Raw genomic sequence first — 57671 nt, 5'->3', positions numbered from 1 at the left:
GATTACAAGTTAACAGCTATGTCTATGGTATTAACAATTAACCCTAACGAATTTGTTGAAGCAACTGAAGAAGAAGCTGCTGAAGCTGGTTTACCAGAAACAATGATCGTAACTATGGAAATGACATTTGATAGTCATGGACAAGAATTCGATATCGTAGTTCCAGAAGAAGCTTTGACAGCTCCAACTGAAACTGAAGAAGTTCCTGCTGAAGAAACAACAGAAGATTCAGTAGAAGAAACGACTGAAGAAACAACAGAAGATTCAGTAGAAGAAACAACTGAAGAAACAACAGAAGATTCAGTAGAAGAAACAACAGAGGAAACAGACGCTGAGTAAGCGACTGTTTAATAGTTATGAATAAAAAGACTGGTTTGGCAGCTATTTAGCCAAACCAGTTTTTTTGTATAAAGAGCTGGTGAATCAATGCTCGTTTGTGATGAGATAGGCTCTTACGCGTTATATTTATCGCTATTGTGTGTTACAATAAGGGAAAGTTTTATAGCGATTAAATGAATGAAAGCTAATAAAGGAGCTTGAGACAATGTATAATTTTGAAGATGATAGTTTAATGACACATACAGATTTATATCAAATTAACATGTTGAAAACGTATTGGGAAAAAGGCATGGACAAAAAACGAGCAGTTTTTGAGGCTTATTTTCGTAGCAATCCTTTCCAGAATGGCTTTGCGATTTTTGTAGGGTTAGAACGAATTATTCAATATGTGAATCGATTGAAATTCACTGAATCAGATATTGACTATTTACGTGGCTTATCAATTTATCCTGAAGAGTTTTTGACTTACTTAGCCGAACTAAAGTTTACCTGTACACTTCGTTCGATGGTAGAAGGCGAATTGTGCTTTGCAAATGAGCCACTAATTCAAGTGGAAGGCCCATTAGGAGAGTGTCAATTAATCGAAACTGCCTTACTAAATATACTGAATTATCAAACCTTAATCGCTACGAAAGCAGCAAGAATGCGTAGTGTGATTGGTGAAGGCGATAAGTTGTCTGAATTTGGTACACGTCGAGCTCAAGAGATGGATGCAGCGATTTGGGGAACGCGTGCGGCCTATATTGGTGGCTTTGACAATACCAGTAATGTACGGGCAGGAAAACTGTTTGGTATCCCTGTTTCAGGTACCCATGCGCACTCATTAGTCCAAGCTTACCGTGACGAATACGAGGCTTTCAAAGCCTACGCTGAAACACATAAAGATGTTGTATTCTTGGTAGATACTTATGACACATTACGTTCAGGTGTTCCAACGGCAATCAAGGTCGCCAAAGAAATGGGCGATAAAATCAACTTTCTTGGTGTTCGGATTGATTCAGGCGATATGGCTTATCAATCAAAGAAAATCCGTAAATTATTAGATGAAGCTGGTTTCCCAGATGCCCATATTATTGCATCAAATGATTTAGACGAATTGACGATTTTAAACTTACGCATGCAAGGGGCAAAAATCAATGACTGGGGTGTGGGGACCAAGTTAATTACAGCCTTTGACCAACCATCTTTAGGTGGTGTTTATAAATTAGTGAGTATTGAAGATGAGAATGGTCAAATGGTACCGACAATGAAGATTTCAAGTAATGCTGCTAAGATGTCTACTCCAGGAGTGAAACAAGTTTGGCGTATTACTCGTAATCACGATGGCAAATCTGAAGGTGATTATGTCGCTTTGCTTGAAGAAAGACCTGATCAATTGGAGTCACTCTTTATGTTCCACCCAGTTCATACCTATATTAATAAGACAGTGACAAACTTTACGGCACGTCCATTGTTACAAGATATTTATAAAGATGGTGAACAGGTGTATCACTCTCCAGAGTTAACCGAAATTAGACACTATGCAGAACAAAATGTTTCTCAATTATGGGATGAATACAAACGAATTCTTAACCCAGAGCAGTATCCAGTCGATTTATCACAGAAACTTTATGATAATAAGATGGATAGTATTCGAGTTATTCGCGATAGTGTAAAAAATAAAACTAAAGATTTGGACTTAGATAATTAATCACCGAATTGTTTAAGTGAAGGGGTGTAGATATGAGACCGTTACAAAAAGAAATTATTTCAGCTTTGAAAGTTCAGCCTGAAATTGATCCAGCTATTGAAGTAGAAAAAAGTGTGAAGCTTTTAAAAGATTATATGTTAGCCCACAAGGGTCTAACTAGTTATGTGCTTGGTATTAGTGGTGGACAAGACTCCACTCTAGCAGGTAGAATTGCTCAGTTAGCAATTGAAGGTTTACGTGAGGATACCGGTGATTCAAGTTATCAATTTATCGCCGTCCGTCTGCCTTATGGGGTTCAAGTAGACGAAGCAGATGCGCAAGCCGCATTAGGCTTTATTCAACCAGACCGGGTGATGACCGTGAATATTGCTGAAGCGAGTGACGCTATGCGTTCAGCGCTTGAAGCCAACGGGCTTGAAATCAGTGACTATAACAATGGGAATATTAAAGCACGTCAACGGATGATTGCCCAATATGCGATTGCTGGTCAAACAGCAGGAGCTGTCATTGGAACGGATCATGCAGCGGAGGCTGTCACTGGCTTTTATACTAAATTTGGTGATGGAGCGGCCGACATTGTACCTTTATGGCGGTTAACCAAGCAACAAGGGCGAGAGATGTTAGCCTATTTAAAGGCACCGAAAGGCTTGTATTTAAAAGTTCCAACGGCCGATTTAGAAGATAATAAGCCAATGCAGCCTGATGAAGTGGCTCTTGGTGTCAGTTATGAAGCAATTGATGCGTACTTAACAGGCCAGGATGTATCAGATAGCGAAGCAGAAACGATTGAAAACTGGTATTTAAAATCACAACATAAGCGACATTTGCCAATCACTCTTTTTGATGATTTTTGGTATAAATAGTCGGGAAGGAGGACTTCGTGAGTTTTCTAATGAGTAATGGGTCTGTTTTTTTAACGACGGCGCTTTTTTCAGCTGCGTTAACGTTTCTTTTAATAAAACTGCATCAAAGCAAACGAATGATTGTTATTGGAAAACACACAGTCCCGCCTTTGGGAGGTCTAGCTATCTTCATTAGTTTTTGGAGTGGCTTCTTTTATCTCTTTCCTACCTTGTTGTTTAATAGCAGTCAATGGATGCTGTTTATCGCATCGAGTGTCATTCTACTGACGGGGATAATCGATGACTTTGTTGTGTTGAAACCTTATCAGAAATCAATCGGCATTCTTCTTGCGGCTAATATTGTATATTTTATGGCTGATATTGAATTTTCTACGGCTTTATTGCCTGCGATTTCACCTGATGTATTCAATATTCTGTCCTATGTCTTAACGATTATGTGGATTTACTTTGTCACAAATGCGATTAACTTATTGGATGGTTTGGACGGTTTAGCCAGTAGTGTTTCGATTGTCAGTTTATTAACACTCGCAATCACGACCTACTTTTTCAGTCTGTCGATTCGAATCGCTTTTTTGACGATGTTAGTATTGCTCGCAGCAGCGATGTTAGGCTTTTTACCTTTTAACTGGTATAAGGCAAAGATTTACTTAGGAGATACGGGCGCTTTGTTTATCGGCTTTATGTATGCCACCTTGACCGTAACTAACTTGAAGAATGCGTCGTTTTTCTCTATGATTGTGCCAATCATTTTATACATCGTGCCACTTTTTGATACGTCTTATGCTATCTTTAGACGATTGATGACTGGCCGTTCGATGATTGAACGTGATGAAGATCATGTGCATCATCGTTTATTGCGATTGGGAATGAGCGAACCGCGTGTTGTGATTATTATGTTAGGTGTCACTTCGATATTTTCAACATTAGCTATCCTCTCACATGCGTATCCTCATTGGAGGAATTACATTCTTGGCCTCGCCATTGTGATTGTTATTTTAATGTTTATCACCATGATCAGATTATCAGATACTCCTAAAAAATAGGGTGTCTGATTTTTTTTTGTTCATATTCAGTTTGTTTACATCTGATACATTATTATTACGAAATTAAAAGTAAGGATGGAGTAAAATGAAAACAGCGATTGTGGTGGATAGTACAGCGAGTTTATCAGAAGATTTAAAGAATCATCCTGATATTTATCAAGTGGATTTACTTGTAACCTATTCAAATGGTGAAGTCATCAAGGACACAACACAACCCGCGGTGTTGCAGGCGTTTTATGAAAGAATGATACATGATAAGGAGCTGCCTAAGACGTCACAGCCGGAGCCGATTCACCTTTATCGAGTGATGGAGATTATTATTGAAAAAGGCTATGATTCAGTTTTCTGTATTCATTTATCAGATAAAATTAGCGGGACCTTTAAAACGAGTCGCATGATTACCAATGAATTCCTTGATGCAATCAACGTATATATGGTGGATTCAAAAGGAACGTCTTTCATTATCGAAAGTATGGTAAAACAAGCATTAACAATGATTGACGCGGGAGTAGAAAGCGAAGAGATTCAAAGCCAATTAGAATGGGTGGCTGATTGTGCAAAGATTTATGTCATGTTTGAAACATTAAGCAATCTTGTCAAAGGCGGTCGTATTGGAACAATCAGTGGGTTTTTAGGCAGTGCGCTTAAAATTAAACCGACTGTTTATTTCGACGAAGGCGAAGTGAAAGTGTTCGAGAAGGTTAGAACGACGAAGCGAGTTGTCAAACGGTGGCAAGAATTAGTGCGAGAAGCGGTAAAAGAGTATCCAGACGGTATCGAAATAGTGTTTGCCCATGGTGATGCTGAAGAAGAGATTCTATCGATCAAAGCAATTATTCAGGCTGAATTCCCTGGAATTTCCTATCGAGTAGGTTATTTAACACCAGTATTGGGCGTACATGGTGGGAAAGGTTGTAAAGGGCTGGGAATCATACCATTAGCCAAGCGCTATAAGGAAATCATTGACCCGGCTTCTTAAGATAAAATCAACCAGTAGTAAGCTTCCTACTGGTTGATTTATCATCATAAATAAGTTGGTTAAACTGGGATGTCGACGGTCTCTTGGCCCAATTCAATCCATTCGATTTGTCCACTGAAGCGATTCGTCACTTCTTTATGGACCTCTTCGGTTGCCTCTAGATTGATTGCTAAAGTAAACGTCACAGAATCAGTGTACTGTGTATCATGTAGTGTGACGGGGTGCTTTGTCTGACTTAAAAAGTAAGTAAAACTATCCATTTGATCATAGCGTAATTCAAGTGCTACCATCATTTGGTCAATATTCTTAATTATTTGTGCTTCTTTTAGGGCTTCACTGACGGCATTACTATAAGCGCGTATTAAACCGCCACTGCCTAATTTAATTCCACCAAAATATCTGACAACAATGGCCATCATAAAGGTTAAGTTCTCTTGCTTTAAGACTTCAAGCATCGGAACACCGGCAGTGCCTGCAGGTTCTCCGTCATCACTCATTCGTTGAATCATTGAATCTTCGCCAAGGATAAAGGCTTGGCAATGATGTGTCGCTTTATAGTGCTCTTTACGAATCGCAGCGAGATGCTCTTGAAATTCTTCTTCGCTTCGAATGGGAAATAAATAGGTAATGAAGCGCGATTTTTTGATATCAATTTCATGAATAATCGGGTCTTGAATACTGTAATAATTTACCATAGTCGCTCACTTTCTTTCTCTTTCATTTCATTGTAGCATGCTTTAGTGACAATTTCATCGTCATTAGGTTCGCCAATCGAGTATAATAGCTGATAGAGAAAATGTTTAAAAGGAGCAAACCATGACAAAGAGAAAAGTGATTATTGACACAGATCCAGGAATCGATGATGCACTCGCCATTATGGCGGCATTGCAACATCCAGACTTAGATGTGTTAGGTTTAACTTCAGTAGCAGGAAATAAAGGGATTCATTTTACAACAGATAATGCCGCTCGTTTATTAACCTTATTTGAAAGTGACATCAAGGTGTATCGAGGGGCGACAAATGATTACTTGTCCCTAAAAGCAGGTAAAGGTGAGCGAGCGGATGAAGCAGGTTTTGTTCATGGTGCAAGTGGACTTGGTTCGGTCGAATTGCCAATTGATCCTGTTGTTTATGGAGAGAGAGGGGCGATTGATTTTATTTTAGAAACAATCAAAGCCTATCCAGGAGAAGTAGATATTATTGCATTAGGCCCAGTGACTAATTTAGCTTTATGTCTTGAGAAAGACTTAGAGACCATGAAACAAGTTCGCACAATTCATAGTATGGGCGGTGGTGTTCACCGTGGAAATCGCTCACCCGTTGCAGAATTTAATTATTGGTTCGATCCAACGGCCGTTGATATGTTATATACTCAACTAGGACCGCATGTTCCGATTTGGATGATTGGTTTAGATGTCACCCATCAAGGAATTACAGACTTAAATGATTTAACCTTTATGAAAATGGCCGGTGGTGAATTAGGCGAACTTATTTTTGAAATGATGCAATTTTATGTGAATACTTACTGGCATCAAAATGGCTATATGGGTGCAGTTGTCCATGATTTAATGGCGGTGATTGGTTACATTTACCCTGAAATGTATCAAGAGATTCATCATGCTAACTTACGATGTGTTAATGATAGTGTACTGGCAAAAGGTCAGTGTATTGTCGATTTACATAATCAATTTAATTGGGAAAAAAATGCTTATATCCCAATGTCAGCAAATATTAGATTCTATAAAGAAAAAATTATGGCCGTCTTATTTGGTGAGGAAGTAGCCGAAGATTATAAGAAACGTGTAAAATCAATGAGTTAGCAAGACATTTGCTGAAGAGTTTGCTATAATTTGGCTATTCCTATTTTTTTATTATTTATTATTCTGAAAGGAAATTATCATGAGAACAGCAATTATTGTAGATAGCACTGCCTATCTAAGTGGTAAAACTGCTCAGCATCCTGATGTTTATCGCGTCGACTTAACCGTGAACTACAGCGACAACTCTATTGGGATGGATGTACAAGATTTAAACGATCAGAAAGAATTTTATTGTCGTTTACAAACTGAGCAAACTCTGCCAACTACTTCACAACCTACACCGGGTGATTATTACAAGGTGATGGATGAGATAGTTGCTCAGGGATATGAGGCTGTCTTTAGTATCCATTTATCCTCTGCTATCAGTGGGACGTTTCAAACGGCTCAGATGGTAACGAGTGAATATGCGGATCGCATTAAAGTCTTCTGTATCGATTCCAAGGCAGCGTCAGTCGTCATGGAGAGTCTAGTTGAACAAGCTTTTACACTACTAGAGGCTGGTTTAACATATGAGGAAGTCCAAGAAAAACTACAGTGGGTTGCAGAAAACACACGTATTTTCTTGATGGTAGAAGATTTGAACAACCTCGTAAAAGGTGGTCGACTCAATGCAGCGGGTGCTTTAGTGGGAAGTTTATTAAAGATTCGGCCAATATTGTTTTTCGACGGCGATGGAAAAATTGTAGTCTTCGAAAAAATTCGTACGAACAAAAAGGTCTATCAACGTTGGCTTGAGCTTGCGAAAGAGCGACGTGAATTATTTCCGAATGGTATTCAAGTTTCCTTTGCGCATTCAAACGCCTTAGAAGAAACTGAAAAAGTTCGCGACATGTTTAAAAAAGATTTACCAGACATTTCATATCATATTTCTGGACTTGGCCCAGTGGTCGGTACTCATACAGGGGCTGGAACCAAAGGCTGTGCCATTATTCCAATTGCAGCATCCTAATGCTATTATATTATTTTATTCAAGCCGCTTTTGCGGCTTTTTTTGTTTGCCCATGTTGGTCAAACTTTAATGGGCAAATATAAAGACTTATATAACATTGATTTTCTCGGGAAAGATAATAAATGTCATCATGAAGCCGTCCTCTGATCTTTAAAAACGACCCGAATGTTTAGTAAAATATGTCACGAAAAGAACACCTTCAAATGATCGATTGAATAATGTATAATAGAGTCAGTGATGAATGGGAGTGACTATGATGGAAGAAAACCCTCATATTATGCCTCGATTTAATCCAGAGGAAGGATTAGAGTTTGGGCTTTATACGTTAGGTGAGCATGTACCTAACCCCTATACGGGTAAAAAGGCGTCGGCTCAAGAGAGAATTAAAAATATTATTGAAATGGCTGAATTGGCTGAACAAGCAGGGATGGCTATTTTTCAATTAGGTGAATCTCACCAAGAGCATTTCGTCTCGCAGTCGCACTTCATTATTTTAGCGGCGATTGCCCAGGCGACGTCTCGCATAAAGTTAGGTAGTTCCGCGACGATTATTAGTACCTTGGATCCGCTCAGAGCTTTCGAGGATGCTGCAACAATTGATTTATTATCCGATGGACGAATGGAGCTAGTGGCTGGGCGAGCGTCACGCACAGGCCTGTATGATTTATTAGGTTACAATAAAGAGGATTACGAAGAGTTATTCGAAGAGAAATTCGAGTTGCTACTTCGTATCAATGAAAATGAAAAAGTTAATTGGTCGGGTAAATTTCGGCCACCTTTGAAAGAAGCACAAGTACTACCGCGTCCTAATCGTCCCGAAAAAGGTTTGCCGATTTGGCGAGCGGTTGGTAATTCACTTGCTTCAGCTCAGAAGGCTGGGAGTTTTGGTGTGCCGATGTACCAAGCACATTTAGGTGGAGCAGCTTCTGTCTACCAGAATCGGATGAATAAATTTAGGCAAGCAGCAAATGAAGCGGGTTATGATGCGAATGCAATTCCTATTACAACGGCAGGCTTCTTTTATGTTCGCGAGAATAAACTAGATGCTTACCGAGAATATTACCCTCATATTAATGAAGGTATGAAATTGACTAACGGTTATGGCTTTTCCAAACGTGCCTTTGCCCAGGGGCAGGATGTACGTAGTATCGTTAATGTGGGCGATCCAGAATTAGTAATCGAAAAAATACTATATCAGCACGAATTGTTCAATCACCAACGGTATGTCGCTCAAATTGATTCGGGCGGTGTCAGTATGGATGATATTAAACGGACGATTGATATTATAGGGAATAAAATATTGCCTAAAATTAAACAATATACAAAAGATAAATGAGGAGCAAATTAAGTGAAAATACTTGTACTATCAGCTTCTAATGTTGGCAGTAAAACTGGCATTGCAACCAAAGAAGCCTATCGACTATTAGAAAAAAATTATCCAGAACATGAATTAAGTTACATTAATCTAAAAGATAAAGAATTAGTGTTTAGTGATGGGCGTCATTATTTAGATTATCACGGTGATACAGCCGAAGTAACTCAAGCAGTGATGGCGACAGATGTCCTAATGTTAGGCTCACCGATTTTTCAAGCTTCGATTCCAGGTGTCTTGAAAAATTTATTTGATTTATTGCCTCAGAACGCTTTGCGTGATAAAACAGTCAGTATGATTATAACGGCTGGTTCGGATAAACACTTCTTAGTTGCTGAACAACAACTCAAACCGATTCTGAGCTATATGAAGGCGAATGTTCTACAAACCTATGCCTTTATTCGTGACGTTGATTACGGCTTGGAAGGCATTGAAAATGATGATGTCTTCTTCCGTTTAGAAAGCTTAGTGTCAGACACAGTCATGTTAGGAGAAACTTACCTACAGGTTTTACAAGCAAAAGAAGCCCTATTTGGCTTTTAATGGGATTGATAAGCAGTTTTTAGAAGGAGGGTAAAAATGAAAGACAAGCAGTTGGAAGAAGTGCAGGCAACTGATTTATTAGCAACAAAAAAACTAGAGTCAAACCAACGATCTTTTGACAAAGCGACTGACAAAATAAGTGACAAAGCAGCGAGTCAAACTGTCAAGCCGATAACGAATTTAGTTAGTTTTGGCGATGCGGGTGCAGCCTGTCAATTTGTAGATGGAAAAATTATTTGTGACTAAAAGTAAAAACACTCCTAGCTAGTCAATTGGACTAGTTAGGAGTATTTTTGTTTATTAATTAAACAAGTTTACCAGGATTCAATCTGTTTTCAGGATCAAATGTTAATTTTATTTGTTTCAAATAATGACGATAACTCTCGTCAAAGACTTGGTCAAAATAAGGTTTTTTTGTCAAACCGATACCGTGTTCAGCTGAAGGTAAGCCACCAATATCATGAACATATTGATACAATTCTGAGAGGATTTGATGACGCTTAGTTGCCCATTCGTCATCGCTTAGCTCGCCTCGCAAGATACACGAATGAATATTACCGTCACCCGCATGACCGAAACTAACAAAGCGTAAACCACTCTTAGCTTCAACATCTTTTGTATAAGCGAATAATGTCGCAATTTTATTAGTTGGCACTGATAAATCTAAGGGTTCATTTTCTGACAATTCAACGACCGCCGTCAAAATACTGTCGCGTAATCTCCAAGCAGTCACCGTATCTTGTTCATCTAGTAAGAGGATTTCATCCGGGTGGTGATGGTCAATAACCGTTTGTAGGCGACTAATTTCTGCAGAAATTGCCTCTGCAGATGACCCGTCGAATGTCATTAATAGATAGGCTTGACCCTTTTGACTTGGGAACGGGGTTGCTAACATCTGTTCGCTAAGTGAAATAGCCTCGCGTTCGAAAAATTCACAAGCAGTAATGTCCAAACCAGCTCTCATAATCGAAATAACCGCCTCACAAGCAGCAGTTAAGGTAGGAAAAGCGGCAATCACTGATTGATTAATTAGTGGTAATGGAATCACTTTTAACTCGATACGAGTGGTCAAACCTAAAGTGCCTTCGCTTCCGATAAATAATTGTTTCAGGTTATAGCCAGAGCTGTTCTTTATGGCGATACTGCCTAACTCTAAGACTTCTCCAGAAATTAAGACAACTTCCATACGGCGTACATAATCACGTGTCGTTCCATATTTAACTGCTCGCATACCACCCGCGTTCGTTGAAACGTTGCCCCCAATTGTAGAGTGTTTAGAAGCTGGATCAGGTGGGTAGAAAAAACCTCTCTTTTGAACATATTTTTGAACTTCGCCAATGGTAATGCCTGGTTCAACGCTTAAGGTTAATGTGTCTAAATCAAAATCAAGAATGCGATTCATTCGACTGAAATCAACCAATAGCTCCCCTTCGTGTGCTTGTGTCGCATGTGCTAACCCAGAGTTGGCGCCGGAAGGAATCACAATTAATTGATTTTCTTTAGCGTAATGCATTAAAGCAACGACTTCATCGCGTGTTAGCGGATAGGCTAAGGCATGCAGTTGATGAGCATGTGGCTGCTTTTGGGACACATAGTCACTGGGTATGTCGCTGCCTATAAAGAGTCTGTCGGTATCTTGGATAATTTCTTTTAAATTCACATTTTACACTCCATTCTTGTGGTTTTCTTTGGTTAAAATCAGTATAACAGAATCTTCTGAAAATACCTTTTAAGACCTTTCATAAAACATAAGAAAATTTTATAAACTAAAAAAGCATATTTCGCCCTGAAATGTGTATTTATAAATAAAGGCACGATTCATTATGATTTGAAAGGTGGTAAACTGTTGATGAATATTATGGAAAGTAGTGAAAAAAGGGTGAAAGAAAAAGAGGAAGGGATAGAAGTGGCTAAATCACTGTTATGGGGACGCTTGATTACCTACCATGAAATGGTGTCTACCTTGAGACAGCATGGTTTGGAGAGTTGTCTGGAGGCGTTATTGGATAGTGTAGAGAAGTTACCTGCAGTCGAAGGGCCAGGATTTACTTGTAATCGATGTAATAACCAAACGCTGTCAGATTTTTCTGAATTACCTACTCTAGAAGAACAAGCAACAACCGTCTATTGTCTCAATTGTTTAAATATGGGGAGGATTATACAAGGGGATCAGTTATACTTTCTTCCTAGTCCCCCTATCAAACAACAGTCGTTTGACAAACCTTTACTTACTTGGAAAGGACAGCTGTCGCCAGAGCAAAACCGAGCGGCTGCAGATTTAATCGCTAGTCTAGAAGAGATAGACAAACCTCATAGTATCATAGCAGTCACGGGGGCAGGGAAAACGGAGATGATTTTCCCTGTGATTCAACAGGTGCTTTTACAAGGTGGGCGTGTCGCGATTGCATCACCAAGGATAGATGTTTGTCTTGAACTTTTCCCGCGTTTACAAAGAGCCTTTCAATCAGTAGATATGACTTTGCTATATGGTGGCACTGAAGAGGCCTATCGTTATACTTCACTTGTCATCAGTACGACTCACCAACTTCTACGCTTTAAAGAAGCCTTTGATTTGTTAATCGTTGATGAAGTGGATGCCTTTCCTTATGCCGGAGATGATAGTCTGCACTTTGCTGTCAAACGTGCAGTGAAAACTCAAGGGAAGTTAGTCTATTTGACAGCCACTCCTGACAAAACATTAAATAAAGCCATTGAAGCTGATGAAATGACACAGACATTATTGCCTGCTCGTTATCACGGCTATCCTTTACCAGAACCGAGTTTTTATTGGGTTGGTGATTGGCGTCGTAGTATTCACCAAAGGCAACAATCATCAAGGCTGTGGCAATTCTTATTGAAGTTTAGTCAATTAACTGGAGTAAAACTGATTTTCCTTCCGAATATTCATTTGGCAGAGCTGTTATTTCAGTGGCTAGACAGTGAGTTAACATTCGTAAAAGCTGCCTGTGTCCACTCGAAAGATCCGATGAGAAAACAGAAAGTACAAATGGTTCGCGATGGAGACATTGAATTGCTTCTTTCCACGACAATTTTAGAAAGAGGCGTTACTTTTACCAATTGCCAAGTATGTATACTGGGAGCTGAAAGTCGCTTATTCACGACGGCTGCTTTAGTACAAATGAGTGGCCGAGTAGGGCGTAAACAAGATTTCCCTAGCGGCGAGCTAGTCTATGCTCATCAAGGGGTTAGTTGGGCGATGAAACAGGCAGAAAAACAAATTTTACAAATGAATTTAGAAGCGAGAGAGCGAGGCTTGGTCATAGGATGAGTCAGTGTAAAAATTGTGTGTGGTGTAATATAGCCCTCAAGCGAGACTTAACGTGGCAACAAATTTTTCGTTTTCAACCACTTAGTTTTGATTGTTTATGCGCTGTTTGTCGTGGGTTATTTATTGCCTACCAACGACCAGAAGTGTCCTGTCAAACGTGTGGACGAGCAGTTGAATTATGCCGAGACGCTTGGGATAGGGTGATTTCGCATGAGACTAATTTTCATTATGGTTTTGAAGTGGTTGGTGTAATCGAAGGAGTCGACTCACAAAAGACACTCTGTTTTGACTGCATTCGATGGCTACAACGTTATCCGCTAGAATTATTAATCCACGACGCAGTGTTAGAGTATAATGAAGACTTTCGTGAATGGTTATATCGCTATAAATATCGAGGAGACTATCGCTTAAGGCAAATAGTCGTGAATCCATTAAAGGCCGCCTACCAACAATATAAAGACTACCAATGGCTAGTATTACCAAGTTCCCCTAACAGTTTACGAGAACGTCGCTTTCATGCAACTGCTGGACTTTTAGAAGCAGCAGAGATTCCTTTTCTAAATCCTTTTACTTATATCGGAGATGGTCGAAAACAGGCCCAAAAAAATCGTTTAGAACGAATTAATTTACTTCCCCCTTTTGAAATAAGGCGTGAAACTTTTGAAAAATTATCAAGAAAATTACTGATTTTTGATGATGTTTATACAACAGGAGCCACACTAATTTCGGCGAAACATATTTTGTCAGAAAAAAATCAAGAAATTGACACAACTACCGATAAATTAACGATTATAAGCCTAAGTTTAGCGAGGGATAGTCAAGTTATTGCTCGGCAAAATTAAAATTAAATGAGAAGAAATGAAAATAAACAAGTGTTTGCGTTTTCAATTTTGTCCTATTATGTTATAATTATAAAAAGCGAAGCAATCTAGCTTTTTTACACTAACAGTACAAAACTAAGCAAACATTATCGTGTATTGTTTAGAGTCGCTTGATTGAGTGTTGAAAGCATAACTCTTTTCCATAAACATAATGCTAATTAGTTTTAACCGTTAGAAAATATATGTGAAATGAGGGATTAGGATGTTTAATTATAACGTTCGAGGAGAAAATATTGAAGTTACAAAGGCTATTCGAGACTACGCGGAAAAAAAGGTCGCTAAACTAGAGCGCTTTTTCACAGATGTTCCCGATGCAACTGCTTATGTTAACTTAAAAGTTTATCCCGATAAAACAGCAAAAGCAGAAGTAACTATTCCGCTATCATTCTTAGTATTACGAGCAGAGGAAACGACACCGGATTTATACGCAAGTATTGATTTTGTGGTGGATAAGTTAGAACGACAAGTTCGTAAATATAAAACTAAAATTAACCGCAAGTCTAGAGAAAAAGGCTTTGACGGGATTAAGCAAGCAGATGTAGCTGACGACGCACTGACTTCTTCAGATAATTCAGGAGAAGAGCCAGAGTTGGAAATTGTTCGTTCAAAACGAATTGATTTAAAACCAATGGATAGCGAAGAAGCAGTCTTACAAATGAATATGTTAGGTCACGACTTCTTCATCTATACAGATGCAGAAACAATGGAAATTAGTATTGTTTATCGTCGTAAAGATGGCCGTTATGGCTTGATCGAAACATCTTCACTATAAATTTAATTAGTTTTTAATTATACGCTAGTTACTCAATACATTTTTATTGAGTAACTAGCGTTTTCAATTTCGGTATTTATTCTCTTCAAATATTGATAATTCTATTAAAAGAAGCTAAATAATGTTTCATTTTTGCGGTTTATCATGGTAAACTACAATAGTGAATGATTTTTAAACATAACAAAAACTATATGTTTAGCGATTAATATTGATAAGATATACTAAAGGAGCAAAGTAATGGCTAATTTTCTAAAGAATATATTCGAAAATGACAAAGCAGAATTAAAGCGTACGAGTAAGCTTGCCGATCAAGTAATGGCATTAGAGTCTGAATATGCTGCTCTGTCAGATGAACAATTACGTGCAAAAACGACTGATTTTAGAGATCGTTTAAGCAAAGGTGCTACACTAGAAGACATTCAAATTGAAGCATTCGCGACTGTTCGTGAAGCTGCTAAACGTGTATTAGGATTATTCCCATATAAAGTTCAAATCCAAGGTGGCTTTGTTATCCATAATGGTGATATTGCTGAAATGAAGACTGGTGAAGGTAAGACGCTTACAGCAACCTTACCTGTCTATTTGAATGCTTTATCAGGAAAAGGAGTGCATGTTGTCACGGTCAACGAATACTTAGCGACTCGTGACTCCAAAGAGATGGGTGAAGTCTACCGTTTCTTAGGTTTATCAGTTGGTTTAAACTTAAATAGTATGAACGCTACTGAAAAACGCGAAGCATATAACTGTGATGTCACTTATAGTACGAATAACGAATTAGGATTCGACTACTTACGTGATAACATGGTCGTATACAAAAAACAAATGGTTCAACGTAACTTAAACTTTGCGGTTGTTGATGAGGTTGACTCGATTTTAATCGACGAGGCTCGTACACCACTGATTATTTCAGGACAAGGTGAAAAATCAACAGCATTATATACTCGCGCAGATTATTTTGCAAAAGGTTTACGCAAGGATGAAGATTATACAATTGACTTAACATCAAAAACAATTGTATTAACTGATACAGGTGTAGATAAGGCTGAGAAGGTATTCCGTCTATCAAACTTATATGACATTGATAACTCTTCTCTGGTTCATCATATCGATCAAGCCTTGCGTGCAAATTATATTATGTTGCATGACATAGACTACGTTGTGGATGAAGGGAAAGTTAAAATTGTCGATGGTTTTACGGGTCGTATTATGGAAGGACGTCGTTACTCTGACGGTCTACACCAAGCGATTGAAGCAAAGGAAGCTGTCGCAATTGAAGATGAATCTAAAACAATGGCAACGATCACTTTCCAAAACTACTTCCGTATGTACTCAAAATTGTCAGGAATGACAGGAACGGCGAAGACTGAGGAAGAAGAGTTCCGTGAAATTTACAATATGAACGTTACGTCTATTCCAACGAATAGACCCGTTGTTCGTGATGATGCGCCTGATTTGTTGTATCCAAACCTAAAGTCTAAATTTAGAGCAGTCGTAACCGACATTAAAGAACGTCATGCTAAAGGGCAACCTGTACTGGTTGGTACTGTAGCAGTAGAAACGTCTGAATACTTATCTAAGTTATTAAACCAAGCGGGTATTCCTCACGAAGTCTTGAACGCTAAAAACCACTTTAAAGAAGCAGAAATTATTATGCAAGCTGGTCAACGTGGAGCGGTTACCATTGCAACAAACATGGCTGGTCGTGGAACGGATATTAAATTAGGTAGTGGAGTCATTGAAGCCGGCGGTTTAGCTGTATTAGGTACTGAGCGTCATGAATCACGCCGTATTGATAACCAATTACGTGGACGTGCTGGGCGTCAAGGTGACCCAGGAGCTTCACAATTCTACTTATCTTTAGAAGACGACTTAATGAGACGTTTCGGTTCTGATCGTATCCAAGCTATCTGGCAAAAATTAAACATGGATGACGAAGCGGATGACATGGCTATTCAAAGTGGGATGTTATCTAAGCAAGTTGAATCCGCTCAAAAACGTGTGGAAGGTAACAACTACGATACACGGAAAAACGTTCTTGAGTATGACGAAGTGATGCGTGAACAACGTGAGGTCATCTATGGGCAACGTATGGAAGTTATTCAATCAGAAGGCGGTTTAACACCATATGTTAAAAGCATGGTTAAACGTACGATTGAAAGACAAGTAGCGATTGCTACTGAAGGTGAGAAGAAAAACTGGAAATTAGCTAGCTTACTAGATTTTGCTCATGCAGCTTTGCTATCACCAGAAAGTATCACTATGAATGATTTAGAAGGTAAATCTTCAGCTGACTTAGTGAACTTCTTATATTCTAAATCTGAAACTGCTTATGATGCAAAAATTGCTGAACTTAACGGTCCAGATCAAGTAGCAGAATTTGAAAAAGTAATTATCTTACGTGTGGTTGATTCTAAGTGGACAGATCATATTGATATGATGGATCACTTACGTCAAGGTGTTGGCTTGCGTGCTTATGCTCAAACGAACCCATTAACTGAGTATCAAACAGAAGGTTACGATCGTTTCCAAGAAATGATTGCAGCCATCGAATATGACATTACACGCTATGTGATGAAAGCTCAAATTCGTCAAAACTTGGAAAGAGAGCAAGTGAACACGACAGTCGTTAAAGGTCGTCCTGGCTCGCTACCAACGCAAGTAAGAAAAACAACAACTAACTAGTTTTATAAACTGTCGAAGAACCGTATGCAGATGCTACGGTTTTTCCTGTTCTTATCCTCATTTTAGTGAGAAAATAAGAGTAGAATATTAGGTGAATTTACACGTAAACTTTTCAAGCTGAGGAGCTGATTAAATGGAATTATATGAAATAAAACAATTTATTGATTCTGCTAACCAATCGTTATCAAGTTTTAGGGGGTCTCTTTGACTTAGAACAACTCGAGTCAGATATAGCAGCCTATGAAGATCAAATGACTGCGAGCGATTTTTGGGATGACAATGAAAAAGCCCAAAAAGTCATTGCACAATTGAATGTAGCAAAAGACTCTTATCAAACAATTAATGATTTACAAAGCCAATTAGAAGAGATTGAGATGGCTTTAGAATTATATGAAGAATCTCAAGATGCTGATTTATTCACTGAGGCCGCTGAGCAATCGCAAGTTTTAAGAGCGAAAATCAATGATTATGAGATGAAAATGTTATTGTCTAATCCACTTGATGGCAACAATGCCGTTCTAGAAATCCATCCAGGAGCTGGAGGAACAGAATCTCAAGATTGGGGCAGTATGTTGTTACGGATGTACCAACGTTATGCTGAAAAACAAGGCTATAAGGTGAATATACTCGATTATCAAGATGGTGAGGAAGCAGGGATCAAGAGTGTGACCTTAGAAATAGAAGGTCATAATGCTTACGGTTATTTGAAATCCGAAAAGGGTGTTCATCGTTTAGTGAGAATCTCGCCATTTGATTCTAATAGCCGTCGTCATACATCGTTTTGTTCGATTGAGGTGACGCCAATGTTAGATGATAGCATTGAGATAGAAATTAATCCGGATGATCTACGTATTGATACTTACCGTGCGAGTGGTGCAGGAGGACAGCACGTTAACAAAACGTCCTCTGCCATCCGAATTACACATATTCCAACGGGCCTAGTGACTCAAAGTCAGTCCCAGCGATCACAGTTCCAAAACCGAGATTTAGCGATGAACATGTTGAAAGCAAAGTTATATCAACGCGAAGAAGAATTAAAGGCGCAAGAAATGGCAGCCATTAAAGGTGAGCAAAAAGAAATCGCTTGGGGTTCACAGATTAGATCATATGTTTTTCATCCATACTCAATGGTTAAAGATCACCGTACAGATTTTGAAGTAGGTAATACACAAGCGGTGATGGACGGCGAGTTGACCGGATTTATCGATGCCTATCTAAAATGGTCGCTTGTCGATAACGATTAAGTGATTACAATTGTAAGAATTCGTTAATCTACTGTTATTCGTTTGTGATAAGTTCACGGTCGAAACATGATATGGTATGATAGTGGCACTAAACAGAAGCGATAGAAAGTGAGACAAAAATGATTCAATTAACGAATGTAAGCAAGCAATATGATAATGGTATTGTTGCGGTTAATGACATAACTCTACGAATCGAACAGGGAGAGTTTGTTTATGTGATTGGACCAAGTGGTTCGGGTAAATCAACGTTTATGAAATTACTCAATCGAGAAGTAATAGCAACTGCAGGAAAAATGGTTGTCGGTAAGTTTAATGTTAGTAAAATTAAAAAGAAACAACTACCTTTTTTACGTCGGGATGTGGGGGTAGTTTTTCAAGATTTTAAACTATTACCCAATTTAACTGCTTTTGAAAATATTGCCTATGCACTAGAAGTGACTGGGGCAAGTGGTAAAGAGATTAAACAACGCGTGAATGAAGTGCTGAATTTAATTGGTTTGAGCCATAAGGTTCACCAGTATCCCGATGAACTATCAGGTGGAGAGCAGCAAAGAATTGCAATTGCGCGAGCGATTGCTAATAAACCCAAAATATTAGTAGCAGATGAACCGACTGGAAACTTGGATCCGGATACTGCAATGGAGATTATGCAAATATTAGAAGATATCAACCAATCTGGTACAACGGTTATTATGGGAACTCATAACGATTATTTAGTGAATCAACGCAAGCATCGCGTTCTTCGCTTAGAACAGGGCCGTTTGATTAGTGATTTATATAAGGGGGATTATCGTGAAATTAATTAGAAATTTCTTTCGTCATATTCGCGATGCTTTCCGAAATCTCTTTAGAAATGGCTGGATGACAACTGCGTCGATTTTAGCGATGACTGTGACAATGTTTATGGTTGGTAGCTTGGTATTAGTTTTTTCAAATATTCAAAAGTTGACAACAGAAGTTGAACAAGAAATTCAGATTCGTGTCAACATTGATCCAGTAGCTAGCCAAGAAAACGAAGCGCTTCTAGAGGAGCGAATCGCTGCGATTGAAAATGTCGAAGAGGTTGTTTACCGTTCTAAAGAAGACGAGTTGGCTGAATATCAGGAAATAATTACCAATAACTTCGATGAATTAGAAGGGGACTCTAATCCATTAAATAATATGTATTTAGTGCATGTATCAGGGCCACAGAATATCGAATCAGTCGTTGAAGAAATCAATGCATTAGATTACGTATTAGTGGCTAACTTAGGCTCAATTGATTTGAGTGGTTTAATTAATGCGATTGAAGTGACGAGGTACGTTTTAGCGTTATTGGCTGCCGTGTTTGTGGTCATTGCCGTCCTTTTAATTTCTAATACGATTCGCTTGACCATTTATGCGCGTCAAACTGAAATAGAAATTATGCGTCTAGTAGGAGCCAAAAATAGTTTTATTCGTGCGCCATTTGTTTATGAAGGTGCCATAATCGGTATTGTCGGTTCAGGCTTTGCAATTGCTGTTTTATACGCAGTGTATCAAGGTTTACAAAGCGCGGCCGCCGAACTATTTGCAATTAATACGAGTTTTCTTATCCCCACCTTACCCTCTATTATTTATATCGGTTTGGGCATGGTCGCTTTGGGCATGGTGTTGGGCGTCGTTGGAGCGAGACGTTCCGTAAAATCATTATTAGTCAATTAAATAAAAAAGAAATGTTCGGTCAATTAGCAAAGTATCCTTCTTTTGCTGTTGGTCGAACTATTTTTGTTTATATCTTTGGAATATTATTGATTTCTTTTCTTCTTACATTTAATTTGATAGGATAAGAGAGGTATGATATCGATCACTATCCCAGCACATTAATTTGTTTGCTGACTTATAGGAGGCCAAGAATGAAGAAGGTTCTAATAGTTGATGATGAGCAATCTATTTTAACGCTACTGGAGTACAATTTAGCGCAGTCGGGTTATGAAGTGGTGACTGCCATGGACGGTAAAACCGCGTATAAGTTAATCAAAAAAGAGACGTTTGATTTTATTATATTGGATATTATGTTGCCTGGAATGGATGGAATGGATGTTTGCCGCCGAGTGAGGCGCGATCGAATTAACACACCAATCCTAATGTTAACTGCTAAAGATGATGAGTATGATAAAATTATCGGCTTAGAATTAGGGGCAGATGACTACATGACGAAACCTTTTAGTCCACGAGAGGTACTAGCGAGGATTAAAGCAATTTTTAGAAGAACTGATGTCGAACTTGATCTGGATTCAAGTCAGTCAGTAACAAGTAATATAAATGATGAAGCAGACAAGAAGTTTGCGATGGATACAGACGAAGAAGCTGAAGAAGTGATTAAAATTGGGGAACTTGAAATTTATTCAGATCGCTATGAAGTTAGGATAGCGGATAAAGAAATTGAAGTGACGCCTAAAGAATTTGAACTGCTACTTTATATGGCAACACGCAAAGGGCGCATTTTAAGTCGAGATCAGTTATTGAATCGAATTTGGAATTTCGATTATGCTGGCGAAACTCGTATTGTAGATGTTCACATTAGTCATTTAAGAGAAAAAATTGAAAAAGATACGAAAAATCCAGAGTATATCAAAACAGTTCGTGGTTTTGGTTATAAATTTGAGGTGCCTGAAGAATGATTTTCCGCCAAACTTTGCAACGCAATCGTCGATTATTAGTGGGTTTGCTCGCTATTTTTAGTTTAGTCTTGATTTTTTCACGAGGGTTACAAAATAGCATTAAAGCAGGTTTGGAAGAGTCATTAGTAGAGAATGCAAGAATTCATTCTCAAAGTATTGAGGCGGGGATCGAAAAAGAAACAGCACAAGAATATATCAAACAGGTGAAGCTCTATTCAAATCGTTTGCCTGATAATCGGGCCGTCGGACTCGTTGAGCGTGAACAGATTGTTACTAAAGCAGTGCCAGAATTTTTATTTATTGACAAGAGTGCTCAAGTCATCACACGTCCGCAAATTAATGCGATTAAACAGGCAATTACGCAAGCGGAAGATACTGTTGTTCATTGGAAAGACCAACGAATCAATGGAATTGCCTATCGCATTGGAGATGACGCTCTAGATTTATGGGTTATTGAGACGGTACCCGCAAGCTTCTTTCGCACGCACCAGCGAGCCTTTTGGACAACGTTACTATTAATGATAATGATGATTATCTTTTTAACGGTCATTATTTATAAAGAAATGTTACATAATGTGAATGAACCTTTGGATAAAATCGAAGAAGGTATTAAAGGCTTGTTAGATGCTGATTTTTCATTTGAATATACCGGAGTCAATTTACCGGCTATTAATCATTTAGGTCAGACGACGAATCAAGTAGTAAAGAAGTTAGCTAATCAGCGTAGTGTCTTATTCATGAGTCAACAACAATTATCGCTTTTATTGGACCACTTGATTTTAGGGGTGGTAGTAGTCAATCAGAATGGAAAAATTGAATTGTATAATCCAGCGGCTAAGAAGATGTTAGTCTTGGATGGGACAGCGATTGGTCGTTCTTATGAGTCGGTTATTAAAAGTTTTCTGTTAATTAATATGATAAAAATAGTAGCAGACTCCGGTATCGCGATGAGTGATGAGGTGGAGATGTTTATTCCCAAGTCTCGTTACATCGATGTCAATATCATTCCTTTCACACAAGAGGATATTAGGACCCATGGATCAGTGTTAGTTTTATTATATGATGTGACAGAAATTCATCGCTTAGAAAACGTGCGAACAGAATTTGTGGCGAACGCGTCGCATGAGTTGCGTACACCGGTGACTGCTATTAAAGGTTTTGCAGAAACCTTACTATCTGGAGCTTTAGATAATCCCAAGTTAGCAAATAATTTTGTAGAGATTATTGCAAATGAAAGTAATCGTCTAGAAGTGATTATTAACGATATTCTAGAGTTATCTCGAGTTGAAAAGCGGACGGTGCCTTTAATTAACGCACAATTTGATGTGGTTGAAGTTGCTCATTCGATGACTGATTTTTTCTTAAAAAAAGCCGGAAAGAAGAATATTTTAATTTCCATATCAGCAGAAGAACCGGTTTTATATACAGGTGATCAACATCGGATTGAACAAATTTTTACTAATTTAATTGACAATGCGATTAATTACTCAGACGTAAATAGTAAAATTAACATTCAGGTTTGGAATAAAAAACATCAGGTTAAGTTTTCAGTGAGTGATACAGGGATTGGAATTCCAGAAGAGAATTTGGAAAGGATTTTTGAGCGCTTTTATCGTGTAGATAAAGGGCGTAGCCGTAACTCAGGAGGAACCGGTTTAGGTTTGTCAATTGTACGTAACTTGATAAAAAACCTAAACGGAAAAATTGAATTAGAGAGTGAAGCTGGAAAAGGATCAACCTTTACCGTTACGCTTCCGAAAGAATAAGATTAATTCAACTAACTGCTGTTACTATATTTACAATTCAATAAATGCATATAAATAAAGATAAAGCTACGAGTGAAGTGCTCATGGCTTTTTTTTATTGTACAAAAACATAATAGCCTTACATTTTTCAATAAAAACATTTAAAAATTAAACTGAGATGAAACTTTCCAGTTGACACAAAATTTACACAAAATTTACATTAAATTTACAATCCACGGGTACAATGTACTAGAATTACTTAAATTATGCTGGCCAAGTTGTCATCGTATGTGTAAACATGTGAAGGAGAGAAAATATGCAACGTGATTTTAGCGAGAAGTTTATGAAATATGTGTTCATGTTCTGTGCACTCATTTCAATTATCTCAATCTTATTGATTTTCTACTTTATTTTTATTGGAGGTAGAGTCGTTGATACACCAGATGGACGTCTCTTAGAATTTGATGGAGGCTTACCTTTTTTAGCAGAAAAAGGCTTCTTTGATGTGATTTTTGGTACTAACTGGAGACCAAATGCATCGACTCCATCATTTGGTATTTTACCAATGATTATTGGGTCGGTTTTAGTTACAGTAGGTGCAATTGTAGTCGGTGTGCCGATTGGCGTTCTAACGGCAATCTTTATGGCTAAATTCTGCCCGCCTTCATTATATAAATTATTTAAGCCAGCAATTAATTTGATGGCTGCAATTCCATCGATCGTTTACGGTTTCTTTGCGTTACAAATCTTAGTGCCGTTGATGAGAAATATTATGCCAGGTAATGGTATGAATATGGTAACTGCGTCGATCCTTTTAGGAATCATGATTTTACCGACAATTATCGGGATGTCTGAAGCATCGATTCGTGCGGTGCCTGATTCTTATTATCAAGCAAGTGTTGGCTTAGGTGCGACACATGAACGCTCAGTAATGCGAGTGGTTGTACCCGCAGCGAGTTCAGGCATTCTGTCATCGATAATTCTAGGTATTGGTCGAGCAATCGGCGAGACAATGGCTGTTGTATTAGTGGCTGGTAATCAACCAAGAATTCCAGATAGCTTGACTGATGGCGTGCGTACGTTAACAACCAATATTGTCTTAGAGATGGGTTATGCTTCTGGAGACCACAGACAAGCGTTAATTGCTACTGCAGCAGTCTTGTTCATCTTTATCATTATTATTAACTCAGTCTTCATGGTAATTAAGGCGAGAGGAGAGCAACGATAATGGGAAAATTTAATTTAACTAAGTTTCTTGTTTGGGCAGCCGCTTTGTTTACGCTTGGCACGCTCGCTTATATTATTCTGTTTATATTATGGAATGGTATTCCAGCAATGAATTGGGGATTATTTGAATGGAAGTATACCTCTAACAACGTTTCAATGATGCCAGCGATTATTTCGACATTAATAATGATTGGACTCTCATTGTTATTTGCAGCACCAATTGGTGTGTTTACTGCCTTTTATTTAGTCGAGTATGCTAACCGTGGCAGTCGTTTTCTTAAAGTGATTCGTTTAGCAACGGATACGCTAGCAGCTGTTCCGTCTATCGTATTTGGGTTATTCGGGATGTTATTCTTTGTCATTCAAATGGATATGGGGTATTCGCATATTGCAGGGATTCTTACGCTCACAATTATGATTTTACCTGTGATTATTTCATCAACTGAAGAAGCTTTACTTTCAGTAGATAACTCATTAAGAATGGGGAGTTTAGCACTAGGTGCCGGTCAGTTAAGAACCATTTTTACAGTCGTTTTACCAGTCGCAATGCCGGGTATTATCTCTGGTATTATTCTAGCAATTGGCCGTATCGTTGGTGAATCGGCTGCCTTGCTTTATACGATGGGATCTTCAAGTGGTATGATCAATGGCTTAACGTCATCTGGACGTACGTTAGCGGTTCATATGTATGTTTTATCAAACGAAGGCTTTCACGTGAATGAAGCTTACGCAACTGCGACTGTATTGATTGTCATCGTGTTAATTATTAATGGCTTATCAACGCTTATCGGTAAAAAAATAGGTTCAGGAGGAAAATAATATGGCGAATAATATGTCTGTGACATTAAAAGCAAAAGATGCGAACGCTACGAATGGTGCTGGAAAAGTTAAATTTAAAATTAGTGATCTTGATTTTTACTATGGTGATTTTCATGCGTTGAAAAACATCAATATGGATATTGAAGAAAATCTCGTAACAGCTTTTATTGGACCTTCAGGATGTGGTAAATCAACCTTTATCAAAACATTGAATAGAATGCAAGATTTAGTACCTTATGCTAAACATCAAGGCTTAATTTCTTTAGATGGTCAAGATATTCATCAAAAAAATTATGATGTCAATGAACTAAGAAAACGCGTCGGAATGGTTTTCCAACACCCTAACCCATTTCCTAAGAGTATTTATGATAATATTGCTTACGGACCGCGTACTCATGGGGTAAAAGATTCTGCACAGTTAGACCAAATTGTTGAAGAGAGCCTTCGCGGAGCTGCTATCTGGGATGAAGTGAAAGACAAACTCCACCGTAAAGCAACGGACATTTCTGGAGGGCAACAACAACGTATTTGTATTGCACGTGCAATTGCTAATGATCCAGAAGTGTTATTAATGGATGAACCGACTTCGGCACTAGACCCAATTTCGACTAACAAGGTTGAAGACTTAATTGATGAACTAAAAGAGAAATATACTGTTGTAATTGTTACTCATAATATGCAACAAGCCGCACGAATTTCGGATAAAACCGCTTTCTTCTTGAATGGAGAAGTGATAGAATTTAACGATACTGAATCTATTTTCAGTAACCCAAAGGATCAAAGAACTAATGATTATATTTCAGGTCGTTTCGGTTAAACTATTTAATAGCTAAATTAGGAGGGTTAATTTTGAGAAAAGTGTTTGAAGAAGAATTAAAATCTTTATTCGTCCATTTAACAAAATTAGGTATTGCAGCAAATGAGTCAGTTCATAAAGCGATTAAAGCTCACAACACCAGTGATAAAGAATTGGCAAAGGAATTATTTGCGGATGATTTAAGAATCAATGCGTTGACCGTTGAAATTGAAAAAGAAGCTTTTCGTATTATTGCCTTGCAACAACCAGTTGCTTCAGATTTACGTTTAGTCTTTACAGTTTTAACAGCGAGTCTCGATATTGAACGAATAGCTGATCATGCGGTTTCTATTGGTCGTGCAGTAATTCGCCGTCAAGAAACGGAACAACAAGTCGATCAATTAAACGATGTCGTGAATAGAATGGCAGAAACAGCCCAAACAATGATTTCAGATGCGATGGATGCATTTGTTAATCGTGATGCAGCAACCGCTAGAAAAGTTGCGATGCTTGATGAAGTGGTTGATGCTGGTTTGAAAGAAATTTACAACGAGAGTGCTAGACGCATGCAGAAGAACACAGAGATGGTGCCAAGTGGAATCAGCTACATTAATATTGGAAACAGTTTAGAACGTATTGGTGACTACGTAACAAATATTTGTGAACGTATCGTTTACTTGAATACGGGCGAGATTATCGAATTAAATAAATAGTGGGTATAAGCAATCACTTTAGAAACCGCCTGGCGTCATTCGACGTTAGGCGGTTTCTTTATGGCATAAAGAAGAATGACTTCTTAAGTTGGGATTACTCTGGCGTTATGGATAGTCAACACTATTTGTAAATATAAAATCGCTCCTCTTAGCACCATCATTTCCTTTGGAAATAAAGCTTGTTCCTTATAATGCAACGTTAATTGAGCTTTACACAAAATTTACATAACATTTACACCGAATTTATATTCCCTCGCTATAATACAAGGTGTACTGATAAGTGATTACTTATTAGACGATTGATTTAGTTGTCGAGAGTCAATAAGAATTTCAAATTTAAAGGAGATGTACTTAATGAAAAAATCATTAAAGGCTTTACCATTATTAGCAGTTGCAGGATTAGCATTTTCTGCGGTAACACCAGTTTTAGCACAAGAAGGATATATCGGTGTAGTTTCACGTGAAGACGGTTCAGGAACTCGTGGCGCATTCGTTGAAATCGTTGGTGTAGTTGACGAAGACGATAATGACATGACTACATTAGACGCAGTTATCCAAAACTCTACAAACGGTGTTATGCAAACTGTTGCAGGTGATGTTCAATCAATCGGTTATATTTCATTAGGATCATTAGGTGATGAAGTTAAAGGTTTAGCGGTTGACGGTGTTGAAGTGTCATCGGAAAACGTTACAAATGGTTCTTACCCAATTGCTCGTCCATTTAACGTTGCTTGGACTAAAGATGCTGAATTATCTGAAGTTGCAGTAGATTTCTTGGACTTCGTATACTCTGCACAAGGACAAGCGATCGTTGAAGAAGAAGGTTACGTACAAGTTACTCGTTCAGCTGGAGAAGAAGAAGCTACTGAAGAGTCAACCGAAGAAGCAGCAGACGAAGAGTCAACAGAAGAAGCTGTAGAATTACCTTCTTATGAAGCAGCAGGTTTAGAAGGAACAATCGAAGTCGTTGGATCAACATCAGTGAGCCCAATCATGGAGAAATTAGCTGAAGCTTACTCAGAATTAAACGAAGGTGTAACAATTAATATTACATCAAACGGTTCTTCTGCAGGTATGGAAGCAGCAATGAACGGAACAGCTGAATTAGGTATGGCTTCTCGTGATTTATCTGATGATGAAAAAGAAGCGTTAAACTACGATGCTGTTGCTATCGATGGTATCGCAGTAATTGTTCACCCTGAAAACCCATTATCTGATATTTCATTAGACCACGTTAAACAAATCTTCTTAGGTGAAGTAACTGAGTGGGAAGAAGTCGCTCAATAATTTAAACTGAAGATTAAAAACTCCTAATACGCTACCGCCTTTGTGCGGGGCGTATTTTTTTAGAAAAGATTGAAAAAATTATTCTGGACAAAGAGCTAGCAGATTATTTGGTATAAAACGAGATTTGTACTAATATTAATATAGATAGTCAAAAGGATAATTTTTTAATAAATGCGAACATACATTCTGTTTTAGCAGAGAAGTTGTGATATAATAACATAGTAAATTTGAAAAAGATGAAATGGGGACACTTCGAGATGGCAAAAGATAAAATAATCGTGCGTGGTGCACGCTCACACAACTTAAAAAACATCGATGTAGAAATTCCTCGAGATCAATTAGTCGTTATGACAGGACTATCTGGTTCGGGGAAAAGTTCTTTAGCCTTTGATACGCTGTATGCGGAAGGGCAAAGACGCTATGTTGAGAGTTTATCCGCTTATGCACGCCAGTTTTTAGGGCAAATGGATAAACCAGATGTGGACTCAATCGAAGGGTTAAGTCCAGCAATATCTATTGATCAGAAAACGACGAGTCATAACCCACGCTCGACTGTCGGAACTGCGACCGAAATCAATGATTATTTAAGGTTATTATATGCACGAGTTGGTGTGCCTTATTGTCCAACGCATCATATCCCAATCGAGCGACAATCTGCTGAACAAATGGTTGATCGAATTCTTGAATTACCCGATAAAACACGTATCCAAATCATGACACCAGCCGTTCGTAATCAAAGAGGACAGCATAAAAAATTGTTGGAACAGATTAACAAAAACGGTTTTGTGCGCGTACGTGTCGATGGCGAAATCTATGATGTGAGTGAAGTGCCAGAATTATCCAAAAATAAAAAGCATACGATTGAAGTGGTAGTCGACCGTTTAGTTATGAAGGAAGGCATTCGCTCACGTTTATATGACTCGGTTGAACAAGCACTAAGATTCTCAGATGGTTATCTTGTGATTGATGTGATGGGAGAAGAACCGCTTTATTTCAATGAACATTATGCTTGTCCTTTCTGTGACTTTTCTGTAGATCAGTTAGAGCCGCGCCTCTTTTCGTTTAATGCGCCTTTTGGTGCGTGTGCGAGTTGTGATGGTATCGGCTCACGTTTAACAGTCGATCCAGAATTAGTGATTCCTGATGAGAATTTAACATTAGAAGAAGGCGCATTTGTACCATGGCAGTCGATTAGCTCAAATTATTATCCGTCAATGTTAGAGCAATTTGCTAAAAGTCGTAACATTCCAATGGATGTTCCTTATAAGGACTTGCCGACAGAAACACAAGAACTCCTTAAATATGGTTCTCCAACGGCTAACTTTAAATTCACTTATAAACAAATGTCAGGTGCACAAAGAACTGTTGACCATGTGTTTGAAGGAATATTTAACAACGTTGAACGACGTTATAATGACACGTCGTCGGACTTCACGCGCGATGTCATGCGTCAATATATGTTTGAGTTGGAGTGTCCAACATGTCATGGGCAACGTCTGAATGACTCAGCCTTATCAGTTAGGGTTGGAGAAAAGAATATTGCGGAAGTATCAGAATTATCGATCGGTGATGCGTTAGACTATTTTGCAGAAATGACTTTTACAACGAGTCAATCGATTATTTCGGAACCAATCATTAAAGAAATCAGGGACCGTTTGTCATTCTTAGAGAATGTTGGTCTAGATTATTTGACGATGAATCGTATCGCGGGCTCACTTTCGGGTGGAGAGGCGCAACGAATTCGTTTGGCGACGCAAATTGGCTCGCAATTGAGTGGGGTAATGTATATTCTTGATGAACCGTCAATTGGTCTTCATCAAAGAGATAATGCGCGTTTAATTGATTCTTTGCAAACAATGCGTGATTTAGGTAATACTTTAATTGTTGTGGAACACGATGAAGAAACGATGCTAGCTGCCGATTACCTAATAGATATTGGGCCTGGAGCCGGAGAAAAAGGTGGCGAAATCGTCGCTCAAGGAACACCGGAAGAGGTCATGAAAAATCCAGCCTCTTTAACCGGCAAGTATCTATCAGGTGTGGAGAAGATTCCATTACCAACCGAACGTCGTGTAGAAGACCATGGCTGGGTCAAAATTACTGGCGCGAGCGAGAACAACTTGAAAGACGTTGATGTTGAATTTCCAATTGGGCGTTTGACGTGTGTCACCGGTGTATCGGGTTCTGGTAAAAGTACGTTAGTTAACCGTATCGCAAAAGTTGCTTTGACGAAGTTAACGACAAGCACGAAAGAAAGACCGGGTAAATTTGATTCAATCTCAGGTTATGAAAGTATAGAGAAAGTTATCGATATCGATCAATCACCGATTGGACGAACCCCACGAAGTAACCCAGCGACTTACACGAGTGTTTTTGATGATATTCGTGCGTTGTTTGCGATGACTAACGAAGCCAAACTAAGAGGCTATAGCAAAGGACGCTTCAGTTTTAACGTCAAAGGCGGTCGCTGTGAAGCCTGTCAGGGTGGCGGAATTAATAAGATTGAGATGCACTTCTTACCAGACGTTTATGTTCCGTGTGAAGTGTGTGGCGGTGCTCGCTATAACTCCGAAACATTGGAGATTAAATACAGAGGCAAAAACATTTCAGATGTTTTAAATATGACAATTGATGAAGGGGTAGAGTATTTCTCTGCTCATCCTAAAATTGCGAGAAAGCTTCAAACTCTGATTGACGTCGGCCTAGGCTATATTCGTTTGGGACAATCAGCCACGACTTTATCTGGTGGTGAGGCGCAACGTATGAAACTGGCCGCTGAACTTCAGCGAGTGTCAACAGGTAATACATTCTATATCCTCGATGAACCGACGACAGGACTTCATCATCATGATATCCGTCGTTTAATCAAAGTGATTAATCGCTTGGTTGAAGCGGGGAATACGATTGTCATCATTGAACACAATCTAGATGTCATTAAAATTGCTGACTATGTCATTGACTTAGGTCCCGAAGGTGGTGTCAATGGTGGTGAAATCATTGCGACTGGTACACCTGAGGAAGTAGCCGAAGTCAGTGGCAGTTATACTGGACAATACTTAAAAGACATTTTAAAGAAGGCAAAATAGTTCCTTAGTTTGAGAGCTGCACATTGTGCGGTTCTCTTTTTTTTTTTTGAATGGTGGGTAGGGCTGTAATGTATCGCCTGAATTTTCGACTCATGATGTTAATTTCACTCTTCTTTGACCGTAACAATCGCCTAAAAATAAATCAACAGTATATCCTATCAGTCTTTAGTAGTATTTGCATAAATATCGGCCTCTAGTCCTATGTCATGTGGCGACATTCTTGGCATAATAGGTATTGTAGACGGAAGATATATAGAAACTAACCAAATAGCACTGGAAAATTTAAGGAGGCATTTCGTATGAATGAGAAAGAACGTATTATTGAACTAGTTCGTCAGAATATTATTACGATGGACGAGGCATTGAGATTATTAGAAGCTGGTCAGACATCAAGTCCCACTCCAGAAACCGAAACAAGCAAAGTGGTTGAAGCAGAAAAAACGACAGACACGACTGAAAAAACTGAAGCAAACGAACGCCAAACAAAAGTTAATTATGGTAAACAGTTTTCTTCAATTATTTCGGAAGTTGTCGATCAAAGTTTAAATGTCGCACGTAATGTAACGGATTATGTATCTAAAGTGACAAACGATGTAAAAGAGACTGGGTCAACTCAGGAAACTGAATCAAGCGAAACAGATTACAGTGAAGAATATCGCCAAGCTCAAACTGAAGTTGAGGAAGCAGTGCGCGAGAACGCTTCGGATGTTGTCAAAGCAGCAGAACGTCTCCAAGCATTGAAAAATCAACTTGCTGAAACGCAAGAACGAATTCGTGAAATCCAAATTGACATGGATGTTCCAGGCTTAGATGAGTTACGCTATGAAGCGTTAGAACAAGAATTAGAAGACGCAGAATTAGAAATAGAAGCAACTGAACAGGAATTAGAATTGTTAGAAGGTGAAACACTTGACGAAGAAGAACGAGTGGCTAAGGTCGCTGAAAAATCGGGTGAATTATCGGCTAAGATTGATGTCTTAAATGACACGCTTCAGAAAAAAGAAGAAGCCTTAACAATTGCTAAACAACGTTTACGTGAAATTGAAATTTTTGCTGAACTAGATGAATTAACTGAAGAAATGGCTGAGCAACAAAACCGTTTGGAAGTAAAAGTTCGTGAATTAGAAGTGAAGATTGAGTCGATTAAGACAGAATTACACGACACCAAGCAAGAACAAGAAGAGTTATATGCGTCGCAAATTAACCGATATAAAGATCAAGTGAAACATTTCGTTGATTCAGCATCAGAAAAAGTATCTGAAGCAGCGAGCCAAATCAGTTCAGACGCTTTAAAAGAAGGTAAAAGTTTTGGTAAATTAATGGGCGGTCAGTTTAAAGATATGATGAATAATTTCAACATGAAGGAAGTTAATCTATCAGTCAATGTCCCATGGGTAAAAACTCAAACGCTAACCCACACATTTGTTTACCCAGCCAGTGATTTGACAATGCTTGATTTCAAAGTAACGAATGGATCATTAGAATTTGTTGGCCATGACGAAGAGTCAATTATAATTGAGAGCGAGATTCGTTTTCATGGCAATCATCCAAGTGTTTCGGTCGAACGCTTGATAGAGTTAAGTACGATCTCTCATACACCAGAACAGTTGTTTTTCCATGTAAATCATGCGAAAATCTCATTAGATGGTGTGGTTAAATTGCCTAAACACCTTTATAATGAATTAAAGGTAGTAGCTGTTAATGGTGACTTAAAGTTTAAACACATCGATGTAAAAGATTTACTAGTTGAGAATAAAAATGGCGATATTAAATTAAAACATGCAACAGCTCAATTATTAGAACTCGATTTATTAAACGGCGATGTAACGATTAAGGAAAGTGATATCGCAGACATTAGCTTGAAAAATTTAAATGGTGATTTTAGAATGGCAGGCAATGTAGGAAACGTTATTTCTAACACAGTCAACGCTGACTACTTTATTACTAAACGTAATACAACACCTTCCAAAATTAAAATTAAAGGCGTGAACGGCGATGTTAAAATATCCCTTCCAAGTCAATTGAATTTAGAAGCAGACTGTAAAGTAAGCTTTGGAGACATTCATCACCGATTAAGTAACGTATCAGACATCGTGAAAAGTAAATCACATACTGAAATGCAACGTCTATTAAATTCAGCAACTGAACAAGTAGACATTGACGTTTCACTTACAACAGGTGATGTCTTCTTGAAAGATTCCGACAAATAATTCAATTCAGTCATTTGCTCAGCCTAAAAGAATAGGTTGGGCGAAGAGCTGACTAGTGGGTGAGTCACCCGAAAAAATTGCACATAGAAAGGGGAAACATCATGAAAAAATTAAAAGTATCCACCAGCGATCAAGTACTTATGGGAGTTTGCGGAGGATTAGCAGAATATTTTAATATTGATTCGACAATCGTACGCGTTCTCTACATTCTAATGGCGATTTTTGGTGGTGTAGGTATTATTGCCTACTTACTGATTGGATTTGTTATGCAGGCTAATAGCTAATTGAACACTTAAACTTAGGAGGATACCAATATGAAAAAACGATTATTTAAATCATCAACAGATAAACAAGTCATGGGTGTATGTGGCGGTTTAGGTGAATACTTAAACTTAGATCCAACCATCTTGCGAGTACTGTTTTTAGTCTTATTCTTTATGGGCAGCGTTGGTTTTTGGTTTTACATCATTTTAGGGCTTGTTTTACCTTATGATTACCAAGTGGACGGCTATGTTCAAAAGCGAAACAACTCAGCATCAAGTCAAACAAATCGCTTCACCAAAAATGAACGAAAAGATGTTACACCTAATCTTAAAGAAGATGACTGGAGCGACTTTTAAAAACAATGACATTCATTAAGGGGAGAAACATATGAAAATAATGATTAATGCGTTTATCTTTCTTGCCTTGGCTGCGATTATCCCAGGTCTTCAAATAACGGGAATCTGGGCGGCGTTATTTGGCGCGATTGTGTATGGAATCTTGAGCTTTTTTGTTGGTTCAATTCTTAAATTCATCGCCATTCCTTTAAATATTTTAACGCTGGGTATAGTGAATGTTTTAATTGGAGGGCTTATTTTATATATGACGAGTGGCTTAGTTGGCGGTTTCGCTATCAGCTCATTTGGAGTTGCGGTCTTCGCGTCAGTTATATTAGGCTTCATTCAATCAATCTTATTCAAACAAGATAGCCAAGAACACCGTTAGAAAATATATAAATCAAGCTAGGACCGTTTGCATGAAGCAGGCGGTTTTTTTATATTTAGGGGTATACTCTAGATTGGGAATGATTGAGAGTGAGCCTTGACCTTACCAGATTATTTCTAGTCATAAAGGGCTTTGTGTGATACCATAAATTAGTAAAGAATGCCCAAAAACGAAGAAAGTCACGGAGGTCGAAGCGTTATGGATAAAAGCGTTACAGTAGAAGAGCTAGTAAGCACGCTAGATATAGAAATTCTATTTGGTGAGGAGTTTAAAGCTCGTGATATTACATCGAGTGAGGTTTCAAGACCAGGTTTAGTTTTAACGGGATACAAGAATTTTTACCCCCATGAGCGGATCCAATTAATTGGTCGCACTGAGATTTCATATATCAATTCAAAAACAGAAGAAGAATGTGAAGAAATTTTCCGCTTATTATGTCATGAAGATACACCTGCAATTGTAGTCAGCCGTGGAATAGAAGTTCCTCCAGCTTTGATTCCAATTACACAAGAATTGCAAATCCCTATTTTGGGCTCACGATCGAAAACAAGTCGTGTCTTATCGAATATGACGAATTTTTTAGAAGGTCGTTTAGCTGAACGTTTCTCGAAACATGGTGTGTTTGTAGAAGTTTTTGGAATGGGGGTCCTACTTGTGGGAGCCAGCGGTGTTGGTAAATCAGAAACTGGCCTTGAATTAATTCAAAGAGGACACCGTTTGATTTCGGATGATCGAGTTGATCTGTTCATGATTGATGAATTAACTTTAATTGGTGAAGCACCAGAAATTTTACAAAACTTATTAGAAATACGTGGTTTAGGAATTATTGATGTCATGAGCCTTTATGGTGTTGCAGCCATCCGTCGTTCTAAGAAATTAGAAGTGATTATTGACTTAGTGATTGATGATGGCACAATCGAATATGACCGCTTAGGTTCGCAAAGAGAGTATGAACAAATATTTGAAGTTCAAGTACCGAAAATTAAAATCCCTGTTAAAACAGGACGGAATTTAGCTGCGATTGTTGAATCTGCTGCTATGAACTTTCGTGCCAATTCAATGGGCTATAATGCAACGGAAGCATTTAATGAGAAGTTAGATCGTTTAATCATGAAGAATCGTGAGGCTTAAGTGAAGTGAAGACATTAATCAATCTAGGACTTTTTGCAGCCATTGACCGAATAGCCTTTGATATCGGCGGTTGGCCAGTGCATTGGTATGGGCTAATAATGGGCTTATGTATATTAATTGCTTATGTCATTTTTAGTCGCGAAGGTAAACGTAAAGGAATCGATGAAGATACATTATTCAATCTCTTGTTTTGGATGGTGGTGATCGGTTATATCGGCGCAAGACTTTACTATGTCGCTTTTAGGTTAGAACATTATTTAGCAAACCCTGCTCAAATCATCATGATTTGGCAAGGTGGAATCGCCATCTATGGAGGAATTATTGCCGGAGCTGTGACAATTTATGTCATGAGTAAACGCAGCCAATTAAATCCAGCATCTGTTTTTGATATAACGGCTCCAGCGATTATGTTGGCGCAAGCATTAGGGCGTTGGGGGAACTTTATCAACCAAGAAGCCTACGGTGGCGAAGTCTCACGTAGCTTCCTAGAAAGCCTGTATTTGCCGAATGTCATTATTGAACAGATGAATGTGAATGGAGTCTACCACCATCCGACTTTCTTATATGAATCCGTCTGGAATTTACTTGGTTTAATTCTGATACTCGTTTTAAGACGCAAACCAAAGTTTTTCCGACAAGGAGAAATCGCAGCAACTTACGTTATTTGGTATGGGATCGGGCGCGCCTTTATTGAAGGGATGCGTACAGACAGTTTATATTTAGGGCCGTTGCGTGTGTCGCAATGGTTATCGATGATTTTAGTTGTGGCAGGGTTAGTTTTTGTGATTTATCGACGTAAACAAAGCTTCCCAGAAATTCCTTATTACGAAGAGGATGAAATAAGCCGCAAGGCATAAGAGGTGAAACAGTGAAAATTGCAGTATTAGGTTCTGGATCATGGGGAACAGCTCTAGCGAAAGTATTAGCGGAGAATGGCCATGACGTCCACCTTTGGGGACGCGATGAGGAACAAGCAAGACAAATTAATCAAACACACATCAATGCAAAGTATCTTCCAGGAACACTTATCCCGAAGAATATCTTTGCTACGACGGACTTAGCAGCGACAATTTCAGATGCTCGCATTATTCTAGTTGTCTTACCAACAAGCGTTATCCGACAAACGATGGAAACTTTAAATCATCTGTTGAAAGAGGGTCAACGACCTATTATCGTTCATGCCACAAAAGGCTTGGAACAAGGTAGCAAGTTGAGAATCAGCCAAGTGATTGAAGAAGTGTTAGATGTTAGCCTCTATGAGGCACTGGTTGTCCTTTCGGGACCGAGTCATGCAGAAGAGGTTGCACGTCAAGATATTACGACGGTTGCTGTTGCCAGTCATGCATTACCTGCAGCTGAAGAAGTACAAGCAGTCTTTATGAATAAATACTTCCGTGTGTATACGAATAATGATGTGATTGGTGTTGAATTGGGTGCTGCTTTGAAGAATATCATTGCGTTAGGCGCAGGGCTAATTCAAGAATTGGGTTATGGAGACAATGCCAAGGCCGCTTTAATTACCCGTGGTTTGGCTGAAATTAGCCGCCTAGGTGTAAAATTAGGCGCTGATCCCTTAACGTTTATCGGTTTAAGTGGTGTGGGAGATTTGATTGTAACGTGTACAAGTCCCCATTCACGAAACTGGCGAGCGGGGCGTTTGATTGCCCAAGGTTATGGTCGTGAAGAAATTTTTGCAGAAGTTCAAATGGTTGTTGAAGGTATATTGACGTGTAAAGCCGCTTATGAGCTTGCTCAAGAGCAGCAAATTGAAATGCCAATTACGGAAGCATTGTACCGACGCTTGTATGAAGGAGCCTCGGTGGCTGAAAGTTTAGAGGCGCTCATGATGCGCGAAGGCAAGCAAGAAGTATCTTTACAAGAGCATTTACGAGGCGAATAATTAATAAAAGAGAGCCTAAGTTTTGCTACTAGGCATGCGGGTGCTATTTTGTTATAATTATTCCGATGACCATTTGAATGAATAGGAGAGTTGAAATTGACAGAACAAATAACTAAAGAACGTATTGAAGCAGATGTGATTGTTATCGGAGCTGGACCGGGAGGTTTAACTGCCGCTTTATATGCTTCACGCGCGAATTTAAAAACAATTTTATTAGAAAAGGGTGCCCCAGGGGGAGAACTAATTAATACGGCTGAAGTGGAAAACTATCCTGGCTATTCATTAATTAGCGGACCTGAGCTGGCAACCAATATGTATGAAGGCGCGATGCGTTTTGGTGCAGATCATGCTTACGCAGATGTCTCACATATTGAAGACCATGGTAAGGAAAAGCACGTACATACAGCAGATAAAGTATATGTAGCAGCCGTGGTTGTTATTGCAACAGGGGCTCATCACCGTAAATTAGCGGTTGATGGTGAAGACCGTTTGGCTGGACAAGGTGTTTCATACTGTGCAGTGTGTGACGGTTTCTTCTTCCGTAATAAGAATTTAGTCGTCGTTGGAGGCGGAGATTCCGCGGTAGAAGAAGGAACATACTTAACCAACTTTGCAGATAAAGTAACGATTATTCACCGTCGTGATGAATTGCGTGCGCAAAAAGTATTACAAGATCGTGCCTTCGCAAATGAAAAAGTTGAGTTTATTTGGGATTCAGTTATTGAAGAAATTAAGGGAGATAATGCAGTCAGTGCGGTTCAACTTCGAAACGTGAAAACGGGCGAAGTCAGCGACTTTACAGCAGACGGCGTTTTCGTTTATGTCGGAATTATTCCAAACTCTTCTGTTGTTGCTGATTTAGGAGTGACTGACGAAGAAGGCTGGATTATTACGAACGAGAAAATGGAAACGACAGTTCCAGGACTCTTTGCCATTGGAGATGTGCGACAAACACCTCTACGTCAGATTGCTACAGCAGTTGGTGACGGAAGTGTAGCAGGCCACATGGCTTACCAATACATCGAATCATTAAAAGACTAAACCTTTAACAAAAGGCGCTACACGATAATTGCTTGTCAATTGTTGTGTGGCGTTTTTGCGTTTAAGTGACTTTCGGAAGGCTTTGCGTTTAATTTGCCGATTCGATATTTTAGGAGGGGATTAAAGCGGAAGGTCTTGACCATACTCACAGACTCTACTTTAAACTTCTGTATAAATCCTTTAATACCAGTCTCAAACACCCTCACCTTTAAGTAAAATTAAAGAAAAATGTAGATAATACGAATAAATGTGTAAAAAATGTTATAATGAAAGCGATAAAAAGAAAGGTGGCGAAAAGTAATGGAATGGCGCGAAATTTATGATTTATGGCGAAATTTCGAAGACTTAGATGTAGTCTTGAAAGATGAGCTTTCAATTAATACAGATGAAGAAGCATTAACCGATGCATTTGGAGCAAGCTTAAGCTTTGGAACGGCTGGCATGCGTGGGTTACTAGGAGCAGGGCCGAACCGTATGAATATTTATACGATTCGACAAGCAACCGAAGGACTTGCAACATTAATCGAACAGAATGGCGAAGAAGCAAAAAAACGTGGAGTAGCAATTGCTTACGATTCAAGACATTATTCTCCAGAATTTGCGATGGAAGCGGCAATGGTATTGGGTCAACATGGGATTAAGAGCTATGTGTACGAAAGTTTAAGACCAACACCGGTGCTATCATTTGCGGTTAGACATTTAAATGCTTTTGCTGGAATCATGATTACAGCAAGTCATAACCCAGCAGAATATAATGGATACAAAGTATATGGTGCAGATGGTGGGCAAATGCCACCGGAAGACGCTGACAACTTAACGAATTATGTTCGTGCGGTAGAAAATCCATTAACTGTTGCAATCGGCGATAAAACGAAATTGCTAGGTAATGGCACGATTGAAATCATTGGTGACAGTGTCGATGAAGCTTACTTGCAAGAAATTAAAGCAGTAACGGTTGATCAAGAGTTAGTTAATGAGATGAGCGACAAAGTGAACATTGTTTTCACGCCTTTACACGGAACAGGCATGTATTTAGGTATGAAAGCTCTCGAACAAGCGGGCTTCAAGTCCGTTCATGTTGTTGAAGAACAAGCCAAAGCGGATGGAGACTTCCCAACGGTTTTATCTCCAAATCCAGAGTCTGAAGCTGTCTTTGATTTAGCGGAGCAATTAGCACGCACAGTCGAAGCGGATATCCTATTAGCTACAGACCCGGATGCAGACCGTTTAGGTGCGATGATTCGTACGGCAGATGGCTCTTACCAGTTATTGTCTGGAAACCAAATTGCATCGATTATGTTAGACTACATTCTAAATGCACGTAAAGCACAAGGTGATTTACCAGCAAACGGTGTGGCAATCAAATCGATGGTATCGACAAACTTAGCTGACGCCATTGTTGAAAGCTACGGCTTAGAAATGGTTGAAGTGTTAACAGGCTTTAAATTCATCGCTGAAAAAATTCAGCAATACGAAGAAACAGGTGCACACACCTTCTTAATGGGCTTCGAAGAAAGTTACGGATACTTAATCAAGCCATTTGTACGTGATAAAGATGCAATTCAAGCCTTAGTCGTCTTAGCTGAATTAACGGCTTATCACAAGAAAAATGGACGCACATTAGGTGACGCACTACAAGCGATGTATGAAAAATATGGTTACTTCAATGAGAAAACCATCTCTGTTTCTTTCCCAGGCCTATCAGGCGCGGCGCAAATGAAACAAATTATGCAAACGATTCGTACAGAAGGAATTAAAGAAATGGGTGGCTTGAAAGTTGTGTCAGCAGCTGACTATTTATCTGCGACGATGACGTATGCTGATGGAAAAGAAAGTAAATTAGCATACCCAGCTTCTGATGCACTGAAATATGTATTAGAAGACGGCAGTTGGGTTGCCTTTCGTCCAAGTGGAACTGAACCGAAAATTAAATTATACTTAGGTGTTCAAGGCAATTCGCAAGCGGAAGTCGAAGAAAAAGCGGCTAAAGTTGAAGCGGATATCCGTGAATTAACGAAGTAATTTCAATAAATTAAGCAAGTGAAGTGTCTCAACACACCTCACTTGCTTTTTCTTTGGTCAGAATAAGACTGACAACCTCCTGTTGATATGGAGTTAAACAGAAAAAATTAGCTGGATTTGGTTGAAGTCCCCCAAAAAATGACCATGTCAAAGAATGAGTCAAGCAATAGCACAAGTAGCAAGAGTATAGGAAGTTATATAAAATGTTTTTATTGCAGTATATCCTTCAATCTCTGGAAATCTGTGTTTAAATTGGTTAAGAAGTATATTATAATTGTATAATATTAAATGTTTCGAAACAGCCTAGGCATAACGCATTGCATCCAGATATGTTATACTAAGGCTACAGAAATTTTCAGAAACGAGGCGAATAGAATGTCAGATACTTTAGAATTAGTCATTATTACAGGGATGAGTGGGGCTGGAAAAACAGTTGCTGTTCAAAGTTTTGAGGATCTTGGATATTATTGTATTGATAATATGCCACCAACCTTATTACCGACTTTTTGGGAATTGGTAAAAGAGTCAGGCAAGATTACAAAAATTGCCCTGGTCATTGATTTACGTACTCGTGATTTCTTTAATGAATTAGAGAATATTATTGCAACTTTAGATAATACCCAATTTATTACGACGCGTGTTTTATTCTTAGAAGCGAGTGACGAAGCACTAGTCTCACGTTATAAAGAATCAAGACGTAGTCATCCTTTAGCGAACGAAGGTCGCGTAATGGAAGGAATCAGAAAAGAACGAGAACTTTTACACGATTTACGTACACGTGCGCAAATCGTTGTGGATACAACGGATAAAACACCAAGAGAACTACGCCATTTCATTACTGAACAATTCGCATCGATTGAACATAATACATTCCATATTGAAGTCGTGTCCTTTGGTTTTAAATATGGTGCGCCGATTGATGCCGACGTGATGATGGATGTACGTTTCTTGCCAAACCCACATTATGTACCTGAATTAAAACCTCTAACGGGTCAAGATCAGGACGTTTATGATTATGTGATGAAGCAGCCAGAAACCGAACTCTTTTACACGAAATTTATCGATTTAATTGAATATTGTTTACCAGGTTATAAGCGCGAAGGGAAATCAAGTGTCACAATTGCTATTGGCTGTACCGGTGGTCAACATCGTTCAGTTGCCTTAGCTGAAAGAATTACTGATCGATTGAGAAGTGATCAATACACGGTGAATGTCTCTCATCGTGATCAATTTAAACGAAAAGAGTCAACAACGCGGTCATGATGCCACAACCTAAAAGTCGCTATAATGTAGCGGTAATCGGTGGTGGAACAGGGTTGCCAGTCATTTTAAAGGGATTGAAGAAACTGGATGCTAACATCTCAGCAATTATTACCGTTGCTGATGATGGCGGTAGCAGTGGTGCCATTAGAGACTATATTAATGTCGTGCCACCAGGAGATATACGTAATTGCATGTGCGCCCTTTCAGATGCTGATCCAACCTTAATTGATCTTTTTCAATATCGTTTTAATTCAGAAGATGATTTTCTAGCTGGACATGCGATTGGAAACTTATTGATTGCAGCCTTAAAAGAAATGAAAGGTTCAATGTCTGATGCGATTGAGATCCTCTCTCGTTTTATGAAAATAAGTGGACAAATTTTACCAGCAGCGCCAGAAGCCTTAGTACTGAATGCCTTATTTGAAGATGGCACAATCGCGATTGGAGAATCAAAGATTGCCCATCATCGTAAGAAAATTCAAGAAGTCATTGTAACGACGACTTCAGGTGATGAAGCCATTCATGCCTCACCTAAAGTGGTTGAAGCCATTCTAGAAGCTGATATGATTGTTTTAGGACCCGGAAGTTTATATACGAGTATCCTGCCGAATTTAATGATTAAAGAAATCGGTGAAGCACTCTCTAAAACACAAGCAGAAATCGTGTATATTTGTAATATTATGACTCAATTAGGCGAGACAGAAAACTTTACCGATTCTGATCACGTCGAAGTTCTTCACCAACACTTAGGTCAAAATTTCGTGGATACTGTTCTGGTCAACACAACTGAGGTACCAGGCGATTATATTTTAACGCAACCGAACGAAGAATATTTATTACAAGTGAAACATGACTTTAAAGGCTTACGTAATGCAGGCTGTCGTGTGATTTCTAGCGATTTTTTAAGTATGAAATACGGAGGAGCTTACCACGATACAGCTCGTGTCGTCGAAGAGTTAGGCCATATACTGAATACAACGAAATTACATCGTAAAAACATGACAGATTCGATTGCCTACTAAGAGTCGATGGTTCATTAACTATAGGAGGTGACGTTGGTGACATTTGCTTCTGACGTCAAGAAAGAATGTACTTTGCTCGAAGTACACAAAGAACACGCTAAAGCTGAACTAGCTGCCCTTATTCGTATGAATGGGGCTGTTAGTTTGTACCAACAGCGCTTTATATTGAATGTGCAAAGTGAAAACGCCGCCATTGCTCGTCGGATTTACACCTTAATGAAGGACCATTATCAAATGGAAAGTGAATTGATTGTTCGTCGGAAAATGAAGTTAAAGAAGAATAACGTTTATATTGTGCGTTGTCGTCAGAAAGTTCAAGAACTATTATCAGATTTAGGAATTTTTGACGGCTTATCGATTAACACGAACGTCGCCGAAGAAATTATGACCAACGAACAGAAGAAACGCTCTTATTTAAGGGGGGCTTTTTTAGCAGGCGGATCGGTGAATAACCCGGAAGCCAGTAGTTACCATTTAGAAATCTATTCGAATTACGAAACGCATAATGATGATTTGTGTCATATGATGAATGACTTTAACTTGAATGCGAAAACGATTGTCCGTCGTAACGGGTACATTACATATATCAAAGAAGCGGAGAAAATCGCTGAATTTCTAGCGGTTATCGGGGCCAATAGAGCCATGTTGAAGTTTGAAGACATCCGGATTATTCGCGATATGCGCAATTCTGTTAACCGATTGGTTAATATGGAGAACGCTAACTTAAATAAGACGATTGATGCGGCGCAGCGTCAACTTGAAGCGATTCGATTAATTGATTCGACACAAGGGCTATCGGTTCTACCTCAAAAACTGCAAGTGATGGCTCGTTTCCGATTGGAAAATCCAGACTTAAGTTTAAAGGAATTAGGCGAACAAGTCCCCGGTGGTCCGATTTCAAAGTCGGGCGTAAACCATCGTTTGCGTAAAATCGTGGAAACAGCTGAACGCTTAACTGAGCGATAAAATTAAGTTTTCGTTAAGATTCACTTTTAAAAAATAGATTTGCCACCCTTTTTGCGTATTTAGTAGTAACACATAAAAAGGAGTGAAAAAAATGAATCAAGCTGTATTTGTTGGTCGTCTCTGTCGAGATGTTTCTGTTCGTAATGTTAATGAAAGTCATCGTGTCATGAATAATACAATTGCTATTAATCGTGCGCACCGTGATCGTAATGGGGAAGTTGTTTCTGATTATATTCCCTTTGTCGCTTGGGACCATTTAGCCGATTTGTTGGATACTTACACACAGAAAGGTTCTTTAGTTAGTTTGTCCGGTATTATGCAAAGTCGTAATTATACCAATAAGGAAAACCAAACGATTTATGTTGTGGAATGTCTCGTAACGGATGTGACCTTAATTGATCGCAAGACGCGCGCCACAGATAACAATCAAAAAATCGTGCCTAAGGATATCCCGGTATCAAAAGAAACACAAGCAGTTTAACGACTAAAACATTATTCGAAGCCTTAAGCAATTGCTCCTTACCGAGCGTGCTTAAGGTTTTTTTGGATTCAATGGGTGTGACTTAGGCGGCTATCAGGTAGTGGGAACTCACACAATCTTCATCGTTTCGTTAAACTATTATCGGATAATTATTGTATAATGGTGTTGTGACTGCCGGTTTTATAGAGGCAGAGTATTGTAAATAAGGAGGTTTTTAGTTGATGAAAGTTTTAATGATTGAAGATAATGAGTCTGTTTGTGAAATGATGTCGATGTTTTTCGAGAAAGAAGCCTTTGCTTCGACTTTTCATCACGATGGTGCTGAGGGTTTCGAAGCTTATAAGAATTCGCCGCATGAGTGGGATATTGTGATTCTAGATTTGAACTTACCGTCAATGGATGGAATGACCATTTGTCGTAAAATGCGTGAAATTTCTAAAGAGACACCGATTATTATGTTAACTGCTCAAGATTCAGAAAGTGACCAAGTGATTGGTCTGGAAATGGGCGCAGATGATTATGTGACGAAACCTTTTAGTCCTTTGACTTTATTAGCAAGAATGAAAGCCCTCCACCGTCGTGCTCAAATTGCACCGAGTGAAGCAGAAGATGGTGCTGAGTCGGCCTTTAATGTTGAAGCAGGGACTGTAAAAATTAATACAGTGACGCGTGAGGCATACTATCTAGAACAACCGATTGAGAATTTAACGCCGAAAGAATTTGATTTGTTAGTAATGTTTTCTAAAAATCCGAAGCGTGTCTTTAGTCGGGATCAGTTATTGAAGAGCATTTGGGAAGATCCTTTTTACGGGGATGAGCGAACGGTGGATGCGCATATTAAAAAATTACGTCAGAAAATTGAAACGGTTGGCCCGCAATTAATTCAAACCGTTTGGGGCGTGGGCTATAAATTCGAGGACCCAGGTGAGGCCTAATGAAGTTTTTATGGCAACAGATTTTAGGCTTTTTAATTGTTATTATTACAGCCTTAGCCATTAGTGCCTATCGTAATTCGAATTATTTGACGACTCAAATTTACAAAGAGCGCGAAGCGCAATTGCTGCAGTACGGTCGCAATATAGTATCGAATAATTTTACGCGTCCGGACTTAGTTCGGGCGTCTCAATTATTAGCCAGCGAGAATATTGTCATTCAAGTTTATTTACAAGATGGTCGTATCATTTATCCAACCTATGACCAACGTTTTGGGTCCAATCTCAGTGAGACTGATTTAGTCAGAATATCAGAAGGGGCTAGTTTAGGTCTTCAATATGCCCAACGGTTTATTGATCCAGATACGCAACTACAAATGACAACGGTCTATATTCCTTTAGCTCAGAATGAAGTAGCGGGTTTCCCCGCTGGTTTTATTAGTTTAGGTGCTCCCTTGGAGTCTTTAGAAGAGCAGGTAAGCGAGTCGCAAAACCATATTATTGTCTCGTTTATTATTGCGACAATTGTTGGTATTGTCATGAGTGTCTTTTATGCGATGGTTCAGACGCGTAAAATTAAAAAACTTCAACAAGCAACCCGTGAAATTGCTACTGGTAACTATGAAGTCCGAGTGGATACGGGAAGTGCGGATGAGTTTGGCGATTTAGCGCGAGACTTTGATGTGATGTCAGAGTCACTGCGTCACTCTCAAGAAGAGATTAAGCGTCAGGAGAATTTGCGCCGCCAATTTATGATGGATGCGGCTCATGAAATGCGAACCCCTTTAACGACCATGAGTGGGCTGTTAGAAGGGCTACAATATGATATGATTCCAGAAGCGCAACGCGGACGTAGTCTTGAATTGATTAGTAAAGAGACGAAACGCTTAACGCGTCTGGTAAATGAGAACTTAGATTACGAGAAGATTCGTAGCCGTCAAATCACTTTGAAGAAGCAAGTGATTAAAGGTTCCCCCTTATTGAATCAAATAAAAGAACAATTAAGTGGCAAAGCGGAACAAAAAAATAATCATATTATTGTTAGTGCGTCAGATGATTTAGAGATTTGGGCTGATTATGATCGAATTGTTCAAATCCTGATTAACCTAGTCACCAATGCGATTCAGTTTTCTGAAAACAGTGACATTATCCTAAGTGGCGAAATGTCGAAAGATTCTGTTATCTTGAAAGTCATCGATTCAGGAATCGGTATTGACACCCAGCAAATTGAAAGTATTTGGGAGAGGTTTTATAAAGTCGACGTCTCGCGCAAGAATACACAATTTGGGGAGTCAGGTATTGGTTTAGCGGTGGTTCACTCTTTAGTAGATGCGCATGAAGGAAGCATTGAAGTCGAAAGTGAACTTGAGAAAGGTTCTACTTTCACCATTAAGTTACCTCATAGACCCTCTACATAAACTGAATAAAATCAAGCTTAAATTAAAACGACCCATTGAATTTTATTAGTTTTTACTAAGAATCGCGTTTGAATGCATAATTAGCTATTCAAATCACTAGGTTATGTGGTAATATATGAAATGGTGTAAATATAACTTTTACGAAATCAATCTATTCTGAAAAAAGGAGCAACAAACTAGATGAGTAATAAGGTTAAAATTTTAATTATTGCAGCATTAGTTGTCATACTAGTAGCTGTCTTAAATCTATATACATTCTTAGAATCCAGTTCTACAAGTGATCAACCAACGATTACAAACAATGTGAGTCAAACCGTACAGGAGAAAATTTCTGGGCTTTACATTGATGAACAGACCGGCTTTGTCCGTGAAGAGATAACTGAAGAATATGTAGAAGAATTAAGAAATGAAATTGATGATTTAAATGAGTCAACTCTAGATAAAAACGTATTGAATCGTCAATTAGATGATATTGTTCATCGTGTGGAAGCTAAAGAAGCAGTCAACGCTTTTTACCCTGAAGACACGCCAGCAATTAAAGAGGATCAAGTAGCTGAGAATCTGGCATTTAAAGATGGATTAACCATTGAAGACGTTCAAGTAGCTAAAGAAACATACTACTTTGTTGCAGAAGAGGTTCCAGCTTCAGACTCTGTTCAAACAGAAGAAACTGAAGAAGAACCAGTCGAAACGTTGGATTCTTTCCAAGTAGCAATCAATTCGCATATTGATTATGCTTTAGAAGGATTTGGTTCATATGATGTCGCTAAAAAAGCATTAGAAGAAGTGAAAGCACTGCCTGTTGAAGATGGCCAAATTGGCACCATCGCTCAAGCAATGGCTCGATTCGAAACTGCTTTAGAAGCCGTTAAATTACCAGCAGCTAAAGAAGAATTAACAAAAGCAGCTCAAGAATATATTCAAAGCTTTATTCAAGAAATGCAAGTATTAACCACAAGCATCCCACAATATTATGAATTAGCTCTAACAGCTGTTGAGCCTTCACAATTATTGACAGCGGCTATGCTTGAAAATCAAGCACTATTGAATCCAGTTGAAGAAAGTTCTGAGGAGTCGTCTGAAGAGTCATCAGAAGCGCCAGTCATCGAAGAAGAATGGTCTGAGCCAGAAGATACTTGGACACCACCTGAAGAGTCTTGGACGCCACCAGAGTCATCGACACCACCGGAGTCATCGACGCCACCAGAGTCATCGACGCCACCAGAGTCATCGACACCACCAGAGTCGTCAACTCCGCCGGAATCGTCAACTCCGCCGGAATCGTCAACTCCACCAAATACACCGGATCCAGAACCGAATCCTGGAGAAACTGATTTGGTTAGCAGCACTGACTAACTATGACTAAATAAACACTATAGCGTATCACATCCACCCGAACATCTTCATTGTCATGTTCAAAGGGAATGTGGTACGCTTTTTTTATAAATATGTCGGTTAATTAACCGCATTAGGCTAACAAACTTTAATTAACAACTTTATAAAGGAGATTTTTTGTATGCGTACGATCGTTTATATGGCTCATCCTGATATTGATCAATCGAGTAGCCACCAGTTTTTATTGAGTTCAGGTAAAGCAAATACTGAAGCGGTGTTTGTTGACTTAAGTGAAGAGTTTCAACAACAAGGTGCAACCTTTAATGTCCAGGCAGAACGTCAACGTTTGTTGGCATTTGATCAAATAATTTTTCAGTTTCAATTACATTGGTATCAAGCACCGGCCATAATGAAGATATGGCTAGATATTGTATTCGATACAGACTTCTATGACGAACGCTTTCGTCAAGAATTAAAGGGGAAACGTTTGGGACTGGTTGTGATTGCAGGAGTGAAAGTAGAACACTATCAAGCAGGAGGAAGAGAAGGGCGGACTCTATCGGAACTCTTATCTCCGTATGAATTATTTGCTCGTCATTTCGGCATGACTTATTTAATGCCCTTTGCGGTTCATCAGTTTCATTACATGGACGAAGCGATGAAGTTTGACTTGATGATGCGCTATGCCTGTTTTCTTGAAACTGGAGCGGCGAATAGTTTTACTGCGCTTCAACATTACATTATTGGAAAGTTAGGAAATTTAACGGAAGATGAATTAGCATTATCTGAAACCGATCAATTATTGTTTGATATGTTTACTAATGAACTGATTAATCAAGCGGATGATTTAGATGAATTGAACGATTTAAATGACTTATGGTAGGAGGAATATAATGGATTCTTGGCAAAAAGAAATTATCCCTAAATGGATTGAACAAGCAAAGACATATCCGACTAAAGCTTTGTTACATACTGCAGCAATTATCTATGCTGAACAAAAGCGTCGGCTCGAAAATGAGCGCGGGACTTTAGATGGTTGGATGTGGAGTCCTGAGCAATGGAAGGAAAGCTAACACTAAATGTTAGAATGGTAACAAGATAATTAATCTTTTCTAAGAAAATCATTTGACTTTCTCATAAAAATGGATTAAATTTAGTATTAGAAAAGCTATTAATACGAAAAGGGCATTCTGATTCGGAGTAATGGTAAAATATTTTTAGGAGGAATTTTATGAAAAAATTCTTAAAAAAAGTTGTTATCTTAGGTGCGGCACTGTTAGCATTTGGTCCAGTCACTAGTTTATCAACAGCAATGGTATCCGCTCAGGAAGAACAAGTACTAAACTTAGCAATTGGTTCTGAACCACCAACAATTGATCCGGCTTTAGCAACAGACTCAACATCAGGTGCGATTATTAAAAACGTATTTGAAGGATTAACAGCAATGGATAACGAAGGTGAAATTTTACCTGCAGCTGCTGAATCATGGGAAGTCAGCGAAGATGGTTTAACGTATACGTTCAAATTACGTGAAGGTAACACTTGGTCAAATGGTGACCCTGTAAAAGCAAGTGACTTTGAGTATGCATGGAAACGTGTATTGAATCCTGAAACAGCTTCACAATATGCTTCAATTCTTTATGTACTTGAAGGTGCAGAAGCTTATAACGCTGGCGAAGGCGAAGCAGACGCTGTTGGTGTAACTGCAGTTGACGATTCAACATTAGAAGTTAAATTAGCTAACCCTACTTCATACTTCTTGGAATTAACAGCTTTCTATACCTATATGCCAGTTCACCAAGCAACAGTTGAAGCAGACGCTGACTGGGCATTAGACGCTGGTGACGCTTATGTAACAAACGGACCATTCTCATTATCAGAGTGGGCACACAGTAGTCACTATGTACTTGTTAAGAGTGACAGCTACTGGGATACAGAAAATGTTTCTTTAGATACAGTTAACGTACAAATCATTGAAGCCGAATCTACAGCAAACGCTGAATTCCAAGCGGGTGGTATTGACTACCTAGGCGCGCCTTACAGTACTGTTTCATTAGATGCGATTGATTTATATAGAGCAAATGATGAGTTAAACGTTGCACCATATGCAGCGATTTACTGGTACAAATTGAACACAACAGACGAAGTAATGTCTAATGTGAACATCCGTAAAGCCTTAGCTTTAGCAGTTGACCGTCAAGCTTTAGTTGATAACGTAACTAAAGGTGGACAATTACCTGCCTTAGGTTTAGTTCCACCAACAAGTGCTGGTTTTGAAGAAGACCGTGGCTACATGGCAGATGCTGATTATGAATTAGCTAAAGAATATTTAGCAGCTGGATTAGAAGAGTTAGGCTTAGCTGATCCAAGTGAATTAAACATTAACATTTCAATCAACACAAGTGAAGCTCACTCAACAATCGCTCAATTTATCCAAGAAGGATGGGCGCAAAACTTAGGCATCAATGTGGCTATTGATAACACTGAATGGCAAGTATATTTAGAGCGTCTAAACGTTCTAGACTTCCAAGCAGCTCGTATGGGTTGGATTGCAGACTTTAACGACGCTTCTTCATTCTTAGATATGTATCGTACAGCTGCTTCTGGTAATAACGATACTGGTTGGGAAAATGAAGAATTCAAATCTTTAATCGATGAAGCTGCAGCAGAGCAAGATGTAGATGCAAGAACTGACTTACTTGTACAAGCTGAAGCAGTAATGATGGAAGATATGCCAGTTATTCCTTTATATTACTACACTAACTTATTTGTTATTCATGATCATGTTGAAAACATGGCGCCAGACGCATTAGGAAACATTAACCTTAAAGATGTATCGATTTCTTCTGGTGAATAGATTTTGCTAACACAAGAGAGCTTATTCATTGCGAGTAAGCTCTCTTTTTTATAATGTAAATCAGGGAATTGACAGAATAGACTAATATTTGCTCAGTGTGGTTGACATTGATTATAAAATAAGCTAAATTTTACTATGTGATTTTATTATGTGGCATCAATTAAGATAAGATGAACTTTTTTCATTTTACTGACTCATAAATTAGAATAATTAAAAGATTTGCTTAGTTATTATTTATAATGTTTGAACGAAGCGATTTATATTACCTATAACTTAGCGAATTCATGTTATCTCTAAAGCTGTTCCTTAGGAGCGGTTTTTTGATGTTTAAATATACGAGGAGGACACAATGACAAAATACGTATTAAAGCGCCTTGTTTACATTGCGATTGCATTGTTCTTTATCGTGACAGCAACTTTCTTCCTAATGAGGTTAGCACCAGGTAACCCATTTGCAAGTGAGCAAACAGTCATGACGCAGGCAATTCAAGATCAATTAAATGAGCAATATGGTTTAAGTAATCCGTGGTATATCCAATACCGTGATTATTTAGTAGATGTTCTTAAATTTGATTTCGGGGAATCAATGAAATATCGCGGTCGTTCAACGAATGACATGATTTTTGAATCATTCCCAGTTTCATTAGTCTTAGGAGGTCAGGCCTTACTGATAGCAATTGGGGGCGGGATTACATTAGGTGTGATTTCAGCAATGAATCATAACCGTGCTGGAGATTATCTAGCAACGATTATCGCTGTCTTAGGTATCTCGATTCCTTCTTTCGTTTTAGCTGGTTTATTACAATACTCACTAGGTTTAAAACTAGGTTGGTTCCCGATTAGTGGGTGGAGAGACTTTTCAAGTACTGTCCTACCGTCAGTTGCTTTAGGAATCAGTTATATGGGTAACATTGCTAAAATGACGCGTTCGAGTTTATTAGAACAAAACACATCGGAGTATGTTAAATTGGCACGAGCTAAAGGGTTGAGAAAATGGTCAGTTGTCTTTAAACATTCACTGCGTAATGCTTTATTACCGGTTGTAAGCTACTTAGGCCCATTAACAGCGGGGATTTTAACAGGTAGCTTTGTTATTGAAAATGTCTTTGCAATTCCTGGATTAGGTCGTCACTTTGTAACAAGTATCAATAACCGTGACTACACGGTCATTATGGGAACAACTGTCTTCTACGCTATTCTATTATTAATAGCCGTATTAGTCGTAGACATTCTTTACGTAATGATCGATCCTAGAATTAAATTGGAAGGAGCTGACAGCTAAATGCAAGAGCAAGAAGTATTGAACGCAGAAGACTTTAGAATTGTCGGCATAAAAGAAGATGAAACGGATGTCCTGAGTGAGAAAACAATTTCCTTTTGGGGAGAAGTTTTCCAAACGTTTATTCGCAATAAGCTAGCTATTTTTGGCTTAGTATTATTAGTTATTATCTTTTTCATGGCTCTTTTTGTGCCAATTTTATCGCCGTATTCATTTAGTGAACAAACAGGCGTCTATAACGCAGCCCCAACAATGACCAACTGGTTTGGAACTGATAACCTAGGGCGTGATGTCTTTGTTAGAGCATGGTATGGTGCGCGTATTTCCTTATTAATTGGTCTATCCGCAGCAGCAATTGATGTTGTTATCGGAGTGTTATATGGGAGTGTTGCTGGCGTTTTAGGCGGACAAACAGACAACATTATGATGCGTATTTGTGATATTCTAACAGCTATTCCAAACCTTCTAGTCGTTATTATGTTACTAGTCGTTATGGAACAAGGTTTATTTACGATGATTATTGCCTTATCAATTACTGGTTGGGTGAGAATGGCTCGGATTGTACGTGGTGAAGTGTTATCTATTAAAAATCAAGAATATGTATTAGCCGCTAGAACTTTAGGCGCCAATACAAATCACTTAATCTTTAAACACTTGATCCCGAATGCAATGGGTTCAATTATTGTAACAATGACATTAACAATTCCTGGCGCTATCTTTGCTGAGGCATTTTTAAGTTATATTGGTTTAGGTGTGACGCCACCAACAGCAAGTTGGGGTACGATGGCATCAGAGGGTAACGAAGCAATTTTAACTGCGCCTTGGCGTCTGTTTTTCCCAGCTTTATTAATCTCAATCACGATCTTTGCCTTTAATGCAGTCGGCGACGGCTTGCGTGACGCATTAGATCCAAAATTACGTAAGTAGGAGGAAAGTACATGTCAGAATTATTATTAGAAGTTAAAGATTTACGCGTGTCTTTCAAAACTTACGCTGGTTTGGTTCAAGCAGTTCGTGGCGTGAACTTCACTTTAAATAAAGGTGAAACGTTAGCGATTGTTGGAGAGTCAGGTTCAGGAAAAAGTGTCACGGCCAATGCTTTAATGCGCTTAATTCCAGAACCGCCTGGACAATATGATGCAGGAGAAATCTTATTAAACGGTGTCAATATTCTTGATAAGACGGAAGAAGAAATGACGAAAATTCGTGGGAATGATATTGCGATGATTTTCCAAGACCCAATGACGGCGTTAAACCCAACCATTCGTGTCGGAAATCAAATCGTTGAAGCCATCCGTATTCACGACAAATCGATTTCACGTGAAGCAGCTGAAAAGCGCGCGATTGAATTGTTAGATGAAGTTGGAATTGCGATGCCAGAGCAACGATTTAAACAATATCCCCATGAATTCTCAGGTGGGATGCGCCAGCGTGTCGTGATTGCGATTGCCTTGGCTGCAGAACCTAAATTATTAATTGCGGATGAACCCACAACAGCATTAGATGTGACGATTCAAGCGCAAATTATCGAGTTAATGAAAGAGATTCAAGCACGCAATGAAAACTCAATTATCTTTATTACCCATGACTTAGGGGTAGTAGCCAACATTGCTGATAAAGTAGCGGTAATGTATGCTGGACAAATTGTGGAGTATGGCGATGTTAATGAGATTTTCTATAATCCAAAACATCCTTATACGTGGGGCTTATTAGGCTCAATGCCTGACTTGGAAAGTGATGATAATGACGAATTATACACCATTCCAGGTGCCCCACCGAATATGATTAACCCTCCAAAAGGAGACGCTTTTGCGGCGCGTAACCGTTACGCAATGGCCGTTGATTATGAAAAGGAACCACCAATGTATAAAGTTAAAGAGAATCATTATGCAAAAACATGGTTATTACATCCAGACTCACCGAAAGTCGAAGTGCCTGAGGTTATTCAAAGACGAATTAACCGTTACTTGGAACTAGAAGGAGGGGCTGTCAATGACTAATAAATTACTAGAAGTTAAAAACTTAAAGCAATACTTTGGTAAGAGTTCAGCTCCAATTAAAGCTGTAGATGGTATCACTTTCGATATTTACGAAGGGGAAGTACTTGGTTTGGTTGGAGAGTCTGGTAGTGGAAAGTCCACAACTGGGCGTTCAATTATCGGTCTTTATGACATCACAGATGGCGAGATTGTCTATCAAGGACAAACGATTAGTGACCAAAAATCTGCACAAGAACGTAAAGAGTTAGCTAAAAGTATTCAAATGATTTTCCAAGATCCTTATGCGTCGTTAAACCCACGTATGACGGTTAGTGAAATCATTGGAGAAGGCTTTGATATCCATGGTTTATATAAGAATAAACAGGAACGATATGAACGAATCGCTGAATTACTTGAATCAGTCGGCTTGAACCGTGAGCATGCAACCCGTTATGCGCATGAATTCTCAGGTGGACAACGACAACGTATCGGAATTGCCCGTGCGCTTTCTTTAAAACCAAAATTCATCATCGCTGACGAACCGATTTCAGCACTAGATGTGTCGATTCAAGCGCAAGTTGTGAACTTATTAAAGACACTGCAACGCGAGCAAAATCTGACCTACCTATTTATTGCCCATGATTTATCAATGGTTAAATACATTAGTGATCGTATTGCCGTAATGCATCATGGTAAGATTGTTGAATTGGGCCCTGCCGCTGAAATTTATGCAAATCCGGTTCACCCATATACGAAATCATTGCTATCTGCAGTGCCTCAACCAGATCCAATTAGCGAGAGCAAACGTACTCGAGTAGAATACGTCCCTGAAGTAGTAACGGGAACTTTAGAAGAAATTGAAGTAAGCCCGCAACATTTCGTTTTCGCAACCAAAGAACAAATCACCAAATGGACTAAATAAAAAAACCTTCTGACCAGTTCAAGTTTGAACTGTGTCAGAAGGTTTTTTTCTTGCAAAATATGACTTCGAAGCTTACAAGGAATGCAAAAGCCAGAAGGGCTAAAAGTATTTAATCTTCAAAAGTAACTAAGTAGTAATTTTTCTTACCACGACGCACGATAATATATCGTTCACCAATCGCATGTTCTGGACTGATCTCGAAATCTAAGTCTGCTATTTTGTCCCCATTAATTGAAATTGCCCCATTCTGAACAAATTCGCGTGCTTGGCGACGTGAGCTAATTAAACCGATATCTACTAACCAAATCGCTAAGTTTTGAGCGACGCGTGGCGCAGTGTAGTGTGGCATGTTTTTGAAACCTTCTGCAATTTGCTTAGTGCTTAAGTCTTTAACGTTTCCAGTAAATAATGCCTCAGTAATCAATAAAGCTTCGTCTAAAGCTTCTTGTCCATGAACAAAACGAGTAATTTCTTCAGCTAAATGTTTTTGACCATTACGCAAATGCGGTTGCTCAGCCACTTCTTTTTCTAAAGTTTCAATTTCTTCAATAGATAAGAAAGTAAAGTATTTCAAGAACTTAACAACGTCACCATCCTGTTGGTTTAACCAGAATTGATAAAATTCATAAGGAGTGGTTTGTTCTGGGTCTAACCAAATAGCTCCCCCAGCAGATTTACCAAATTTAGTACCATCTGATTTTAACATCAATGGAATTGTTAAGCCGTAAGCTTCAGCTTCAGAACCTTCAACACGGCGAATGAAGTCAAGGCCTGCAGTGATATTCCCCCACTGGTCAGCGCCACCAATTTGCACTTGGATATTTTCTGACTTGAATAAGTGATGGAAGTCGATTGATTGTAAAATTTGGTAAGTAAATTCAGTGAATGAGATACCAAATTCTAAACGACTTGCAACAACATCTTTGGCTAACATTTGGTTAACATTGAAGTGTTTTCCATAATCACGTAGGAAACCTAATAATGAAAATTCACTCAACCAATCGTAGTTATTCACAATTCTAAAGCCACTTGCTTCAACATCACCTTTTAAGAATAGTTTGTCCATTTGAGCGGTTAGTTTACGAGCGTTCTCTTGGATTGTTTCCATTGTTTGTAACGTACGTTCGCTGTTACGACCACTTGGGTCACCAATTGAACCAGTCGCACCACCAATAACAACTAAGGGTTTATGGCCTGCTAATTGGAATCTTTTTAAAATCATAAAAGGAATCAAGTGTCCGATATGCATCGAATCACCTGTCGGGTCGACTCCACAATATAAACCGACAGCTTTCTCACTTAATAACTTTTCTAAGCCTTCTGCATTGGTTTGTTGATTAATGGCACCACGCCATTCTAATTCTTTCAAAATTGACAAGCCAAACACTCCTCTTTTTTTAAATTCAATTATTACAATTATATTCATTAATCCTTAGTTACGCAACGGCCTAACTCTCTCTTCTTTGTTTCTTGTAAAATGCATTGAACAGCTTCAAATTTAAAATGACAGAACCGTATAAAAAAACCTAGCACGGCGAGTCAATCAAATGACAAGCGTTGCTAGGTCTGAGAGTGCGAGAAAAACTCTACATTTCGTCCTATTGTGCACAACACAAATCACCTTTACCAAAATTAGCGTAAAAGTAATAATAATATGCGTGTAACATTGCGCAAATAGAAAGTTGCATGGTCTTTTCTCCTTTTCACTAGGTTAAGAGCATATTAACATAATTAAAAAAATCAAGCAAGTGTTGAAACGTCTATAAACGTTATTGTATCAACCTTTATAAGGGGAGGGTGAATTTCGTATGACAGTAGTGAAAAAAATGGTGCACAAGCGAATAAAGTTAATGCGAATTATTCACAAAAAATTCAAATTCATAGGGAAAGGAACATCTTTACAGTAGTGTTACAGAACATATACGAATTGAATAATTCAGCCTAAAGTCCTATGGGATGTGGTATATTACATTCAGGCAAAATTTTAGAAGATTTTATCTCTAAGATTTTATGAATAAACTTTGAATTTAAACATTGAGACGAAACACATTCGAGGTAACAAACAAGGAGAGCAAATAAACTATGAAGAAGACTTTAGGTAAAGGCGTATTCAAAACTTTATTGACATCAGCTGTAATTTTAGGATCAGTTGCATCACCAGTTGCAGCGTCAGCTCAAAGCTATGACGATTTAATTGGTGAAACACAATGGGCTATTGATAGCTTGTCAGCTGAGCAGACTGTATTATACGCAGAATTAGCATCAGCTTACGCTGAAATTGAAGTGTTACAAACAGAGGTAACAACTTTATTAGAAAACATCAACGAAGATGACGAAACAATTTATGGCTTAGAAACAGAAGTTTCTGAACTAGAAAGCATTATCGCAAAACGTCAAGAATTAATTGCTGAACAAGCAGTTTCAATTCAAATGAATGGTGGAACTTCAAACTATTTAAATGCAGTAGCTTCATCAGAATCAGTAAGTGACTTTGTAGGTCGTTTAGATGTTGTACGTAAAATGGTTACAGCACACAAAGACTTATTAGATGTTCAAAAAGTAGATAAAGCTGTAGTTGAAACGAAAAAAGTTGAAGCAGAATCAGCTAAACAAGCTAAAGTCGACAAAAAAGTTGAACTTGAAGCTTTAAAAAATGAATTAGAAGTAAGTTCTGCACAAGCAGAAGTAGTTTATGATCAACTAACAAACGATATTAGTTTAGCAGCAGCTAACCGCGATGCGTTAATCGCTGAAAAAGCAGCTTTCGAAGAAGCGCAAAGAATCGCAGCTGAACAAGCAGCAGCAGCTCAAGCGGCAGCAGCGGCGCAAGCACAAGCACAAGCCGAAGCAGTGGCGGCAGCTCAAGCAGCAGCAGACGCACAAGCACAAGCGGAATCTGATGCAATTGCAGCAGCTCAAGCCCAAGCGGCAGCAGATGCAGCAGCACAAGCAGCAGAAAATGCAGCAGGTGGCGAAGTTGTTGAAGCGCCAGTCGTAGAAGTACCTGAAGTTGAAGTGCCAGTAGAAGAAACTCCAGTCGTAGAAGTACCTGAAGTTGAAGTGCCAGTAGAAGAAACTCCAGTCGTAGAAGTACCTGAAGTTGAAGTGCCAGTAGAAGAAACTCCAGTCGTAGAAGTACCTGAA

52 protein-coding genes (1 of these 52 running past the window's edge) are annotated in these 57671 nt (G+C 38.7%); 49 read left to right on the top strand and 3 right to left on the bottom strand.

Annotated features, from left to right (window positions below):
- From ACTQ5J_RS11275 to ACTQ5J_RS11255, 5 genes are all read left to right on the top strand, one after another.
- A protein-coding gene (locus tag ACTQ5J_RS11275) for a hypothetical protein (protein ID WP_441753041.1) crosses the window boundary here: on the top strand, positions 1 to 339 show its 3' end. 759 nt of this gene lie to the left of the window's left edge; the window shows 339 of its 1098 coding nt (coding positions 760–1098); the start codon falls outside the window, past its left edge; its stop codon occupies positions 337 to 339.
- A gap of 205 nt (positions 340 to 544) precedes the next feature.
- Positions 545 to 2029: a nicotinate phosphoribosyltransferase gene (locus ACTQ5J_RS11270; RefSeq protein ID WP_441753039.1), complete on the top strand. Its 1485-nt coding sequence runs from the start codon at positions 545 to 547 to the stop codon at positions 2027 to 2029.
- 32 nt (positions 2030 to 2061) lie between these two features.
- The gene (nadE, locus tag ACTQ5J_RS11265) at positions 2062 to 2892 is read left to right on the top strand and encodes an ammonia-dependent NAD(+) synthetase (protein WP_441753037.1); all 831 of its coding nucleotides are present in this window, start codon (positions 2062 to 2064) and stop codon (positions 2890 to 2892) included.
- Positions 2893 to 2909: 17 nt separating this feature from the next.
- Positions 2910 to 3935 carry an MraY family glycosyltransferase gene (locus ACTQ5J_RS11260; protein ID WP_441753036.1) on the top strand — a complete coding sequence of 342 codons (1026 nt, stop codon included), beginning with the start codon at positions 2910 to 2912 and terminating at the stop codon, positions 3933 to 3935.
- Positions 3936 to 4020: 85 nt separating this feature from the next.
- The gene (locus tag ACTQ5J_RS11255) at positions 4021 to 4914 is read left to right on the top strand and encodes a DegV family protein (RefSeq protein ID WP_441753034.1); all 894 of its coding nucleotides are present in this window, start codon (positions 4021 to 4023) and stop codon (positions 4912 to 4914) included.
- Between the two features lie 59 nt (positions 4915 to 4973).
- On the opposite strand, the gene ACTQ5J_RS11250 is transcribed toward ACTQ5J_RS11255, so the two are convergent.
- Positions 4974 to 5609, bottom strand: a complete 636-nt coding sequence (locus ACTQ5J_RS11250; RefSeq protein ID WP_441753033.1) for a YigZ family protein — start codon at positions 5607 to 5609, stop codon at positions 4974 to 4976.
- A 121-nt stretch (positions 5610 to 5730) separates the two neighbouring features.
- Here ACTQ5J_RS11250 and ACTQ5J_RS11245 point away from each other — a divergent pair, with 121 nt between their 5' ends.
- From ACTQ5J_RS11245 to ACTQ5J_RS11225, 5 genes are all read left to right on the top strand, one after another.
- On the top strand, positions 5731 to 6735 hold the full coding sequence (locus ACTQ5J_RS11245) for a nucleoside hydrolase (RefSeq protein WP_441753031.1): 1005 nt from the start codon (positions 5731 to 5733) through the stop codon (positions 6733 to 6735).
- Between the two features lie 79 nt (positions 6736 to 6814).
- Positions 6815 to 7684, top strand: a complete 870-nt coding sequence (locus ACTQ5J_RS11240) for a DegV family protein (RefSeq protein WP_441753030.1) — start codon at positions 6815 to 6817, stop codon at positions 7682 to 7684.
- A 256-nt stretch (positions 7685 to 7940) separates the two neighbouring features.
- Positions 7941 to 9020 carry an LLM class flavin-dependent oxidoreductase gene (locus ACTQ5J_RS11235; RefSeq protein ID WP_441753028.1) on the top strand — a complete coding sequence of 360 codons (1080 nt, stop codon included), beginning with the start codon at positions 7941 to 7943 and terminating at the stop codon, positions 9018 to 9020.
- Positions 9021 to 9032: 12 nt separating this feature from the next.
- A complete protein-coding gene (locus ACTQ5J_RS11230) occupies positions 9033 to 9599 on the top strand; it encodes an NADPH-dependent FMN reductase (protein ID WP_441753026.1) in 567 nt (188 codons plus the stop codon).
- A 36-nt stretch (positions 9600 to 9635) separates the two neighbouring features.
- Positions 9636 to 9845: a hypothetical protein gene (locus ACTQ5J_RS11225; protein WP_441753024.1), complete on the top strand. Its 210-nt coding sequence runs from the start codon at positions 9636 to 9638 to the stop codon at positions 9843 to 9845.
- A gap of 58 nt (positions 9846 to 9903) precedes the next feature.
- Here ACTQ5J_RS11225 and ACTQ5J_RS11220 read toward each other — a convergent pair whose 3' ends face one another.
- Positions 9904 to 11259, bottom strand: a complete 1356-nt coding sequence (locus ACTQ5J_RS11220; RefSeq protein WP_441753023.1) for an FAD-binding oxidoreductase — start codon at positions 11257 to 11259, stop codon at positions 9904 to 9906.
- 189 nt (positions 11260 to 11448) lie between these two features.
- Between ACTQ5J_RS11220 and ACTQ5J_RS11215 the strand changes: the two genes are divergently transcribed.
- The 38 genes from ACTQ5J_RS11215 to ACTQ5J_RS11030 all read left to right on the top strand — a co-directional run bounded on the left by ACTQ5J_RS11215 (position 11449) and on the right by ACTQ5J_RS11030 (position 54527).
- Entirely contained in the window at positions 11449 to 12888 is a 1440-nt protein-coding gene (locus tag ACTQ5J_RS11215) for a DEAD/DEAH box helicase (RefSeq protein WP_441753172.1), read from the top strand.
- A 17-nt stretch (positions 12889 to 12905) separates the two neighbouring features.
- Entirely contained in the window at positions 12906 to 13730 is an 825-nt protein-coding gene (locus ACTQ5J_RS11210) for a ComF family protein (RefSeq protein WP_441753022.1), read from the top strand.
- 241 nt (positions 13731 to 13971) lie between these two features.
- On the top strand, positions 13972 to 14541 hold the full coding sequence (gene hpf, locus ACTQ5J_RS11205) for a ribosome hibernation-promoting factor, HPF/YfiA family (protein ID WP_441753020.1): 570 nt from the start codon (positions 13972 to 13974) through the stop codon (positions 14539 to 14541).
- Between the two features lie 237 nt (positions 14542 to 14778).
- A complete protein-coding gene (secA, locus tag ACTQ5J_RS11200) occupies positions 14779 to 17223 on the top strand; it encodes a preprotein translocase subunit SecA (RefSeq protein ID WP_441753018.1) in 2445 nt (814 codons plus the stop codon).
- Between the two features lie 133 nt (positions 17224 to 17356).
- Positions 17357 to 18467 (top strand): peptide chain release factor 2 gene (prfB, locus tag ACTQ5J_RS11195; RefSeq protein ID WP_441753017.1). Its coding sequence is split into 2 segments (ribosomal slippage): positions 17357 to 17428 and positions 17430 to 18467, totalling 1110 coding nucleotides; the frame shifts between segments, so codons are not numbered across the junction.
- A 119-nt stretch (positions 18468 to 18586) separates the two neighbouring features.
- Positions 18587 to 19273: a cell division ATP-binding protein FtsE gene (gene ftsE, locus ACTQ5J_RS11190; protein WP_441753015.1), complete on the top strand. Its 687-nt coding sequence runs from the start codon at positions 18587 to 18589 to the stop codon at positions 19271 to 19273.
- A complete protein-coding gene (ftsX, locus tag ACTQ5J_RS11185; protein WP_441753013.1) occupies positions 19260 to 20150 on the top strand; it encodes a permease-like cell division protein FtsX in 891 nt (296 codons plus the stop codon). Before ftsE ends, ftsX begins: the two co-directional genes overlap by 14 nt.
- A 191-nt stretch (positions 20151 to 20341) precedes the next feature.
- Positions 20342 to 21109: a response regulator gene (locus ACTQ5J_RS11180; RefSeq protein ID WP_441753012.1), complete on the top strand. Its 768-nt coding sequence runs from the start codon at positions 20342 to 20344 to the stop codon at positions 21107 to 21109.
- Entirely contained in the window at positions 21106 to 22875 is a 1770-nt protein-coding gene (pnpS, locus tag ACTQ5J_RS11175) for a two-component system histidine kinase PnpS (RefSeq protein WP_441753011.1), read from the top strand. The genes ACTQ5J_RS11180 and pnpS overlap by 4 nt, the downstream gene beginning before the upstream one ends.
- 295 nt (positions 22876 to 23170) lie before the next feature.
- On the top strand, positions 23171 to 24082 hold the full coding sequence (gene pstC, locus ACTQ5J_RS11170; protein WP_441753009.1) for a phosphate ABC transporter permease subunit PstC: 912 nt from the start codon (positions 23171 to 23173) through the stop codon (positions 24080 to 24082).
- A complete protein-coding gene (gene pstA, locus ACTQ5J_RS11165) occupies positions 24082 to 24900 on the top strand; it encodes a phosphate ABC transporter permease PstA (protein ID WP_441753008.1) in 819 nt (272 codons plus the stop codon). Before pstC ends, pstA begins: the two co-directional genes overlap by 1 nt.
- Before the next feature lie 13 nt (positions 24901 to 24913).
- The gene (pstB, locus tag ACTQ5J_RS11160) at positions 24914 to 25717 is read left to right on the top strand and encodes a phosphate ABC transporter ATP-binding protein PstB (protein ID WP_441753170.1); all 804 of its coding nucleotides are present in this window, start codon (positions 24914 to 24916) and stop codon (positions 25715 to 25717) included.
- Between the two features lie 41 nt (positions 25718 to 25758).
- Positions 25759 to 26409, top strand: coding sequence for a phosphate signaling complex protein PhoU (phoU, locus tag ACTQ5J_RS11155; protein WP_441753169.1), 651 nt, complete (start codon positions 25759 to 25761; stop codon positions 26407 to 26409).
- 354 nt (positions 26410 to 26763) lie between these two features.
- Positions 26764 to 27696: a substrate-binding domain-containing protein gene (locus ACTQ5J_RS11150; RefSeq protein ID WP_441753006.1), complete on the top strand. Its 933-nt coding sequence runs from the start codon at positions 26764 to 26766 to the stop codon at positions 27694 to 27696.
- 257 nt (positions 27697 to 27953) lie between these two features.
- Positions 27954 to 30782 carry an excinuclease ABC subunit UvrA gene (uvrA, locus tag ACTQ5J_RS11145; RefSeq protein ID WP_441753004.1) on the top strand — a complete coding sequence of 943 codons (2829 nt, stop codon included), beginning with the start codon at positions 27954 to 27956 and terminating at the stop codon, positions 30780 to 30782.
- Positions 30783 to 31081: 299 nt separating this feature from the next.
- Positions 31082 to 32992 carry a DUF4097 family beta strand repeat-containing protein gene (locus ACTQ5J_RS11140; RefSeq protein WP_441753003.1) on the top strand — a complete coding sequence of 637 codons (1911 nt, stop codon included), beginning with the start codon at positions 31082 to 31084 and terminating at the stop codon, positions 32990 to 32992.
- 101 nt (positions 32993 to 33093) lie between these two features.
- Positions 33094 to 33276 carry a PspC domain-containing protein gene (locus ACTQ5J_RS11135; RefSeq protein WP_441753001.1) on the top strand — a complete coding sequence of 61 codons (183 nt, stop codon included), beginning with the start codon at positions 33094 to 33096 and terminating at the stop codon, positions 33274 to 33276.
- A 30-nt stretch (positions 33277 to 33306) separates the two neighbouring features.
- Positions 33307 to 33612, top strand: coding sequence for a PspC domain-containing protein (locus ACTQ5J_RS11130; protein WP_441752999.1), 306 nt, complete (start codon positions 33307 to 33309; stop codon positions 33610 to 33612).
- A gap of 31 nt (positions 33613 to 33643) precedes the next feature.
- Entirely contained in the window at positions 33644 to 33979 is a 336-nt protein-coding gene (locus ACTQ5J_RS11125) for a phage holin family protein (protein ID WP_441752997.1), read from the top strand.
- A 198-nt stretch (positions 33980 to 34177) separates the two neighbouring features.
- Entirely contained in the window at positions 34178 to 35110 is a 933-nt protein-coding gene (gene hprK / locus ACTQ5J_RS11120) for an HPr(Ser) kinase/phosphatase (protein WP_441752996.1), read from the top strand.
- Between the two features lie 5 nt (positions 35111 to 35115).
- Positions 35116 to 35967, top strand: coding sequence for a prolipoprotein diacylglyceryl transferase (gene lgt, locus ACTQ5J_RS11115; protein ID WP_441752994.1), 852 nt, complete (start codon positions 35116 to 35118; stop codon positions 35965 to 35967).
- A gap of 11 nt (positions 35968 to 35978) precedes the next feature.
- Complete coding sequence (locus tag ACTQ5J_RS11110; protein WP_441752992.1) at positions 35979 to 37010, top strand: NAD(P)H-dependent glycerol-3-phosphate dehydrogenase; 1032 nt, start codon at positions 35979 to 35981, stop codon at positions 37008 to 37010.
- 96 nt (positions 37011 to 37106) lie between these two features.
- A complete protein-coding gene (gene trxB / locus ACTQ5J_RS11105) occupies positions 37107 to 38051 on the top strand; it encodes a thioredoxin-disulfide reductase (protein ID WP_441752990.1) in 945 nt (314 codons plus the stop codon).
- A 300-nt stretch (positions 38052 to 38351) separates the two neighbouring features.
- Positions 38352 to 40073, top strand: coding sequence for a phospho-sugar mutase (locus ACTQ5J_RS11100; protein ID WP_441752989.1), 1722 nt, complete (start codon positions 38352 to 38354; stop codon positions 40071 to 40073).
- 375 nt (positions 40074 to 40448) lie between these two features.
- Entirely contained in the window at positions 40449 to 41336 is an 888-nt protein-coding gene (gene rapZ, locus ACTQ5J_RS11095; RefSeq protein WP_441752988.1) for an RNase adapter RapZ, read from the top strand.
- Positions 41336 to 42358, top strand: a complete 1023-nt coding sequence (locus tag ACTQ5J_RS11090) for a gluconeogenesis factor YvcK family protein (protein ID WP_441752986.1) — start codon at positions 41336 to 41338, stop codon at positions 42356 to 42358. The genes rapZ and ACTQ5J_RS11090 overlap by 1 nt, the downstream gene beginning before the upstream one ends.
- 36 nt (positions 42359 to 42394) lie before the next feature.
- Positions 42395 to 43324, top strand: a complete 930-nt coding sequence (gene whiA / locus ACTQ5J_RS11085; RefSeq protein ID WP_441752984.1) for a DNA-binding protein WhiA — start codon at positions 42395 to 42397, stop codon at positions 43322 to 43324.
- Between the two features lie 91 nt (positions 43325 to 43415).
- Entirely contained in the window at positions 43416 to 43805 is a 390-nt protein-coding gene (locus ACTQ5J_RS11080; RefSeq protein ID WP_441752983.1) for a single-stranded DNA-binding protein, read from the top strand.
- 221 nt (positions 43806 to 44026) lie between these two features.
- Positions 44027 to 44740 carry a response regulator transcription factor gene (locus ACTQ5J_RS11075; protein WP_441753167.1) on the top strand — a complete coding sequence of 238 codons (714 nt, stop codon included), beginning with the start codon at positions 44027 to 44029 and terminating at the stop codon, positions 44738 to 44740.
- Entirely contained in the window at positions 44740 to 46155 is a 1416-nt protein-coding gene (locus ACTQ5J_RS11070; RefSeq protein ID WP_441752981.1) for an ATP-binding protein, read from the top strand. The genes ACTQ5J_RS11075 and ACTQ5J_RS11070 overlap by 1 nt, the downstream gene beginning before the upstream one ends.
- Positions 46156 to 46335: 180 nt before the next feature.
- Positions 46336 to 47511, top strand: coding sequence for a hypothetical protein (locus tag ACTQ5J_RS11065; RefSeq protein ID WP_441752979.1), 1176 nt, complete (start codon positions 46336 to 46338; stop codon positions 47509 to 47511).
- Between the two features lie 160 nt (positions 47512 to 47671).
- Positions 47672 to 48373 carry an NAD(P)H-dependent oxidoreductase gene (locus ACTQ5J_RS11060; protein WP_441752977.1) on the top strand — a complete coding sequence of 234 codons (702 nt, stop codon included), beginning with the start codon at positions 47672 to 47674 and terminating at the stop codon, positions 48371 to 48373.
- A gap of 10 nt (positions 48374 to 48383) precedes the next feature.
- Positions 48384 to 48563: a hypothetical protein gene (locus tag ACTQ5J_RS11055; protein WP_441752975.1), complete on the top strand. Its 180-nt coding sequence runs from the start codon at positions 48384 to 48386 to the stop codon at positions 48561 to 48563.
- A gap of 158 nt (positions 48564 to 48721) precedes the next feature.
- Positions 48722 to 50347, top strand: coding sequence for a peptide ABC transporter substrate-binding protein (locus ACTQ5J_RS11050; RefSeq protein WP_441752973.1), 1626 nt, complete (start codon positions 48722 to 48724; stop codon positions 50345 to 50347).
- A gap of 349 nt (positions 50348 to 50696) precedes the next feature.
- Entirely contained in the window at positions 50697 to 51629 is a 933-nt protein-coding gene (locus ACTQ5J_RS11045; RefSeq protein ID WP_441752972.1) for an ABC transporter permease, read from the top strand.
- Positions 51630 to 52553: an ABC transporter permease gene (locus tag ACTQ5J_RS11040; RefSeq protein ID WP_441752970.1), complete on the top strand. Its 924-nt coding sequence runs from the start codon at positions 51630 to 51632 to the stop codon at positions 52551 to 52553.
- An 11-nt stretch (positions 52554 to 52564) separates the two neighbouring features.
- On the top strand, positions 52565 to 53626 hold the full coding sequence (locus ACTQ5J_RS11035; RefSeq protein WP_441752968.1) for an ABC transporter ATP-binding protein: 1062 nt from the start codon (positions 52565 to 52567) through the stop codon (positions 53624 to 53626).
- Positions 53619 to 54527, top strand: coding sequence for an ABC transporter ATP-binding protein (locus ACTQ5J_RS11030; RefSeq protein WP_441752966.1), 909 nt, complete (start codon positions 53619 to 53621; stop codon positions 54525 to 54527). The genes ACTQ5J_RS11035 and ACTQ5J_RS11030 overlap by 8 nt, the downstream gene beginning before the upstream one ends.
- A 109-nt stretch (positions 54528 to 54636) precedes the next feature.
- Here ACTQ5J_RS11030 and tyrS read toward each other — a convergent pair whose 3' ends face one another.
- Complete coding sequence (tyrS, locus tag ACTQ5J_RS11025; protein ID WP_441752964.1) at positions 54637 to 55905, bottom strand: tyrosine--tRNA ligase; 1269 nt, start codon at positions 55903 to 55905, stop codon at positions 54637 to 54639.
- A gap of 704 nt (positions 55906 to 56609) precedes the next feature.
- Here tyrS and ACTQ5J_RS11020 point away from each other — a divergent pair.
- The coding region (locus ACTQ5J_RS11020) for a coiled-coil domain-containing protein (protein WP_441752962.1) at positions 56610 to 57671 on the top strand (1062 nt) is incomplete at its 3' end.

Origin of the sequence: Fundicoccus sp. Sow4_F4 (genome assembly GCF_052116145.1) — a bacterium.
Classification (GTDB): domain Bacteria; phylum Bacillota; class Bacilli; order Lactobacillales; family Aerococcaceae; genus Fundicoccus.
Note: the sequence above shows the minus strand (reverse complement) of the source record. Positions and strands in the feature narration are given on the sequence as shown.

Coding starts and splice junctions, on each gene's coding strand:
- ftsE (WP_441753015.1), top strand. CDS start 18,587: ATGATTCAATTAACGAATGTAAGCAAGCAATATGATAATGGTATTGTT.
- ACTQ5J_RS11240 (WP_441753030.1), top strand. CDS start 6,815: ATGAGAACAGCAATTATTGTAGATAGCACTGCCTATCTAAGTGGTAAA.
- pnpS (WP_441753011.1), top strand. CDS start 21,106: ATGATTTTCCGCCAAACTTTGCAACGCAATCGTCGATTATTAGTGGGT.
- pstC (WP_441753009.1), top strand. CDS start 23,171: ATGCAACGTGATTTTAGCGAGAAGTTTATGAAATATGTGTTCATGTTC.
- ACTQ5J_RS11245 (WP_441753031.1), top strand. CDS start 5,731: ATGACAAAGAGAAAAGTGATTATTGACACAGATCCAGGAATCGATGAT.
- ACTQ5J_RS11180 (WP_441753012.1), top strand. CDS start 20,342: ATGAAGAAGGTTCTAATAGTTGATGATGAGCAATCTATTTTAACGCTA.
- ACTQ5J_RS11040 (WP_441752970.1), top strand. CDS start 51,630: ATGCAAGAGCAAGAAGTATTGAACGCAGAAGACTTTAGAATTGTCGGC.
- uvrA (WP_441753004.1), top strand. CDS start 27,954: ATGGCAAAAGATAAAATAATCGTGCGTGGTGCACGCTCACACAACTTA.
- hprK (WP_441752996.1), top strand. CDS start 34,178: ATGGATAAAAGCGTTACAGTAGAAGAGCTAGTAAGCACGCTAGATATA.
- ACTQ5J_RS11070 (WP_441752981.1), top strand. CDS start 44,740: ATGAAGTTTTTATGGCAACAGATTTTAGGCTTTTTAATTGTTATTATT.
- ACTQ5J_RS11225 (WP_441753024.1), top strand. CDS start 9,636: ATGAAAGACAAGCAGTTGGAAGAAGTGCAGGCAACTGATTTATTAGCA.
- ACTQ5J_RS11215 (WP_441753172.1), top strand. CDS start 11,449: ATGAATATTATGGAAAGTAGTGAAAAAAGGGTGAAAGAAAAAGAGGAA.
- ACTQ5J_RS11140 (WP_441753003.1), top strand. CDS start 31,082: ATGAATGAGAAAGAACGTATTATTGAACTAGTTCGTCAGAATATTATT.
- nadE (WP_441753037.1), top strand. CDS start 2,062: ATGAGACCGTTACAAAAAGAAATTATTTCAGCTTTGAAAGTTCAGCCT.
- ACTQ5J_RS11065 (WP_441752979.1), top strand. CDS start 46,336: ATGAGTAATAAGGTTAAAATTTTAATTATTGCAGCATTAGTTGTCATA.
- ACTQ5J_RS11250 (WP_441753033.1), bottom strand. CDS start 5,609: ATGGTAAATTATTACAGTATTCAAGACCCGATTATTCATGAAATTGAT.
- ACTQ5J_RS11125 (WP_441752997.1), top strand. CDS start 33,644: ATGAAAATAATGATTAATGCGTTTATCTTTCTTGCCTTGGCTGCGATT.
- ACTQ5J_RS11075 (WP_441753167.1), top strand. CDS start 44,027: ATGAAAGTTTTAATGATTGAAGATAATGAGTCTGTTTGTGAAATGATG.
- ACTQ5J_RS11255 (WP_441753034.1), top strand. CDS start 4,021: ATGAAAACAGCGATTGTGGTGGATAGTACAGCGAGTTTATCAGAAGAT.
- ACTQ5J_RS11060 (WP_441752977.1), top strand. CDS start 47,672: ATGCGTACGATCGTTTATATGGCTCATCCTGATATTGATCAATCGAGT.
- ACTQ5J_RS11150 (WP_441753006.1), top strand. CDS start 26,764: ATGAAAAAATCATTAAAGGCTTTACCATTATTAGCAGTTGCAGGATTA.
- ACTQ5J_RS11055 (WP_441752975.1), top strand. CDS start 48,384: ATGGATTCTTGGCAAAAAGAAATTATCCCTAAATGGATTGAACAAGCA.
- ACTQ5J_RS11030 (WP_441752966.1), top strand. CDS start 53,619: ATGACTAATAAATTACTAGAAGTTAAAAACTTAAAGCAATACTTTGGT.
- ACTQ5J_RS11045 (WP_441752972.1), top strand. CDS start 50,697: ATGACAAAATACGTATTAAAGCGCCTTGTTTACATTGCGATTGCATTG.
- pstB (WP_441753170.1), top strand. CDS start 24,914: ATGTCTGTGACATTAAAAGCAAAAGATGCGAACGCTACGAATGGTGCT.
- ACTQ5J_RS11270 (WP_441753039.1), top strand. CDS start 545: ATGTATAATTTTGAAGATGATAGTTTAATGACACATACAGATTTATAT.
- ACTQ5J_RS11050 (WP_441752973.1), top strand. CDS start 48,722: ATGAAAAAATTCTTAAAAAAAGTTGTTATCTTAGGTGCGGCACTGTTA.
- rapZ (WP_441752988.1), top strand. CDS start 40,449: ATGTCAGATACTTTAGAATTAGTCATTATTACAGGGATGAGTGGGGCT.
- ACTQ5J_RS11035 (WP_441752968.1), top strand. CDS start 52,565: ATGTCAGAATTATTATTAGAAGTTAAAGATTTACGCGTGTCTTTCAAA.
- hpf (WP_441753020.1), top strand. CDS start 13,972: ATGTTTAATTATAACGTTCGAGGAGAAAATATTGAAGTTACAAAGGCT.
- ACTQ5J_RS11090 (WP_441752986.1), top strand. CDS start 41,336: ATGCCACAACCTAAAAGTCGCTATAATGTAGCGGTAATCGGTGGTGGA.
- ACTQ5J_RS11080 (WP_441752983.1), top strand. CDS start 43,416: ATGAATCAAGCTGTATTTGTTGGTCGTCTCTGTCGAGATGTTTCTGTT.
- ACTQ5J_RS11100 (WP_441752989.1), top strand. CDS start 38,352: ATGGAATGGCGCGAAATTTATGATTTATGGCGAAATTTCGAAGACTTA.
- ACTQ5J_RS11130 (WP_441752999.1), top strand. CDS start 33,307: ATGAAAAAACGATTATTTAAATCATCAACAGATAAACAAGTCATGGGT.
- secA (WP_441753018.1), top strand. CDS start 14,779: ATGGCTAATTTTCTAAAGAATATATTCGAAAATGACAAAGCAGAATTA.
- pstA (WP_441753008.1), top strand. CDS start 24,082: ATGGGAAAATTTAATTTAACTAAGTTTCTTGTTTGGGCAGCCGCTTTG.
- ACTQ5J_RS11235 (WP_441753028.1), top strand. CDS start 7,941: ATGGAAGAAAACCCTCATATTATGCCTCGATTTAATCCAGAGGAAGGA.
- ACTQ5J_RS11135 (WP_441753001.1), top strand. CDS start 33,094: ATGAAAAAATTAAAAGTATCCACCAGCGATCAAGTACTTATGGGAGTT.